Source organism: Steroidobacteraceae bacterium, assembly GCA_041395505.1.
In the GTDB taxonomy this organism is placed as follows: domain Bacteria; phylum Pseudomonadota; class Gammaproteobacteria; order Steroidobacterales; family Steroidobacteraceae; genus JAWLAG01.
Window position 1 is genome coordinate 807,109 of sequence record JAWLAG010000001.1, and the last position, 56,068, is coordinate 863,176.

Below are 56,068 nucleotides of genomic sequence, written 5' to 3' on the forward strand. Positions count from 1 at the left end.
GCGAAGGGCGCGCGAGTGTCGCTGTCGGTCGGCAATCCCTGCAGCTCGCCGACGCGGCCCTGGCAGCCGGCGAGACGCTGCGACTTTTTGTTCCCGCCAACGACGTGATACTCGCCCGCGAAGTGCCTCGTGCCATCTCCGTGCGCAACGTCCTTGCCGCCCGCATCCGGCGCCTGAGCGAGCGGGACCGCGCGGTGATGCTCGTGGAACTCGATTGCGAGGGCGCGACGCTCCTGGCCGCAATCACCCGTGCCGCCTGCGAGGACATGCGTCTCGCCGAGGGCGAACCGGTCTACGCGCTGATCAAATCGGTGGCGATCGATGCCCCGGCCGGGCGCCGGCTCGCTACACCGTAAAGCGCGATTTCAGCTTCTTGCGTACGGCCTTGCCCTGGATGCGCACGTAGCGCGGCAAGCCGTTGCGATAAGGCGGATAGTCCTCGCCCGCGATCAGGGGCTCGAGATAGCGTCGACAGGCCGCCGTGATGCCGTAGCCGTCATTGGTGATGTAGCTGCGTGGCAGTTTCTTTTCCTTGTTGGCCACTTCCTCCAGTGGCACATGGCCGATGCTCCAGCGATAGGGACGCGAGGAGCGGCGCACGATCGTTGGCATGATGGCGTTCTTGCCGCGCAAGGCGAGCTGCACGGCCGCGCGGCCGACGGCATAGGCTTGTTCGACATCCACACGCGAGGCGATATGGCGTGCCGCGCGCTGGAGATAGTCGGCGATTGCGAAGTGATACTTGTAGCCGAGGTTGTCGCGCACCATGGTTGCGATGACCGAACCGACACCGCCGAGCTGCTTGTGTCCAAACGCATCGGTCGTGCCGGAGTCGGCGAGAAAGCGGCCGTCGCCATAGGCGGCGCCTTCGGAAACGGCGATCACGCAATAGCCATGGCGCATCACGGTCTGGCGCACCTTGGCAAGGAACTTCTCCTGCTCGAACGCGACCTCGGGGAAGAGGATGATGTGCGGCGCGTCGCCCGGCTTGTTGCCGGCAAGTCCGGCCGCCGCCGCGATCCAGCCCGCGTGCCTGCCCATCACCTCGAGTATGAATACCTTGGTCGACGTGCGCGCCATCGAGGCGACGTCGAGCGAGGCTTCGAGCGTCGAGACGGCGACGTATTTGGCCACCGAGCCGAATCCGGGGCAGCAATCGGTATGGGGCAGGTCGTTGTCGACAGTCTTCGGTACGCCAATGCAGGTAATCGGATAGCCGAGAGACTCGCCGAGTTGCGACACCTTGTGCGCCGTGTCCATGGAGTCGTTGCCGCCGTTGTAGAAGAAATAGCCGATGTCGTGTGCGCGAAACACATCGATCAGCCGTTCGTATTCGGCGCGATTCTTGTCCAGGCCCTTCAGTTTGAATCGCGCCGAGCCAAAGGCGCCTGCGGGCGTGTGCATCAGTCCGCGTATGGTTGCCCGTGACTCATCGCGCAGGTCGATCAAATCCTCTTCGAGGGCGCCGACAATGCCATGGCGCCCCGCGAAGATCGTGCCTATGCGCGGGCGGGCCTTGAGAGCGGTTTCGATCACTCCGCAGGCGGAGGCGTTGATGACGGCGGACACGCCGCCCGACTGTGCATAGAAAGCGTTGCGCGGTTTTGCTCTGGCCACGATGTTGGATCCTTCAATTGCTGTCGCCGGGCCGGCGCGGGGAAAACGGCAAAGATGCGAATAATATCGGATAAACCCCGCCTGGTTTGACGTATGGGCCAGCCATCGGTACTGTGCCCGCCCGTGCGCCTGCGGGCGCGTCATTCGGTCCGGTAATCTCCAGCTGTCATGCATATCGTTCTGTTGGGGCCGCCTGGTTCAGGCAAGGGAACCCAGTCGCAATTGCTCATCGAACGCTTCGGCGTGCCACAGATTTCCACCGGCGATCTGTTGCGTTCGGCCGTGGCGCGGCGTACGCCGGTCGGACTGAAGGCCGAGGCCATCATGGCCGAAGGCAAGCTGGTCGATGATGCGACCATCCTCGCGCTGGTACGGGACCGTCTTGCCGAGCCCGACGCAGCCAGGGGATTCATTCTCGACGGTTTTCCGCGCAACATTGTGCAGGCAGAGGCGCTCAACGGCCTGCTGGCCGAGATTGGCAAACCCATCGACGCGGTGTTGCTGTTCGAGGTTGACAGCGAGCAGCTGATCCGGCGCTTGTCCGGACGGCGCAGCTGCGCAACCTGCGGCCGCGTGTTCAACATTCATTTTGCGCCCCCCGGTACGCCGCCGCACTGCGAGCGCTGCAACGACAGGCCCGAGCTCATCACCCGGCCGGATGACAATGAGCAGACCGTGCGGCGACGCCTGTCGGTCTACGACACCCAAACCCGCCCGCTGGTCGATTACTACGCGGCACGCGGGCTGCTGCGTCGCATCGATGCCGATGCAGCGGTGGAGACAGTGACCTCGCGGGTACTGTCGGCGATCGGCACCGACTAGCCGGCAGCGGCGAGCGCGTTGCCGAGAAGCCCTGCCCGCCAGCCGCGCAGGGCAGCGATGTCGCGATCGCCCTGCGCCAGTCGTTCCAGATCGCGGCGCGTCGCCAGCAGTTCCGGTGCCAGCTCTTGTTGCGCGGCGATGTCGCGGACGACCTGCGCGTAGCGCTTCACGAGCTGAGTGAATGCGGCATCGGGCCGGGCCGAGCGCGGCGTGGGCGGCAGCTTCGCCGGCAATGCGGATGCTGCGATGATCTCCAGCAGCGCAGGCGCCAGCTTCCCGGCGTGCCGCTCGCCGAGGCCCTGCAATGCCATGACGTCGGCCGCTGTCCGGGGCGGATCGGTAATGATGGCGCGCAACACGGCATCGTCCAGAATCCAGTTGCGCGGACGATTGCGTTCATCGGCTTCCCGTTCGCGCCATGCGGCGAGGCGTATTGCAAGCCGCCGGCGATCCGGATCGAGCGACCCGAGACCCTTGATCCGCCGCCAGGCCTCGTCCGGGTCCTGCACGATGTCGAGGCCGGCATGCGCAGTTTCGAGTTCTTCGTCGAGCCAGGGCAGGCGACCGAGGCGTTGCAATCGCTCGAGCAGCGCATCCGCAAGTGGTAGCAAGTGCAATACGTCCTCGGCAGCGTAATGCAGTTGCTCCTCGCGCAGCGGCCTGGAAGCCCAGTCGGTGCGGGTATGAGCCTTGGCGAGGCGCAGCCCGAGATACTGCTCGACCAGGGTCGCATATCCCGCCTGGGGCGGTGCGCCACCGAGCGCGGCTGCGAGCTGAGTGTCGAACACGGCGCGCACCGGCTTCGCAAGTGGCCACAGCGCCTCGAGGTCCTGTCGGGCAGCGTGCAGGACCTTTCTCACCGCTGTCGCCTGCAACAATTGCGCCAGTGGTTCGAGCGAGGCGAGCGCCAGCGGATCGACGAGCGCAGGCGCTGCCAGGGCGGGTGCGTGCAGTTGCACCAGACACAACTGCGGCCGGTAGGTACGTTCGCGCATGAATTCCGTATCGAGCGCGATCCGCTCGCAACCGGACAGGCGCTCGCAAAGTTCCCCGAGCGCATCGGCTTGTGTGATGATCGCAGTCATGCTGGATATATTGAGACTCTACCTCGGAATTGCCTTCTTGCGACGCGGACCGGAGGACCTGCCCGCATCGAATGCCCTGCAGTGGCTTACTATCCTCGCCTACTGCGGCGCTATGGCGCTTGCCAGCGCGATCGCAGGCGTACCCCAGGAGCAATGGCTGGGGCCGCTGGCCATCGACGTCGTCCTGACGCTGATCTGGTTGCGTATCCTGCTCCAAATCGTACAGCGGCCCGAACGCATGCTGCAGACTACCAGTGCGGTCTTCGGCTTGCAGGTGTTGTTGACGCCGCTTGCCGTGCCACTCGCCAGGCTCGCGGCAACGCAAACGCAGGGGGAGTTGCCACCACCGCATGTGCTCTTGCTGCTGTTCGCGGTATCGATATGGTCGCTGGTCGCGACTGCGCGCATCCTGCGCTCAGCGCTCGACTGGCGCATGGGCGCGTGCATCGCGCTCGTCATCGTCCAGGCCCTCGTGGTGCACCTGTTGGTGGCGCTGCTGTTCATCGAAGCACCGAAAGCGTAGACGCCGTGCACCTGCACATACTGGGTATCTGCGGAACGTTCATGGGTGGTGTCGCCGCCCTTGCCAAGGCGGCGGGACATCGCGTGACGGGATCGGATCGCAACGTCTATCCGCCGATGAGCACGCAGTTGCGCGCGCTCGGCATCGAATTGATGGAAGGTTTCGGCGCCGACCAGCTTTCGTTGCGACCCGACGTGATCGTGGTTGGCAATGTCATGAGTCGCGGCATGCCGGTCATCGAGGCGATGCTCGATGCCGGACAGCGCTATACCTCCGGGCCACAATGGCTCGCGGAACACGTCCTGGCCGGGCGCTGGGTGCTTGCGGTTGCGGGCACGCATGGCAAGACGACGACTTCGAGCATGCTGGCGCACATCCTGGAGTATGCGGGCCTCGCGCCGGGATTCCTGATCGGCGGGGTGCCGGGCAATTTCGACTCCAGCGCCCGCCTCGGCGGGGGTACATTCTTCGTCATCGAGGCCGACGAATACGACACGGCCTTTTTCGACAAGCGCGCGAAGTTCGTCCATTACTCGCCGCGCACTGCGTTGCTCAATAATCTCGAATTCGACCACGCCGACATCTACCCCGATGTCGCGGCGATCCAGCGCCAGTTCCATCACCTGCTTCGTATCGTGCCACCATCGGGGCGTGTCATCTGGAATGGCGCCGACCGGAATCTCGCTGCAGTTCTCGGCATGGGGCTGTGGTCACAGGCGGAGACCTTCATGGTCGGCGAAGACGGCGATGGACTCTCGGCGCGTCTGTGTGGCGAGGATTACTCTGTTTTCGAAGTCGTGGCAGGCGGGGCGGTGCAGGCGCGCGTCGAGTGGCAGTTGATGGGACGGCACAATGTAGCGAATGCACTCGGTGCGATGGTGGCGGCGCGCCATGCAGGTGTGCCACTGCCGGTTGCGGCCAGGGCGCTGGCGGAATTCTCTGGCGTCAAGCGTCGCATGCAGCTGCGCGGCAGCGTTCGTGGCGTCGAGGTCTATGACGATTTCGCGCACCATCCGACCGCGATCGCGACTTCGATCGATGGTCTGCGCCGTCGCAACCGGGGCGAGCGCGTGCTTGCCGTGCTCGAGCCGCGTTCCAATACCATGCGCATGGGCGTGCACGGCACGGCACTCGCAACGGCATTGTCGGGCGCAGACGAAGTCTGGCTCTATGCGCCTGCGGATATTGGCTGGGATGTGCGCGCGGCGATGGGCACACTGGCGAGTCCGCTCAAGGTGCTGGACAATATCGATGTTCTGGCCGTGCAACTGGCAACGGCGGCACGGGCTGGCGACCGGGTGTTGATCATGAGCAATGGCGGATTCGGCGGCTTGCACGAGAAGCTGCTGGCACGACTTGGGACGGCGGAGCGGCCGTCATGACGGGCGTCGACTCGAGGCGGCGCGTCTCGGTTGCCCTCACCGGCGCCTCCGGTATCCAGTATGGATTGCGCCTGATCCAGGTGCTGGTGGAATCGGACTGTGAACTGCATGTCATGTTCAGCAAGGCCGCACAGGTCGTCGCCGGTTCCGAAACCGACCTGCAACTGCCCGGCCGTGCCGCCGACATGGCCCGCCACCTTCGCGCGCTGTATCGCGCTCAGGATAGACAGTTGCGGGTCTACGGGGAGGAGGAGTGGACCGCTCCGGTTGCCAGCGGGTCGGGTGCGCCGCGCGACATGGTCGTCGTCCCCTGCAGCATGTCGACGCTGTCGGGTATCGCGAGCGGCGCGAGTGCCAATCTGCTGGAGCGCGCCGCTGACGTGGTGTTGAAGGAGTCCGGTCGCCTCATACTGGTACCGCGGGAAACCCCGTTTTCGGCCATCCACCTCGAGAACATGCTTAAACTGGCGCGTTTGGGCGTCACCGTCCTGCCTGCCAACCCGGGCTTCTACAACCGGCCCCAAAGCGTGCAGGACCTGATCGACTTCGTCGTCGCGCGCGTGCTCGACCAGTTGGGTATCGAGCAGCGATTATCGCGCCGCTGGGGCCGTGAGGAGTGAATGCGGATGACGCGCGAGGTCGTAACGCTCGCGCTTTTTCCGCTACGCACCGTATTGTTCCCTGGTGGCCTGCTGCCGCTGCGAATTTTCGAGACACGCTACGTCGACATGGTTCGCAACTGCATGCGCGAGCAGGTGCCTTTCGGTGTCGTGCTCCTGCTCGAGGGCGCTGAAGCCGGCGGCCTCAGCTGCTTCGCAACACTCGGCACCTCGGCGCGTATCGCCGATTTCGACCCGTTGCCGGATGGCCTCCTCGGGATCAGCTGCCGGGGCGAGCGCAAATTCCGTGTTCTGCGCCATTGGCGGGCCGCCGATTTGCTCAATATGGGCGAGGTCGAATGGCTCGGCGATGAACCGAGCGAGTCGCTGCCGCAGCGTCACGCACTATTGCGTGGATTGCTCGAGCAGGCCATGGCCAAGGTAGGGCAGCACTACGACAACTGGGAGCAGCAACTCGACGATGCCAGCTGGATCGGCTATCGACTGTCGGAGCTCATGTCACTGCCCGTCGAGGAACGTCAGCGCAGCCTCGAGTTGGCTGATCCGATCGAGCGCATCGATTGGCTCGCGCCGATGCTCGACACCGCTGCCGACCCATCCTGAGGTCGGGCACCCGCCATCGCCGCTCAGCTCGCGCGTCGATAAATGAGTGTCAGAAGCCAGGCGATGACAGCGGTACTGCCCAGCACCAGGTAGCCGACAACGCCATCGTGCTGCGAGAGGAGCCACGCGCCGTTTGCTCCGGGATTGACATCGCTCGCGCTGCGCCAGGCGGTGTTGATGAATACCCAGCCGGCGTGCAGACCGATGCAGGCGGCGATATTTCCGGTCAGGTGGCGTATCCATGCCAAAAGGAGCCCAAGTGCCGTCAGTGCCAGGAAAGCATCGACGATGGCGAGCGGCGATGCAAAGGCCGCGAGCGAGCCGCTGATCACGTCAATACCGCTGCCGGCGTCGACTGCATCCGCGGGAATGCGCACGCGGCCGATGAAATGCGCGGCCGCATAGAGGAGCGCCGTCGCAACGATGGCAAAACGCGTGCCGCTATCACGTTGCATGGCCGTGAACAGCGCGCCACGCAACAGCGTCTCCTCGAGCAAGGCAACGGCGAAGCCGGTCAGGGCCGCGCTGAGCGCGAGGTCGAGTAGCGATGCCGCATGCCAGTCGAGATCGCGAAATGTGCGCAGATCGAGCCACCACATCAACGCCACCACCGGCAGCATGGTCGCCACACCCAGCACGAATGCGCGGCCGACGGCGCCCATGAACGCGCGAGCGCTGCCGGAGTAGCCGAAGTCGGCGCGTCGGCGTAATCCGAGAGGCCGCGCGGCGAGAATCATTCCGAGCAGCAGCACCAGCATGCCGATTCGGCTCGCAATGCGGTGAAACGCGAAATCGAAATGCGGATGCAGCAGTTGCCAGGCCGGGTAGGACAGCAGCGCCATGGCGGCGAAGCCGAGCGCGATCAGGCCGATGAAAATGAGCAGGGTACGCATGCCTGCCGCGAGACTATTGGTGCATCAGTTGTGGCGCAAGTCCATCCCGCTGCATGAGCCGCACGAGGCCATCATCGCCTACCAGGTGCAGTGCGCCGACGACGACGAGATAGTCATCATCGCGCGTCAGCAGCTCGCGGATGGCAGGTATCCAGCGTTGATTGCGTTCGCGCACGAGCGGCGCATAGAGTTCGGGAAATTCCTTGTACTCCTGCAGCAGCAGTTTCTCGAGCCTACCCAGATCGCCGCTCTGCCAGGCCGCGATGAGCGCGGAGGCTTCGCCGGCAATTTCGTCGGATTCCGCCAGCGTCAATTGCAGGAAACGCGCCTGGACCCTGGCAGGGAGCGCATCAAGCAACGACAGTTGCTGCTCGGCCGTCTCGAGACCGCTGATATCCTTGCCATCGCGCGAGGCGAGTACTGCGAGCTGGCGCTCCACCCCGGCATTCGGATCAAATCCTGCATGCAGCAATGACAATTGCGCGATGGTCAGTGCCACGACCCAGGGTTCCAGTCCGTCGAGCGCTTCGACCGGTATGCCGAGTTGCGCGCTGGTCCTGCCAAGTTGCACATAGGCCGCGGCGCCGATCACGTCGCGCAAACTGCGCGCCGGCGGCAAATGACCTTGTTCGCTCATGAACCGCGCCACCGCCTGCTGATCGATGTCGTCCATGTCAATTTCCATGACCAGGTGCTCGGCATCGTCATAAGCCTGCAGCATGTCCGCGGGAAGCGCCGCCGCGTCCGCGGTCAGGAGGTGGATGCTGCCTGCGACGTAGACCGTGTTCTTCGTACCCTGCAGCCGATAGACGGCGCCGTCGGCGAGCGTCGGGCCCGCGGCGCTCAGGCCACAGAGCAGGACGGCCAGGCGCCGCCCGAGTCGCGCAATCCCTGAAGCCATACGACCTCCGTTTCGATGCTGCCGTCCGCGCACAGTCTAAGCCGGCGGTAGCCGGGCGGGCGTACATCGACGGCGAAATTCTCTGCATGCGGCAGGAACTGCGTGCAGGTCGAGGGCGTTGCGAGCAGGCGAATCCGGCCGAGTCTGCCGTCGTACGCCTGGTGCACATGACCCCAGAGCATGGCACGGAGGTTGGGATTGCGTTCGGCGAGCGCGAGCAAGGCGTCCGCGTTCGCGAGGCCGACTTCGTCCAGCCAGCGACTTTGCATCGGTACCGGCTGGTGATGCAGGCACAACAGCACATGCTTGTCGGTGGATGTGCATTGCCGGGCCAGAACATCGAGCCGCGCTGCGTCCACCGCGCCGCCCGCACTCGCCATCTTCGTGCTGTCGAGGAGCGCGATGCGCCACTCGCCGAGATCGATGTGCCCGTCCGTCTGGAACGGGGCAGCGCGCAGTTGCGACCGCATGGCCGCCACGTCATCGTGATTGCCTGGTATGCAAAGGACAGGTTTGCCGAAGTCTGCGAACAGGTCGCGGAAGTGGCGGTAGCCGTCGGCATCATCCTGCACGATATCGCCGGTCACCAGGATCAGTTCGGCCGCGTCGATATCCGCGGCGGCATGCGCGAGCACCGCGCGCAGGGCAGGCAGGGTGGCCACGCCGCGCAGGCTCCCGTCCGGGTCGCCGTGAAGATGCGTGTCCGTGAACTGGATGACGGGGATGTTGTTCATGGGCCGGGATTCATGCACTCACCGGCATCCTAGCAAAGCCGCCTGCCGCGATTAGTGACCGGGATCAAGTGACCCCGGCCAGCCAACCGCGGCTGGTGCTATGTCGCGTCCGGGCGCTCAGGAATGTGACCTGGGACCGGCGTGCAGCGATATGTCCGATCAGTAGCGGTAGTGATCGGCCTTGTACGGTCCCTGTTTTGCGACACCTATGTAGCGAGCTTGCTGGTCGGTCAGTTCGGTCAACATTGCGCCGAGCTTGGTCAATTGCAGCCTCGCAACCTTTTCGTCGAGGTGCTTCGGCAGGACGTGCACGCCGACCGGGTAGCGATCGGGATTGGTCCACAGTTCGATCTGCGCGATCGTCTGGTTGGCGAACGACGAGGACATGACATAGCTCGGATGACCGGTCGCGCAACCGAGGTTCACCAGGCGCCCCTGGGCCAGAAGTGTGATCCGGTGGCCGTCGGGGAAGATGATCTGGTCGACCTGTGGCTTGACGTTCTCCCACTTGAAGGAGCGCAACCCGGCGACATCGATTTCGTTGTCGAAGTGCCCGATATTGCAGACGATGGCCTGGTCTTTCATGCGCTGCATGTGGGCGGCAGTGATGACATGGAAGTTGCCGGTCGCGGTTACGAAGATGTCGGCCTTGTCGCAGGCGTAGTCCATGGTGACGACCCGGAAGCCCTCCATCGCCGCCTGCAAGGCGCAGATCGGATCGATTTCGGTCACCCAGACCTGCGCCGACAGCGCGCGCAATGCCTGGGCCGAGCCCTTGCCGACATCACCATAGCCGCAGACCACGGCGATCTTGCCGGCGACCATCACGTCGGTGGCACGCTTGATGCCATCGACCAGCGATTCGCGACAGCCGTAGAGGTTGTCGAATTTCGATTTGGTCACCGAATCGTTGACATTGATCGCCGGGAACGCGAGATGACCTTCCTTCGCCATCTGGTAGAGGCGCTTGACGCCCGTAGTGGTCTCCTCGGTGACACCGCGCACCTTCGCAAGGCGCGAGGAGTACCACTTCGGATCGCGCTTGAGCGTGGCCTTGATCGAGGCGAACAACGCTTCTTCTTCCTCGTTGGATGCATGTGCGAGCAGTGAGCTGTCCGCTTCGGCTTTCGCGCCGAGATGCAACAGCAGGGTCGCATCGCCACCATCGTCGAGGATCATGTTGCTGAAATTGCCATCCGGCCAGGTGAAGATCCGGTGGGTGTAGTCCCAGTATTCCGTGAGGGTCTCGCCCTTGTAGGCGAAGACCGGCACACCAGTCGCGGCGATCGCCGCCGCGGCGTGGTCCTGCGTCGAATAGATATTGCACGACGCCCAGCGCACTTCCGCGCCGAGTGCGGTCAGCGTCTCGATCAGCACCGCGGTCTGGATGGTCATGTGCAGCGACCCGCTGATGCGGGCACCGCGCAAGGGCTGGGTAGGCGCGAATTCTTCGCGAATGGCCATCAACCCGGGCATTTCGGTTTCGGCAATACGGATTTCCTTGCGGCCCCAGTCGGCCAGTGCAAGGTCCGCAACCTTGTGGTCCGCCTTCGCGGCGGCCTGAACAACAGCGCTCATGGTGTATGCACTCCGTTTATCTTGATTGAAAGATCAACGGGCGCCGTTGCCGGTTTGATGTTCAGCGAGCCTGGCCCGAACCGGGCTGCAGCGCCCCTCGCCGAACGAAATGCTATTTTGCGCTAGCGAGCGGGAATTTTCACCCCTGCATCTTCAGCCAGGGCGCGTGCCTTGTTGGTGCGTTCCCAGCTGAACTCAGGCAATTCCCGACCGAAATGCCCGTAGCTCGCGGTAATCTGGTAAATCGGGCGTAGCAGTTTCAGCATTTGCCGCAATCCATAGGGTGTCAGGTCGAAGTGCCGGCGGACCAGACCGGTGAGTGCTGCGCGTTCGATCTTGCCGGTGCCGAAGGTTTCGACCGTGATCGACGTCGGCTCGGCAACACCGATGGCATAGGACACCTGCACTTCGCAACGCTCGGCGAGACCTGCGGCGACGATGTTCTTCGCGACATAGCGGCAGGCATAGGCGGCGGACCGGTCGACCTTCGACGGATCCTTGCCCGAGAACGCGCCACCACCGTGTCGCGCCATGCCGCCATAGGTGTCGACGATGATCTTGCGGCCGGTCAGGCCGCAATCGCCAACCGGACCGCCGATGACGAATCGGCCGGTGGGGTTGATATGGAACCTGGTGCCCTTGTGCACCCAGCGCTTCGGCAGCACCGGTTTGATGATCTCCTCCATGACGGCTTCCTGCAGCGTACGCCGCGAGACGTCCGGGTCGTGCTGGGTGGAGAGCACCACGGCTTCCACGGCCACCGGCCGGTGTTCCTCGTAACGAAGGGTCACCTGGCTCTTTGCGTCCGGGCGCAGCCAGGACAGGTTGCCGCGCTTGCGCATGCGTGCCTGGCGCTCGACCAGGCGGTGCGCGTAGGTGATCGGCGCCGGCATCAGCACATCGGTTTCGTTGCTGGCATAGCCGAACATCAGTCCCTGATCGCCGGCTCCCTGGCGTTTTTCGTCCTTGCGGTCCACGCCCATCGCGATGTCGGGCGATTGCTTGCCGATGATGTTGATCACGCCGCAACTCGCGCCGTCGAAACCGATATCGGAATGGTCGTAGCCGATATCGAGTACGACCTTGCGCACCAGTGACTCGAGATCCACCCAGGCCGTCGTGGTGACCTCGCCGCCGAGTATGACGACGCCCGTCTTGACGAGGGTCTCGCAGGCGACGCGCGCCCGGCGGTCGCGCTGCAGTATGGCATCGAGGATGGCATCGGAAATCTGATCCGCGACCTTGTCAGGATGTCCTTCCGATACGGATTCGGATGTAAACAGAAAGCTTGATGCCATGAAAACGCCTCGCGAAAGTACCGGCGGGGCGATTATAGCGAGCGCGAATGCGCCGATGGGCCGAAGATTGCCCGCACAACCGTTGCTCCGGCTGTTGCGGTGTCGGACAATGCGCGCCCGCAAAATTCGCCCGGAAGTCCAAGTACATGCAACCCAGCCGTCGCCAGCTCGCCAATGCCATACGCGCCCTCGCCATGGACGCCGTTCAACAGGCCCGTTCCGGACACCCTGGTGCGCCCATGGGCATGGCCGATATCGCCGAAGTGCTCTGGCGCGACGTCCTCAAGGTCAATCCAGCGAACCCGGCGTGGTTCGATCGCGATCGCTTCGTGCTCTCGAACGGCCACGCGAGCATGCTCCTTTATGCAGTGCTGCATCTCGCCGGCTTTCAGTTGTCCATCGATGACATCCGCGCATTCCGTCAGCTCGATTCACGCACGCCTGGCCATCCGGAACGCGACCTGGCGACAGGGGTCGAGACCACGACCGGTCCGCTCGGCCAGGGCCTCGCGAATGCCGTGGGCATGGCAATTGCGGAGCAGCAGCTTGCCGCCACCTTCAACCGGCCGGGACACAAGGTCGTCGACCACCACACCTACGTGTTCGCCGGGGACGGCTGCCTCATGGAGGGCATTTCGCACGAAGCCTGTTCGCTCGCCGGCACGCTAGGTCTTGGCAAACTCATCGTCATCTACGACGACAACGGCATCAGCATCGATGGCAAGGTGAGCGGCTGGTTCACCGACGATACGCCACGGCGTTTTGCCGCCTATGGCTGGCAGGTCGTGCGCGATGTCGATGGCCACGATAGCGAAGCGGTTGCCGCGGCGCTGCGTCGCGCGCGCGCCAACAAACGCCAGCCGACGCTCATCTGCTGCAAGACGGTCATCGGCAAGGGCGCACCCAACAAGCAGGGCAGCAAGTCGACGCATGGCGAACCGCTCGGCGAGTCCGAAGTCGCGGCAGCGCGCGTCGCGCTCGACTGGCCTTATCCGCCATTCGAAATTCCCCCCGACATACGTGCCGCCTGGGACCGGCGTGATGCCGGCGCACGCGCAGAAAAATCCTGGAAGCGGCGCTTCAGTCGCTACCGCAAGGCGTTTCCGGAACTGGCGGCGCAATTCGAGCGGCGCATGCGCGGTGAGCTCGACGAGCGATTCGCGAGCGCGGCGAGCGACCTGCGGGAGGCTGCACGGCAGCTCGACAAGGCGCAGGCCACCCGCGTGTCCTCGCAGACCGCGCTCGAGGCGTTGGCGCCAGCGGTTCCCGAACTCATCGGCGGTTCGGCCGACCTGACCGGGTCGAACAACACCCACATCTCGTTTTCGCGTGCATTGACCAGCGCCGACCCGGCCGGCAACTACATCTACTATGGTGTGCGCGAATTCGCGATGACCGCCATCATGAACGGCCTTGCGCTGCACGGCGGCACGAGGCCCTATGCGGGGACGTTTCTGGTGTTTTCCGACTATGCGCGCAATGCCATCCGGCTTGCGGCGCTGATGCACCAGCCCGTCATTCTGGTCTATACGCACGATTCGATCGGTCTCGGTGAGGACGGACCGACGCACCAGCCGGTCGAGCACCTCGCGTCGCTGCGGGCGATGCCGGGTCTGTCGTTGTGGCGCCCCTGCGATGCCCTTGAAACCGCGATCGCATGGCAGCAAGCGCTCGAGCGGCGCGATGCACCGACGGCATTGGTCCTGACGCGCCAGGCGCTGGCACAGCAGCCACGCGACGATGCGGCGCTCGCGAGCTGTGCGCGTGGCGGGTATGTCCTGATCGATTGTACCGGCCATGCGGAGGCAATCGTCATCGCGACCGGGTCCGAAGTAATGATCGCCGCACAGGCCGTGCAGGAACTGAACGCGGCGGGCCGGCGGGTAAGGCTGGTGTCGATGCCGAGCACCGATGTATTCGATCGCCAGAGTACCGCCTACCGCGACAGCGTGCTGCCGCCGGATGTCACGCGGCGGCTTGCCGTCGAAGCCGCCAGCGCGCAAAGCTGGTGGCGTTATGTCGGTTCCGGCGGCCGTGTACTCGGACTCGACAGCTTCGGTGCATCGGCGCCGGCCGCCCAATTGATGCAGAAATTCGGGTTTACGGCGGCCCGGGTGCGCGAGATGGTCGAACAACTGCTGCAAAACTGAGAAAATGCCGCCAGGAGGACGCAACATGGCAGTCAAGGTAGGAATCAACGGTTACGGACGGATTGGCCGCAACATCCTGCGCGCGCTCTATGAGTCGCGCCGCACAGGCGACATTCAAATCGTTGGCATCAACGATCTGGGCGATGCCAAGACCAACGCACATCTGACCCGCTACGACACGGCGCATGGGCGCTTTCCCGGCGAGGTGACGGTCGACGGTGATGCAATGGTCGTCAATGGCGATCGTATCCGGGTGGTCGCCGAACGTGATCCCGCGAAGCTGCCGTGGCGAGAACTCGGCGCCGAATTCGTGCTCGAGTGCACGGGGCTCTTCACCAGCAAGGCCAAGGCCGGCGCGCACCTCGCTGCGGGCGCGCGCAAGGTAGTCATATCGGCACCGGGCGATGCGGACGTCGATGCAACCGTCGTCTACGGCGTCAACCACGATACGCTGAAGGCCGCGCATACGGTCATATCGAACGCCTCCTGCACGACCAACTGCCTGGCGCCGCTCGCCAAGGTGCTCGATGACTCGATCGGCATCGACTCGGGCCTGATGACCACCATTCACGCCTATACCAACGATCAGGTGTTGACCGACGTCTATCACAAGGACCTTCGCCGCGCGCGCTCGGCAACCCAGTCGATGATTCCGACCAAGACCGGCGCCGCGGCAGCGGTCGGGCTGGTATTGCCGAAGTTGAACGGGCGGCTCGACGGATTTTCGGTGCGCGTGCCCACCATCAATGTATCGCTGGTCGATCTGACATTCCGGCCCAAGCGCGCAACCAATATCGAGGAAATCAACAAACTGATGAAAGCGGCCGCGGCCGGAGCTCTCAAGGGCATACTCGCCTACTCCGATGGCCCCCTGGTTTCGGTCGACTTCAACCACGATCCGCATTCTGCGACCTACGACGCAACCATGACCCGCATGATCGGCCAGGACCTGACCAAGGTCTGCGCCTGGTACGACAACGAATGGGGTTTCTCCAACCGCATGCTCGATACCACGCTCGCCTGGTCGCGCGCCAAGTGACAGCAGTCATTCGCATGGCCGATCTCGAGTTGCGGGATCGGCGGGTGATGATTCGCGAAGACCTGAACGTCCCGCTGCACGACGGCGCCGTGGCAAGCGATGCGCGCCTGCGCGCGGCACTACCGACCATCGAGTTGGCACTGCAGAAGGGCGCGAGTGTCATACTGCTGTCCCACCTTGGCCGGCCGAAGGAGGGCGAGGCCGACGCGAGCCTCTCACTCGCTCCCGTCGCGCGGCGACTCGGCGAGCTGCTCGGGCGCAAGGTGCCGCTCGTCGAGAACTGGCTGGATGGCGTCGCCTGCGGGCCGGGCGAAGTCGTGCTGTGCGAGAACGTGCGCTTCAATCGCGGCGAGAAGAAGAACGATCCTGCGCTCGCGCGCCGCATGGCCTCGTTGTGCGATGTGTTCGTGATGGATGCCTTCGGCACGGCGCATCGCGCTGAAGCGAGCACTCATGGTATCGCCGAATTTGCGCGCGTGGCCTGTGCCGGGCCCTTGCTGGTGGCCGAACTCGAGGCCCTCGACCGGGCGCTTGGAAATCCAGCGCGTCCGGTTGCTGCAATCGTTGCCGGCTCCAAGGTATCGACCAAGCTCACTGTGCTCGAGGCGCTGCTCGCCAAGGTCGACGAACTGATAGTTGGCGGCGGCATCGCCAACACGTTTCTTGCCGCCGTTGGTCATCCGGTCGGCAAGTCGCTATACGAGCCCGACATGCTCGACGTCGCGCGCGGACTCCTCGACAGCGCGCGCAAGCGCGGCTCGAGGATTCCGCTGCCCACCGACGTGGTCGTCGGCCAGGAATTCGCGAGTACGGCCCATGCCGATATCCGCGCGGTCGGTCAGGTCGGCAACGATGAAATGATCCTCGACATCGGACCGGACACCGCCCAGCACTATGCCGAGCTGCTGCAGGACGTCGGCACGATCATCTGGAACGGTCCGGTCGGTGTATTCGAATTCGACCAGTTCGGCGAGGGAACCAGGGTGGTCGCGGAGGCGATCGCCCGCAGCAAGGCATTTTCGATCGCCGGCGGCGGCGACACGCTGGCGGCCATCGAAAAATATGGCGTCACCCACGGCTTGTCCTACATCTCGACGGGCGGCGGTGCCTTCCTCGAATTCGTCGAAGGCAAGACTTTGCCGGCGGTGGCGATGCTCGAGCAGCGCGCTGCGGCTGCCAGCACCTGATGCGTCGCCGCACGAAAATAGTCGCGACCCTTGGTCCAGCGACCGACAGCCTCGCGACGCTATGCGAGATGATCGAGGCGGGCATGAACGTCGCCCGGGTCAATTTCTCGCACGGCAAGCCCGAAGATCATCGTCAGCGTATCAAGCTGCTCAATGAGGCGGCACTACGCACCGGGCAATATGTCGGCATCCTGGGCGACCTGTCGGGCCCGAAGATCCGCATCGAGAGCTTCCGCGACGGATCGGTGCAACTGCATGAAGGCCAGCCGTTCGTTCTCGATATCGGTCTCGACCCCGCGAATGGCGATGCCGAACGGGTCGGCGTCGCCTACAAGGACCTCGCAACGGATGTCTGTGCCGGTGACGCCCTGTTGCTGTCCGACGGACAGATCGTGCTCGATGTCGTGCGCGTCGCGGCCGGCCAGATCCACACGACGGTACGCAACGGCGGCGAACTTGGCAGCCGCAAGGGACTCAATCGCCACGGCGGCGGCATTTCGGCGCCCGCGCTAACCGAAAAGGACATGGCCGATATCCGCTTCGCCGCGGAGCTCGGCGTCGACTACCTGGCGGTGTCCTTTGCGCGCAGCGCCGCCGATATCAAGCAGGCGCGGGATCTGCTTCTCGCGGCGCGCGGCCACGCCAGCATCGTGGCCAAGATCGAGCGGCACGAGGCCGTGGAGAACCTGCCCTCGATCATCGCCGCGACCGATGCCGTCATGGTCGCGCGCGGCGATCTCGGCGTCGAAATGGGCTATGCGGAAATCACGGGACTGCAGAAGACGATCATCGAACAGACCCGCAACCGCAATCGCGTGGTGATAACGGCGACGCAGATGATGGAGTCGATGATCTCGAGCCCGGTGCCGACCCGCGCCGAGGTGAGCGATGTGGCCAATGCGGTCATGGACGGCACCGATGCCGTCATGCTCTCGGCCGAGACGGCAACCGGAAAGTATCCGGTCAAGGCAGTCGCGGCGATGGCCGAGGTGATCGCAGGTGCCGAGAAGTACCAACTGACACATTCGAGCTATCGTTCGCGGCGTGAAGGGCAGTTCACTCGCAGCGACGAGGCGATCGCGGCGGCGGTCATGTACACGGCGAATCACCTCAAGGTCGCGGCGATTGTTGCATTGACGGAATCGGGTTCGACGCCGTTGTGGATGTCGCGCATCCGCTCGGACATCCCGATCTATGCCTTTACCCGTCACGAGGCCACGCGTCGGCGTGTTACCCTCTATCGCGGCGTTTATCCCGTGCCTTTCGATATTCCCGACGCCGATGCCCAGCAGCTCTATGCGTCGATCTTCGCCATGCTGCTGCAGCTCGAGCTGGTGCGGGAAAACGATCTGCTGATCCTCACCAAAGGCGAACTCACCGGAGTCACCGGAGGCACCAATTCAATGAAGATCCTTCGCGTAACGGCCTGAAGATCATGACCATGCAGAAATTCAACGGTAGCGAGCGATACGTTGCAACGCCCGATTTGACCATGGCAGTCAATGCGGCGGCCACGCTTGGCAGGCCGCTGCTGGTCAAGGGCGAGCCGGGCACAGGCAAGACCCAGCTGGCCGAGGAAGTGGCTCGCGAACTCGGTTTCCCGCTGTTCGAGTGGCACGTCAAGTCGACCAGCAAGGCCCAGCACGGGCTTTACGAATACGACGCAGTATCGCGCCTGCGCGATTCGCAGCTCGGCGATCCGCGCGTCGCCCAGATCGGCAATTACATCGTCAAGGGCAAGCTGTGGGAGGCCTTCGAGTCGGCGACGCAACCGGTGCTGCTGATCGATGAGATCGACAAGGCGGACATAGAATTTCCGAACGATCTGCTCCGGGAGCTCGATCGCATGGAATTCTATGTCTATGAGACTCGCGAACTCATCAAGGCGCATCATCGCCCGATCATCATCATCACCAGCAACAACGAGAAAGAACTGCCCGACGCGTTCCTGCGCCGCTGTTTTTTTCACTACATCCGTTTCCCGGATCCACAGACCATGACGCGCATCGTCGACGTGCACTTTCCGAAATTGAAGAAAGAGCTGCTTGCCGAAGCCTTGCAGGCCTTCTTCAGGGTGCGCGAAACGCCTGGTCTCAAGAAGAAGCCATCGACATCCGAACTGCTCGACTGGATCAAGCTGCTGCTTGCCGAGGACATCGCGCCGGAGGCGCTGCGCAGTGACGACGCCAAGTCCTTCGTGCCGCCCCTGTATGGCGCGTTGCTGAAGAACGAGCAGGACGTGCATCTGTTCGAGCAGATCGTGTTCCTGCATCGTCGTGCTCGTTGAGTTCTTCTTCGGTCTGCGTGCTGCCGCCCTGCCGGTCAGCATCACCGAATTCCTGACCTTGCTGGGCGCGCTCGAAGCGCGGCTCGCATTCATGTCGCCGGAGGATTTCTACCACCTGGCGCGCCTGTGCCTGGTCAAGGACGAGCGGCACTTCGACCGCTTCGACCGTGTCTTCGCCGAGTATTTCGCGGGCGCCGAACGACGCTTCGAAGTGCTGGTTCGTGACCTGCCTGCCGACTGGCTGAAGGCGCTTGCCGAACGCAATCTCACTGACGCCGAAAAGAGCCAGGTCGAATCCCTCGGCGGTTGGGAGAAGCTTCTTGAGACCCTGCGGGAAAGACTCGCCGAACAAAAGGAGCGGCATGCGGGCGGCAGCAAGTGGATCGGCACTTCGGGCACGTCGCCTTTCGGTGCCTATGGCTACAATCCCGAGGGCGTGCGCATTGGTCAGCAGGCCTCGCGCCATCGACGTGCGGTCAAGGTCTGGGACCGACGGGAGTATCGCAACTTCGACGATTCGATCGAACTTGGCACGCGCAATTTCAAGATGGCGTTGCGACGCCTGCGTCGTTTCGCGCGCGAAGGATCGGAGCTCGAGCTCGATTTGCCCGGGACGATAGGCGCCACGGCCAGGAATGCCGGGCTGCTCGACCTGCAACTCGTGCCGGAGCGGCGCAATGCCGCGCGACTGCTGCTCCTGCTGGACGTCGGTGGTTCGATGGACGATCACATACGTGTGACGGAAGAACTGTTCTCGGCGGCGCGCAGCGAATTCAAATACCTTGAATATTTCTATTTCCACAACTGCGTCTACGACTATCTCTGGCGCGACAATCGGCGCCGCCACAGCGAACACATTCCCACCCTCGATGTGATACGCCGCTATGGGCGCGAATATCGCGTCATCGTCGTCGGCGACGCGACCATGAGTCCGTACGAGATTTCACAGCCCGGTGGCAGCGTGGAGTACTGGAACAAGGAATCGGGCGCCGTGTGGATGGAACGCCTGACTGCGCATTTTTCCCGCCTCGCCTGGCTCAATCCCGAGCCGCAGGAGCGTTGGCAGCACACACCCTCGCTACGAATGATGTCGCAGCTGGTGGGCGAGCGGATGTTTCCGTTGACGCTTGCCGGCCTCGATCAGGCGATTCGCGCGCTGCGTCAGCGCGCGCCGCTGCCGGCCTGAGCGCGTCGCGTCGCTACATTGCCTGGTGTTGCTTCTGCAGCGCCGCGAGATCAGCGAGTAGCTCGCGCGCGTGGCTCTTGGGGTCGACTTTCGCGTAATGCCTGGCGATGCGCCCCTCGGGATCGATAATGAACGTTTCGCGGCGCGCGAGCTCCATGACCCCCAGGGCGCGATATAGCACGCCGTAGCTTGCCGCGACCTTCTTGGCGGAGTCGGCCAGCAACGGGAACGGCAGACTGTGCTCGGTGGAGAAGGACTTGTGGGAATCGACGTCATCGACGCTGATGCCGAGCACCGTGGCGCCGGCCTTGCGAAACGCGAAGATGTTGTCGCGAAACTCGCAGGCCTCGGTGGTGCAACCGGGGGTCGCATCCTTGGGATAGAAATAAAGCACGACCCAGCTGCCTCGCTTCGAAGCCAGGCTGATGCTCTCGCCGTGCTGGTCGGGCAGGGTGAATTCAGGCGCCATGGATCCGACCGGCGGCGCGCCAGCCGAGACGGCGCCGGCACAGCACAACAGGAGCACGGCTGCACAGCCGGACCAGGTCTTATTCATGTTGAACTCCAGCACTGGGGTACCATTGCCACGATGACGATCTTAGCAGTCACTGCTGGTGCGGTCGCCTCCCGAGTCGGTGCGATCGCGCCAGTCGCCGGAAACATGTTGCTTGGCCACGACTGATGCAACGAGCGGGCCGCAGGGACCGCGGGTAGGGCTGCTGCTGACGGGCGGTGGCGCCCGTGCCGCCTATCAGGTCGGGGTATTGAAGGCGCTGCGTCGCATCCTGCCCGAGCAGCCGAATCCGTTTCCGATCATCGTGGGCACTTCAGCGGGCGCGGTCGCCGCCTGTGTGCTTGCGAGTGAGGCGCGCCGCTGGCGTCGCGGCGTCGCCGGGCTCGAGCGCGTGTGGGGCAATTTCAGGGTGCAGCAGGTCATTCGGGCGGATGCGGTGACCATGTTGCGCAGCGGGCTGCATTGGCTGCTGTCATTGATCTCGGGAGGCTACCTGCTGGCGCCGCCGCGTTCGCTGTTCGACAACAGTCCGTTGCGCGAGCTCCTGCAGTGGAGTGTCGACTGGGACGCGATCCGCAGCAATGTCGGCGACGGTCGATTGCATGCACTCGCCCTTTGCTCGACGAGTTACCGCGACGGCCGCTCGGTGGCATATTTCACCGGTGCGCCGCAGATCGAGGATTGGTCGCGTGCGCAGCGCATCGGGCGCCGTACGGAACTTGACCTCGACTACCTGATGGCAAGCACGGCGATTCCGTTTCTTTTTCCGGGCGTGGCCATCAACCAGGAATTCTTCGGCGACGGTGCCATGCGCCAGTCCTCGCCATTGAGTCCCGCAATCCATCTGGGCGCGGACCGCTTGTTGATCCTCGGCGTTCGGGCGGTCGCGGCGGCCGGCACCGGCATGATGCTCGAGTCGCAGGCGGCACCGACACCCGGCCAGTTGTTCGGTTTCATGCTCGATACGTTGTTTACTGATCAGGTGCACGCCGATATCGAGCAGCTCGAGCGCGTCAATCGCCTGCTGCGCGCAAGCGACAAGACCCAAAGCGCCGTGCGACCGGTCGAGAGTCTCGCTATCGCGCCGAGTGTCGATCCGCGCGAAATTGCCGCCCGACATATCGGCAGCCTGCCGCGCAGCCTCCGTTCGCTCCTGTCGGTCATCGGCGCTCGTGGCCGGGCAGGCAATCTGCTCGCGAGCTATTTGTTGTTCGAGTCGACCTATACACGAGAACTGATCGACCTGGGTTATCGCGACGCCATGCGCTCGCGCGATGAACTGTACTGCTTCATCACCGGGCGACCGCCCGAATGTGCCGGCACCGGTCGGCGAATGGCGTCCGGCCTGCGCCGGGCGTAGGATTGCCCGCAGGTCTTCGAACTGGGCGCGCCGTGCTTCGGTTCGATTGGTTTCAAAGGGAGTATTGCCATGCAAGGCTATTGTCGGTTGCCGCTCGTCGCGGCGTTGTTCCTGGCTGGCACACCTTTGTGGGCCGAAAGCGATGCCGTCGAAACGGAACCCGCCGGATCTGCCGAGGCAGCGGAATCTGCCGGGTCGCCAAGCCCAGCCTGGGCGGCGGTGCAGCGCGCCATGCAGCCTGGACCGACGCGAATCACCCTGCGCGACCAGGCGCAACTCGAAATGCCGGGCGGCTATGCCTGGGTGCCGCGCGAAGAGGCGAGCCAACTGATGCGCGAGTCCGGCAATACCCCGGATGAGCGTCTCTACGGCATGGTCCTGCCCCTCGGCGAGGACGAGAACTGGTGGGTCACGGTCGAATTCGAGGACGCAGGCTATATCAAGGACGACGATGCGCGCGACTGGGATGCGGACGAACTCCTGCAGAGCCTCAAGGACGGCACCGAGTCGGCCAATGAGTACCGCGAGAGTGTGGGCGCGAGCGCGATCCAGGTGACGCGCTGGATCCAGTCGCCGCAGTATGACGCGACCAGTCACAAACTGGTGTGGTCGGCGGAGGCCGTGCTCAAGAAAGGCGAGGACCCCGATCCGACCATCAATTTCAATACCTATGTCCTTGGTCGCGATGGCTATCTATCGATGAATCTCATCACGAGTGCGAGTCAGGTCGATTCCGACAAGCGGGCTGCGCGGCGGCTCCTCGATGGATTGGAATTCATTCCCGGCAAGCGCTATGCCGATTTCGATCCGAAGACCGACAAGGTTGCGGCCTATGGCCTCGCGGCGCTGGTGGCAGGCGCGGCGGCCAAGAAGCTCGGTCTGCTCGCGGTCATTGCGGCATTCTTCGCGAAATTCTTCAAGCTGATCCTGGTCGGCCTGGCCGTAGCAGGCGGCTGGATCACCCGTATTTTCAAGGGCCGCAAGGCAGATGCAGCGGATTCCGGGCAGTCATGACGGCAACGAGGTGAGCGCGGCGAGCGCCACGCTCAGGTAAGGAACAGTGTGCCGAGCCCTAGCAGGGTCGCAAAGCCGATGCAGTCGGTGAAGGTGGTGAGTATCACGCCCGCGGACAATGCCGGGTCGATGCGCAGGCGGCGCAGGGCGAGCGGTACCAGGACACCGACGGCCGCCGCCGCCAGGAGGTTCGCCAGCATCGATGCGCCGATGATCAGCGCAATGGTCCACCGGCCGAACCAGGCCGCGGTAATGAATCCGACCACGATCGCCCAGATTACGCCGTTCAATCCACCGACAGCGATTTCCTTGAACAGGAGCCAGCGCGCGTTCGCCCACTGCACCTGACCGAGCGCAAGGCCACGGATGATCAGCGTGACGGTTTGTGTGCCGGCGATGCCGCCCATGCTGGCCACGATGGGCATCAGTGCGGCAAGTGCCGCGACTTTCTCGATGGTTCCTTCGAAGCGTCGCACGACGAGTGCCGCTATCAATGCCGTGATCAGGTTGATGCCGAGCCACAGCAGGCGTCGCCGGGCGGACGGCAGGATGCCGGCAAAGACGTCTTCTTCGTCCGATAGTCCCGCCATCGACAGGACCGAGTGCTCCGCTTCCTCGCGGATCACGTCCACGACATCATCGACCGTCACGCGCCCGAGCAGCTTGCCATCGGCCGATACCACTGCGGCGGATACCAGGTCGCGGTCCTGGAAGAGTTGCGCTACATCGTGCGCCGAGGTTGCCGGATCGATTCGCGGCGCATCGCTGTCGATGGTATCGGCAACCAGTCGGTCCTCGTCTTCGATCAGGATGCTGGTAAGCGCCAGGGTGCCGAGGTAGCGGTCATTGCGATCGACGACGAACAGGCTGTCGGTGCGCTCCGGCAGATCCTTGCGCATGCGCAGATAACGCTGCACGACTTCGATCGTGACATCCGGCCGCACACTGATCGTATCGGTGTTCATCAGGCCGCCGGCCGTGTCCTCGTCGAAGGCAAGTACTGCGCGCAGGCGCTCGCGATCGCGGCGATCCATGGCGGTGAGCAATTGCCGGTTGACGGCCTCCGGGAGGTCTGCGACCAGGTCGGCCAGATCGTCGACCTCGAGCCCTTCGGTGGCGGCGATGAGTTCTTCGGCTTCCATGCTCGCGATCAGCTTGGCGCGGATCGGTTCGCTCAGCTCGACGAGGACATCACCTTCGATTTCGGCATCGACGAACTCCCAGACGACATCGCGCTGCGTCGGCGGGAGCGACTCGATGAGCGAGGCGATTTCCGCCGGATGCATCGAGTTCAGCATGCGATGGGCGGCTCGCAGCGTGCCCTGGTCGAGCGCCGCGAGCAGCGCCGCCAGGCGGCCTTCTTTCGCCGATTTTGCAGCTTCGTTCATGGGGAGGACCGTTGCCAAGTGGCGCTGCCCACCATGATCTACCCGCCGATCGGCAAACAGCACTCGAATGGGCGCCGAGTGTAGCCGCAGCGCGCTTGCGGGGAAAGTTGGCGGGAGCTCAGGCGCTCCCGGATTCGTTCGCCGTGACCAGCTGCGCGGCGCCGAGCGCCGAATGTCGGCCGATGACACGGCCGTGGGTCGTACGGAACCTGGCGACCAGCTGCTCGACCATATAGACCGAGCGGTGCTGGCCGCCAGTGCAGCCGATTGCCACTGTCAGATAGTTGTAACCATTGGTCGTGAACTCCGGAATGCGCGCGGCGACGAAGCTGGTGATGTCATCGAGCAGTCGACCGACACTGCGATGACTTTCCAGGAACTTGATGACCTCGGTATCGCGACCAGTGAGCAGCCGCAGGTTGGGTTCCCAGTAGGGATTGGGCAGCGTGCGGGCGTCAAAGACGAAATTGGCATCGCCCGGTATGCCATTCTTGTAGCCGAACGATTCGAAGGCGAGTGAAATGCCGCGCGGCGCGCGCCGCTCGATGCGCCCGTTCACGACATCGCGCAGTTCGTGCACGCTCATGCGCGAGGTATCGATGACCAGGTCAGCGGCATATGACATGGGTTCGAGCAGGCGCCGCTCTAGCGCGATCGCCTCCTGCAGGCCGAGGTCGTCGCGGCTCATCGGGTGACGGCGGCGCGTTTCGGTGAACCGGCGCAGGAGCTCTTGATCGCTCGCTACCAGGTAGAGCACCTCGCAGCCGATGCCGCTTCGTTTGAGTTCCGCGACCAGCGTGGGTAGTCCGCCGATTTCCTCGCCGGTATTGCGTGCATCGATCCCGACCGCCGTGCGCTCGTAGGCCGGATTGCCGCTGCGGACGGTGTGGGAGATGAAGGACTTCAGCAGCGCAGCCGGGATATTGTCGATACAGTAGAAACCCAGATCCTCGAGCACGTGCAGCGCCACCGACTTGCCCGAGCCGGACAGTCCGCTAACGATGATCAGGCGCATTCCGGCCATGCGACGGGATCAGAGCCTGGCGCTGCGCACCTCGGCAGCGTGATGATCGTTGAGTTTCTCCTTGTGTTTCTTGACGCGCCTGTCGAGTTTGTCGGTCAGTGCATCAATCGCCGCGTACATGTCGCCCGCCGTGGCGTCGGCAAAAATGGGACCGCCGCCAACATGCAGCGTGGCCTCGGCCTTGTGCCGGTCCTTCTCCACCGTCAGGACGCAATGGATGTCGATCACCCGATCGAAATGACGAACGATACGCTCGAGTTTCTTCTCGACGTAGCTGCGCATCGGGGCTGTGACGTCCACATGGTGTCCGGTGACGGAAATCTGCATGTTGCTCTCCTTGTGGCATGATGAATTGGAACCGTTCAATTCGGCGCGCTGCGCCGGCGCTCATTGGACGGAGCGATACCAAGCGCCTCGCGGTACTTCGCGACGGTGCGGCGCGCAACCGCAATGCCCTCCTCTGCGAGCATGGCGGCAATGCGGCTGTCGCTCAGCGGATTGCGCGCGTCCTCCTCGCGGATGAGGTTGCGAATCTTGGCGCGGATCGCAATCGATGATGTTGCCGAACCGTCCCCGCCTTCCAGTTGACTCGAAAAGAAGTACTTGAGTTCAAAAACGCCGCGGGGCGTGTGCATGTACTTCGACGTGGTGACGCGCGAAATGGTCGATTCGTGCATTTCGATCGCTTCGGCGATGTCTTTGAGGATCATCGGCCGCATATGCTCCTCGCCGTGTTCGAGGAACTCGCTCTGGCGCTCGACGATGGTGCGCGCCACCTTCAGCAGCGTGTCCTGGCGCATCTCCAGGCTCTTCAGCAGCCAGCGCGCTTCCTGCAGCTGCGAGCGCATGACCGCATGGCCGGAATTGCGACCCAGCAGATTGACGTAGCCCTGGTTCAGGCGCACTCGCGGCAAGGTTGCCGGGTTTGCCTCCACCGACCAGCCATTCTCCGTGCGCCGCACGATTACATCGGGGATGACGTACTCGGCCGACGCGCCGCTGACCACCGCACCGGGGCGCGGATGGCAGGAGCGCACCAGCGCGAGCGCATCCGCGATCTGCTGCTCATCCACCACGAGCAGGCGGGCGAGGGCAGCCGTATTGCGCTCGGCAACGAGGTCGAGGTGCGACGCTGCGATGCGCAGGGCGATCTCGAGCGCCGGCGTCTGTGGATCGAGCTGCGCGAGCTGCAGGGCGATGCATTCGCCGACGGAGCGGGCGCCGACGCCCGGTGGATCGAGTGACTGCACGACCGCGAGGGTATCGGCGAGTTCCTGTTCACTTGCCTCGATTTCGGGACGCAGCGTCGCTGCGATCTCCGCAAGATCGTCGATCAGGTAGCCATCATCGTTGATGGCATCGACGATAGCGGTGGCAATGGCGAGCGTGCGCGCATCGAGGCGCGCAAGTTCCAGCTGGCCAAGCAAATGCTCGGACAGCGAGGTGGCTGCCTGCTCGGCGAAATCCTGTTGCCGCTCGTCATCCTCGGCATTCCAGGCCGAATCGGCCGATCCGGCGGCGCTCGTGCTCCAGCTGTCCTCGACGACCTCGACCTTGGGCGCCTGGTCCTGCCGCTCCTGGGCAGGTCGCTCGGTCAGAGGCGATACGCCGATGAAACTTCCGGTCGTTTCGCTGTCCTCCAGCGCCTCGAGCATGACGTTGCTTTCCAGCAACTCGCGCACATGTGCGGCGAGTTCGAGCGCGGGCATTTGCAGGAGGCGGATCGCCTGCTGCAGCTGTGGCGTCATGGTCAAGGTCTGACCGAGCTTCAGCTGCAGGGAGGGTTTTAGCATCGTGTTCAGAGGCGAAACTTCTCTCCCAAGTACACCTCACGGACTTGGGGGTTGGCAAGAATTTCCTCGGAAGTTCCGCAAGCGATCACAGTTCCCTGGCTTACGATGTAGGCACGCTGGCAAACGCCCAGGGTTTCACGCACATTGTGGTCGGTTATGAGCACGCCAATGCCCTTGGCGGTCAGTTCGCCGATTATTTTCTGAATGTCGAGTACCGACAGCGGGTCGACGCCGGCAAACGGTTCATCGAGCAATATGAAGCGCGGTTCGGCCGCCAGCGCGCGCGCGATTTCAACCCGGCGCCGCTCGCCGCCCGACAGGGACAGGCCGAGACTGTCGCGCACATGGCCAATCCGCAGTTCATCGAGGATCTGCTCGAGACGGCTGCTGCGGGCCGCACCGTCGAGGTCGGCGCGCGTCTCGAGTATGGCGAGAATATTGTCGGCGACGCTCAGCTTGCGGAAAACCGACGCTTCCTGCGGGAGATAACCAATGCCGAGCCGGGCGCGGCGATGGATCGGCAGATGCGTGATCTCGGTGTCGTCGAGGTGGATCTGTCCAGCGTCGCAGGGCACGAGACCGACGATCATGTAGAACGCAGTCGTCTTGCCTGCGCCATTCGGTCCGAGCAGCCCGACGGTCTCGCCCGAGCCTACCTCGAGGCTCAGGTCGCTCAAGACACGTCGCGATTTGTAGGATTTGGCGAGATGGCGCGCGCGCAGCAGGCTCACGGTTTGCTTTCCGGCCGGATGGTGATGCGCACCCTGTCGTCGGCATCCTGGGCATTGGCGTTCACCCTCTGGGCGCGCAGGTCATAGATGAGTTCACGGCCCGAGATTTCGTTGCGCCCGTCGGTGAGCCATGCATCGCCCGCGAGCCGGATCGCGCCGTTTGCGAGATCGTATTCGATGCGGTTGGCGCGCCCGCGCGCGAGTTGGCTGCGATCGCGCAGTTGCTGCTCGAATTGAGCCGGCGTGCCGCTGATGCTGGCCGAGGCAACGCGCCGACCGACGATGCGTACTTTCGCATCGCGCGATTCGAGGCGGCCGCCTTCCGCGCGGATGTGCACGCCGCCGCTCAATTGCCATTCGGAATTCTCATACATGTCGCCCGATGCGCGCGCTTCACTCGCCTCGATGTGCACGTCGTTCTGGCTGATCACCACATCGTGGAATATGAGTACGTTGGCGCCGTAGTCGAGCGATGTCGAGCGTGCCGAAATGTCAAAGGGCGCATTGCCATCGAGCTGCGCTGGCGACTGTGCAGCCGCCACGCTACCCGCGGCGATCAGCAGCAGGATGGAGCTAAGGTTGGAACTGGCCATGGATCTGCGATTCTAGCTGCACCTTGCGGGCCTTCAAATCGGCGTCGAGGCCGACACCGGTAAGGCGTTGCTCGGCGAACAGGATTTCCACGGTGGCCGCGCTGGTAATCCTTTCGGCCTCGACATCGAACTGCAGGCTGTCCGTGCGCAGGCGCAGCGGCCGCGGTTTGTCTGGCCCCGATCCGTCGACCTGAACCGCACCGGTGAGCGTAAAGCGCTTGCCACCGGCGTCGACGGTAGCAGACTGCGCGCGAAGGTCGTAGTCATCGCCCGCACCTGTCTGGTAGCGCATTGTTACGGTATCGAGGTTCACGGCGCTTTGCGGCGCTGACTGCGTGATCGTCGCGGCATGCAGCACGTAAAGCGTCTTGCCATCGCTGCCGGTTTCGAGAATTTCCGCGTCGCGAGCGAAATATCCCGAGTCTCCGTTGCCCTTGTCGGTGATGTTGGCGCTGCTGTCGCGCGACATCGGATCGCAGGCGGCGATGGAGCCGGCCAGGACGATGGCACATGCCGGTGCGAGGTAACGCATCATCTTCCAGCCAACAGCCAGTCGCACACTTCGCGCACGGCGCCGTCGCCACCCGCCAATCGCGTCACGCGCCGCGCCGCGCGTCGCGCATCAGCGTGCGCATCGGCCACCGCGATCGGCAGGCCGACATGGCGCAGCAGCGCTACGTCGGGGCTGTCGTCTCCGATCGCCGCGCAGGCTGCCGCCGGCAGTCCGAGCCGGCGCAGCAAGGACTCGAGACAGCCAAGCTTGTCGCCGATTCCCTGGAAGACGTGTCGCAGCCCCAGCTCGCGACACCGGCGCGCTACCGCCGGCGAGCGCCGCCCGGAAATAACCGCTACCTCCACACCCGCTGCGAGCAGCGTCTTGATGCCGTGCCCGTCGCGCACGTGGAAGACCTTGAGCACTTCGCCGCGGCTGCCGTAATGCAAGCGGCCGTCGGTGAGTACGCCATCGACGTCGAGCACCAGCAACCGGATCGCAGACCTCGACCGGCTTCGTCGCCGCGCTGTCACATCACACCGGCGCGCAGCAGGTCGTGAACATTCAGGGCGCCTACCACGCGTCGATCATCGTCGACGACAGGCAGTGCGGTGATCTTGTGAGTTTCCATCAGATGTACCGCGGCGGCAGCGAGTTCGCGTGGCGCAATGACCTGGCAGTCGCGCGTCATCAGATCGTTCATCCGTGCGCCGTCAAGCGGCAGCGACTTGTCGATCGCGCGGCGCAGGTCACCGTCGGTGAAGACTCCGAGCAGCCTGCCCTCTGCATCGGTCACCGTGGTCATGCCGAGTCCCTTGCCGGACATCTCGAGCAGGCCGGCGGCGAGGCTGACCTCCGGGAGTACCCTGGGCACGGCGGCATCGCGGCGCATGACATCGGCAACGTGCAGGAGCAGGCGCCTGCCCAATGCTCCCGCCGGGTGCGAGCGTGCGAAATCATCGCTGGTGAATCCGCGGGCCTCGAGCAAGGCGACCGCGAGCGCATCGCCCATGGCGAGCGTTGCGGTCGTGCTCGCCGTCGGCGCGAGGTTGAGGGGGCAGGCCTCCTTGTCCACGCTGACATCGAGCACCACATTGGCGGCCTGGGCGAGCGCCGAAGCGGGATTGCCGGTGAGGGCAACGACCGGGACGTTCAGTCGGCGCAAATGCGGCACGATCATCAACAGCTCCGCCGTCTCACCGGAGTTGGAAAGTGCGAGCAGCAGATCATCGCGCGTGATCATGCCGAGATCGCCATGGCTCGCTTCTGCGGCGTGCAGGAAGAACGCCGCCGTACCCGTGCTCGCGAGCGTCGCGGCTATCTTGCCACCGATATGTCCGGATTTGCCCATGCCGCTCACGACGACACGGCCGCGGCAGGCGAGTATCAGTTGGCAGGCGGCGGCGAAGGATGCATCGATGCGCGTGCGCAATGCCTGCAAGCCCGCCAACTCGGTCTCGAGGGCGCGCTGGCCCCAGGCGACGAGCTGGTCGGGATCGGATGTGAGGTGGCCGGGCGCAGTCATTGTGGCGTCTCTCATGATACCGCCTGACCCGATCACCGGGCGCTGTTTCGCTGCTGGCAGTACTTATTTATGATGGCGCAGTCTGGCCGCGCTGCGCCAGGCGCCGCGACAGGACCAAAATGCATCCCGATGCCGTTGCCAATCTGATCCGCCAGGCCATGCCGGGCGCCGAGGTCGAGGTACGTTCCGAGGACCAGACCCATTTCGCCGCACTGGTCGTTGCCGGAGAGTTCAAGGGCAAGCGCCCGCTCGCGCGCCATCAACTCGTCTACGCGGCGCTCGGCGAACTGGTCGGTCGCGAGATACATGCGCTCAGCATCGATGCGTTCACGCCAGCCGAATGGGCCGAGCGGCGCGAACAGATGTTGCGCGGCTGATCGCGATCCGCGATGGACAAGCTGCAGATCATTGGGGGGACGGCTCTTGCCGGCGAGGTGCGCATTTCCGGCGCCAAGAACGCGGCGCTGCCGATTCTCGCCGCGACCCTGCTAGCGGATGGTCCCGTAAGCATCGGCAACGTGCCGCATCTGCAGGATGTCACGACCTCGATCGAGTTGCTGGGGCGCATGGGTGTTGCAGTGACGGTCGATGAGCGCATGCGTATCGAGGTCGATGCGTGCGACATCCGCCAGTTCGTCGCACCCTACGAATTGGTCAAGACCATGCGGGCGTCGATCCTGGTGCTTGGCCCCTTGCTCGCGCGTTTCGGTCGCGCCGACGTTTCCTTGCCGGGTGGCTGCGCGATCGGCGCGCGCCCGGTCAATATCCATGTCTCGGGATTACAGGCGATGGGCGCGGAGATCGCCATCGAAGGCGGTTACATCCGCGCCCGGGCCGATCGCCTGCGCGGCGCGCGCCTGGTGCTCGACACGGTCACCGTGACCGGCACCGAAAACCTGTTGATGGCTGCCGCTCTCGCCGAGGGCACGAGCGTTATCGAAAACGCGGCGCGCGAACCCGAAGTGGTCGACCTCGCGAATTTTCTGAATGCAATGGGGGCGCGCATCCGCGGCGCCGGCACCGACACGATCGTCGTCGAAGGCGTGCAGACATTGCGTGGCACCCGCTACGATGTCATGCCTGATCGCATCGAGACCGGTACCTATCTCGTTGCCGCGGCAATTACGGGCGGCAAGGTGCGCACCCGCAATACCCGCGCCGAATTCCTCGATGCCGTGCTTGGCAAGCTGCGCGATGCCGGGGCCGAGATCACGACCGGCGAGAACTGGATCGAACTCGACATGCACGGCCGCCGGCCGAAGGCGGTTGACGTGCGCACCGCTCCCTATCCGGCCTTTCCGACCGACATGCAGGCGCAGTTCGCGGCGCTTGATACCGTTGCGGAAGGCGTCGGCACCATCATCGAGACCATCTTCGAGAATCGGTTCATGCACATGCTGGAGATGCGGCGCATGGGCGCGGAAATCCGGCTCGAGGGCAATACCGCCATCATCCAGGGTGTACCGCGCCTCACGGCTGCGCCGGTAATGGCCACGGACCTGCGCGCATCGGCGAGCCTGGTTCTCGCCGCATTGGTCGCCGAGGGCGAGACCACGATCGAGCGCATCTACCATATCGATCGCGGTTATGAGGCCATCGAAGAGAAATTGCAGCAGCTCGGCGCCCGGATACGGCGCGTACCGAACTGACGCTCGCGTCGATCGCGGCCGATCCTGCGCCGCCTACGGCGTCGCGGGCTGCTCGGCCACCGTGACCGCGACCTGCAGACGGCGCTCACCACGTTGCAGGGCGAGCAGCAGCTGCTCGCCGGGGCGGGTGTTCGCGATACGTACCAGCGCATCCTGGGCATTGGCAACCGCGGTGCCGCCGATCCCGAGCAGCAGGTCCCAGCGAGTGATGCCGGCGCGGTGCGCGGGGCTGCCGACATAGAGGTTCGAGACGATGACGCCGCCGCGAGGCAGGCGCAGCTGCGCGGCCAGCTCGGCCGGCACGTCGCGCAGCTCGACGCCGATCCAGCCGCGTATCACCCGGCCATGGAGCGTGATTTCGTTGACCACGCCGCGCACCAGGTTGACGGGGATCGCAAAACCGATGCCTTCGACGCCGGCATTCTTGGCGATGACTGCGGTGTTGATGCCGATCAGTTGACCGCGGGTATCGATGAGCGCGCCGCCGGAATTGCCGAAGTTGATCGGCGCATCGGTCTGGATGAAATTCTCGAAGGTGGCCACGCCGAGCTGGCCGCGGCCTGTTGCGCTCACGATGCCGTGGGTCACCGTCTGCGCAAGGCCCAGTGGATTGCCGATGGCGAGCACCACGTCGCCGACACGGAGCTGGTCGGACCGGCCGAGATGCATCACGGGCAGTCGCGGCAATTTCACCCTGAGCACCGCAAGGTCGGTGTCCGGATCCCTGCCGACGATGCCAGCATCGGCGATGCGACCATCCGCCAACTGCACACGGATGGCGGCGGCATCGGCGATGACATGGTGGTTGGTCACTATCAATCCCGATTCATCGACGATGACTCCCGAACCGAGGCTGCGCTCGATGCGTTGCCGATAGCGCGGCCAGAAATCGCCGAGCAGTTCATCGAGGGTCGTGGGGTCGACGCGCTCGGTGACGACCCTGGCGGTATAGATGTTGACCACGGCCGGTGCCGCGACCGCAACCGCATCGGCGTAGCTGGAGACCGCAGGCGAGGGCGCCGGCATGTCGCGTACCGTCGCTGCGGCGGGTGGAACCGTCGTCGGGTCGGGCGATCCCGCAGGCCGCAGGAGCTGCGGCCATAACGCAACCGCCAGAAAGGCAAGAGCGATTCCGGCAACTACCGACGCGCCGATCAGGGGCAGGAACCTTCGCAAAGCCGACGTCTCCCGGGACCGGGTTGACTACGATGACTGTGTATAATGCACCGTTTCCCGCGATTGCGACATCGCGCACCGTCGCTTGTTCGCCGCATGCGCCGTGAGTCGACGCGGGGTAGGTCTCGATCAGCACAGAGGTGTTATGCATAGCCATGCCGAATCCGGTGCGGATGCGGAAGTCGATGTCAGCCGGCGCCGATTTCTGACTGCAGCAACCGTTGCAACTGGCGCTGTCGGCGTAGTATTCGCCGCTACGCCTTTCATCAAGTCGTGGAAGCCGTCGGAACGTGCCCGCGCTGCAGGCCAGCCGGTCGAAATCGACGTCTCGCGGCTCGAACCGGGCCAGATGGTGCAGGCGGTCTGGCGCATGAAGCCGATCTACATCGTGCGGCGCACCGAAGCGATGCTGGCGGGACTCGATCAGAACAACCCGGAACTCAAGGATCCGCAAAGCTCGAGTTCGGAGCAGCCGAAGTACGCCGCCAACGAAGCGCGTTCGTCGAATCCCGAATACCTCGTGCTCATCGCTACCTGCACCCACCTCGGTTGCCTGCCGAAGCAGCGATTCACGCCGGCCGATACCACGCTTGGCGCTGACTGGCCGGGCGGCTTCTTCTGCCCCTGCCACGGGTCACGCTTCGATATGGCCGGCCGCGTATTCAAGGGATCGCCCGCTTCGCGCAATCTGGCGGTGCCGCCCTATGCGTTCGAGCAGGGTGGCAAGCTGATCATCGGCATCGATCAGGGTCCGGCTGAAGGAGTGGCGTGATGGCGAATCTCGGCGGGGAGGTGGGTGCGAATGCGACCGGATTTCGCGCCTGGCTGAACAAACGGCTGCCGGTCGACGCTTTCATCAACGAACAGCTCATCGGCTATTACGCACCGAAGAATTTCAACATCTGGTATTTCTTCGGTTCGCTTGCGCTCCTTGTATTCGTGATGCAGATCCTTACCGGGATCTTCCTCACCATGCACTACAAGCCGAGCGCGACCGAGGCTTTTGCCTCGGTCGAGTACATCATGCGCGAGGTAGAGTGGGGCTGGCTCATACGCTACATGCACTCGACCGGCGCTTCGGCATTTTTCATCGTTGTCTACCTGCACATGTTCCGCGCGCTCATGTATGGCTCGTACAAGGCGCCGCGTGAACTGCTGTGGCTGATCGGCATGCTGGTTTATCTGGCGCTGATGGCCGAGGCGTTCTTCGGCTACGTTCTGCCCTGGGGCAACATGAGCTATTGGGGTGCGCAGGTCATCGTCAACCTGTTCGGTACCATCCCGGGCATCGGACCGGGCCTCGTGGAATGGATACGTGGCGATTACGGCATTGCCGATGCAACGCTGAATCGCTTCTTCGCATTTCACGTCGTGGCCATTCCCTTCGCGCTGGCGCTACTCGTGTTGCTGCATCTGGTGGCGTTGCGTCAGGTGGGCTCGAACAATCCCGACGGCATCGAGATCAAGGAGCACAAGGGTGCGGATGGCAAGCCTGTCGATGGCATCCCGTTTCATCCTTACTACACCGTCAAGGACATCGTCGGTGTCGGGCTGTTCCTGACGATATTCGCCGTCATCGTGTTCTTCGCGCCGACCTTCGGCGGCCTGTTCCTCGAACACCCCAACTTCGAGCCGGCCGATCCGATGTCAACGCCCGAACATATCGCGCCGGTTTGGTATTTCACGCCGTACTACGCGATCCTGCGGGCCGTGCCCGATCAGCGCATGGGCGCGTTGCTGATGTTCCTCGCCGTGGTGGCGTTCCTGTTCCTGCCCTGGCTCGATCGCGCCAAGGTCAAGTCGATCCGCTATCGCGGGGGGCTGTATCGGTTCTTCCTCGGATTGTTCGTGTTGAGTTTTCTGGTGCTGATGTATCTGGGGCTGCAGCCGGCCGAGGGGCTGTACGTGCTCCTGGCGCGCGTATTCACGGTTGGCTATTTCGCGTTCTTCGTGTTGATGCCGTTCTACACGCGCCTCGACGCGGTCAAAAAGGTTCCTGAGAGAGTTACCTATCATGGCTAGGTCATTGTCACGTAGCTTGGGCGCCGCGCTCGCTCTGCTCGCGGTTTCAGTAACACTGTCAGCCGAGGAGCAGCCGGCCGAGGCAGCTGCGCTCGGCGCCGATTGGCGCCATTGGACGGCAGACACCCAGATCGAAAATCTGCCGTCACTGCAACGCGGTGCGCGAAATTTCATGGCGTACTGCTATGGCTGCCATTCGCTCAAATTTCTGCGCTACCAGCGCATGGCCGACGACCTGAAGATCCCGGGCGAGCAGCTCCAGCAGTACCTGTTGCCGCCAGGGGCGAAGAGCACCGACTACGTCATCACGCCGATGCCGGCGCAGCGGGCCGCCGACTGGTTCGGCAAGGCGCCGCCCGATCTGTCGTTGATTGCGCGCGCGCGTGGTACCGACTACCTGTTCAGGTTCCTGACGACCTTCTACGCCGATACCAAATCGGTCGGCACGGGAGTGAACAACCTCGCCTTGCCCGGAACGGCGATGCCGCACGTGTTGTCGCCCCTGCAGGGCGTGCAGCAGGCGGTCTTTCAGAACGTCGAGAAGCCGGGCGAGGACGGCAAGCCCATGATGGTGGCCGAATTCGCCCATTTCGAGCCGGGCGCGAATGGCTCGCTCGACAATGCGCAATACCGCGAATTCGTGCGTGATACGGTCAATTTCCTCGACTACGCAGGTGAACCGTCGCGCCTTGGGCGCGGCAATGTCGGTGTGTGGACCGTGCTGTTCCTGTTGTTGTTCACGGTCGTCGCGTGGCTGCTCAAACACGAATACTGGAAGGACGTGCGTTAGCGCACTGATCGAGTGTCAGGCCGACGCTCAATCATGACGTTGTTCTCGGGGCCGAATGACCCCTGGAGTCACCGCACACGATTGGTGTTGACCGAAAAGAACCTCGGCATCGAGGTGATTAGCGTCGATCCGGGACGCTATCCGGAAGATCTCCTCGATCTCAATCCGTACCACAGCGTGCCAACGCTGGTCGATCGTGACCTCGTTCTCTACGATTCGCGCGTAATCGTCGAATACCTCGATGAGCGCTATCCACATCCGCCGCTGATGCCGGTCGATCCGGTGTCGCGCGCGCAGTTCCGGCTGGCGCTGTATCGCATCGAGCGCGACTGGTACGGGCTTGCGCAGCAGATCGAGCGCGAGAGCGATCGCCGCCAGGGCCAGAAACTGCGCGGCATGTTGCGCGACACGGTCATTGCCAGCACGGATCTTTTCAAGGTCAAGCCCTATTTTCTGAGCGATGAATTCTCGCTCGTCGATGCAACCATCGCACCGATCCTGTGGCGCCTTGCAGCCTACGAAATCGACCTGCCTGCCGAAAGCCAGCCGATCCTGCGCTACGCGAATCAACTGTTTGCGCGTCCGGCATTCCGCCACAGCCTATCGGAGGCGGAGCGCGAACTGCGAATACTCTGACCCGCTATGGCCAGTACGACGGAAGTTCCGAAGCGTCCCTACCTGTTGCGCGCGATGCATGACTGGATCAGCGACAGCAAGCTGACGCCGCACGTGATCATCGATGCCGAACAGGCAGGGGTGGAGGTGCCGCGTGCCTACGTCAAGGACGGCAAGATCATTCTCAACCTCAGCACGAGTGCCGCTGATCGCCTCGAGATCCGCAATGACGGCATCAGTTTCAATGCGCGCTTCGCTGGCGTGCCGCATCGCGTCGTCGTGCCGATAGCCGCAGTGCTCGGCATCTATGCCCGCGAGAGCGGCGAGGGCATGGTATTCACCGGCGATGATCTGGCGCCGCAGCCACCACCGTCGGCGCCCTCACCGGATGAATCGCGACGCCCGCAGCTGAAGGTGGTCAAGTAAGGCGGATCTGGATTTTGCTCAAACGCCGTCTGCCGTGAATGCATGGCGGATCCATTCGATTTGATGGCCGCACTCGCCGGGCTCGAGAGATACCACATCAAAACGCAATCGCCGGCGGCGGAACTGCGGGTACTGCTGCAGAAGCTGCATTGCGGCGACGACGAGGTGGCGGCGCTTCCTCGCGTCGACGCTGCCAGCGCCACCGCCGAAGCGCCGACTCGAGCGCAGGCGCACTTCGACGATGACGAGGTCCTCGCCGTCTTCGGCCACGATGTCGATTTCGGTTCGGCGACGACGGTAGTTGCACATCAGTATGTGCAAGCCCGCCTGCTCGAGATGTAACGCCGCGAGTTGCTCGCCGCGTTGTCCGGCGAGCTGGCGCTCGGTCGCCGCCAGGGCGATCAGTTCCGATCGAGGCGCCGCGCCTCGCCGCGGCGGATTTCCGCCCACTGCAGGTCGCGCCGCGCGCGGCCATCGGCGTCGAAACTGATGTGGCCGGTCAGCCCGTCGATCTGGAGGCTCCCCGGGTCGGCGCCGGCCGCGATCGCTGCATAGATCTGGTAGGCGTCGTAGCCGAACGCGAACAACTTGCCGCGCGCCTGGCCCTGGGCCGCAGCCGAAGTTGCCGCTGCCGTGCGAATGCGCGCGATATCGTCGTCGTCATCGAGCACCCAGGGCATGTCGGGGAAGATCAGTCCCTCCATGTCCTGGTTGGCGGTGGGGTGTGGCTCGAACGCGCTGGAGGTCGAATAGGTCGGGATGTCGCTCGCGTAATGGAAGCGCAGTTGGGGCCGCAGCTGCCGCCCGAGTGTTGCAGTCGGCGCGGGCGCGAAGATGAAATCGATATCGCCCCGCCGCCGCGGCTGGAACTCCAGGCTGATGCCGAGCAGGTTCTGCAGTCTCCGATGTCGCGCGCGGCTCTCGTCGAGGCGCAACGCGTGGGTGATCGGCGCGGAGAAATCGCTCTGCGACGCATCGTAGCGCTCGACATCCACCAGCTCACCGCCACGACGGGTGAGCTCGGAGCTGAAGGCCTCGAGCACGCGGTCGCCCCATTCGCCATCTGGCACGAGCGCAATGCCGCGCTTGCCCGCTGCGCCGGCCGTGACGCGCTCGGCGATGGAGCGTGCTTCGTTCTCTGGCGACAGCGCAAATTGCAACATGCCGTGCGGCGCGGGTTGGTCCATGGGCAGGTAGTTGAGCGCCAGGATATAGCCGCGCATGCCGGCGAAATCCGTTGCGGCGATGACCTCCTCGCGCAGCAGCGGTCCGACAATGAAACCGGCGCCGTCGTTGAAGGCGCGACTGATGGCATCGGCTATCGTCGAGCCGCTGGTATCGTAGACCGTGACCGTACCGGGTGCCCGCATGCCGGCCTGTTCGCTTGCTACCATGAATCCGGCGCGAATCTGCGCCGCGGCGCTCGCCGTCCGGCCACCAAGCGGTAGCAACAACGCCACCTGGCCGTTCGGCGGCTGTAGCGTCGCATCGCGCGGCTCGCCGATGATTTCGCTGCGCACGATAGTGCTGGCGGGATGCCCGGGAAACCTGCCCTGCCAGGCGGCGACCTGCGCCCGCGCCGACAATGGACTGCGCGCAACGCGCGCGGCAATGCCGCCGAGCTCGAGCCAGCCCTGGGTGACCTTGTCCGTGGTTGCGATGCGCTCGAGCGCAACACCACGCTCCGCCGCTGCCCGCAGCTCACCGAGCAATCGGCGCCGCACGCCCGCCTGCGGATCGCCCGGATCGCTCAGGGTTTCGGTCTGCCGTGCCGCTTCGATGCCTTCCAGAATGCGGTCGTTCGCGAATGCGACGCGACTGCGCAGTTGTTGCAGCGCCAACTGATCGCCGTGGCTCTCGGCCGGCGGGAGCGATTGCAGGCGCCGCCACGCCGCAGCGTTCTGGTTGCGCAACAGATCGAGTTCGACGCGCAGCAAATCGCGCTCGAACTGGTCAGCGCGCGGTAATTGCGCGGGCAGCATCGCCAGCAGGCGTTCGACATCCGCGGGGCGCCGGGCCTGGGCGAAATAACGCGCCGCCCGCAGCCGGAACCGGGCCGCGTCGGCGGTTAGCGCATCGGTGGCGAGCTCCTCATACTCGCGCGCGGCCGCGACGTAATCGCCGGCGCGTGCCGCGCGCTCGGCGCGGTCGACCGACGGCGGGGACCGTCCGCCGGGACCGAGGCTGGTACAGGAAACCACCGCGAGCAGGCTCGCAATCGCCACTGCGCGCGCTGCGCGGATCATCGAGTCAGTCATTAGCTGGCATACTCCATCTGCGTTTCGTGGCGCATCCGTGGCGCGCCGGGCCGGGCCCTTGGGGGACCGGTGAGGGCATTATATGGTTCCAGGCAAAGGTAGGCTGCTGCTGATTGGCACGCCGATTGGCAATTTCGGCGATCTCTCGCCGCGCGCGCGCGAAGCGCTGGCGGCCGCCGATTTGATTGCGGCCGAGGATACGCGCGAGGCGCGTCGCCTGCTGGGGCCGCTTGGCATAGAGCGCCCTCTGTTGTCCCTCCATGAGCACAACGAGCTTGCACGCCAGGGCGCCGTACTCGAGCGACTGGGCGCCGGTGCGACCGTGGCCGTCGTGAGCGATGCGGGCATGCCGCTCATCAGCGATCCGGGCTTCCCGCTGGTGCGCGCCGCGCTGGCCGCAGGATTCGAGGTCGGCGCCGTGCCCGGGCCATCGGCTGTCACGATGGCACTCGCGGTGTCGGGACTGCCGACCGACCGGTTTGTCTTCGAAGGTTTTCTGCCTGCGGGCGCTGGCGAGCGGCAGGCCCGCCTGGCAGGGTTGCGCAACGAGTCGCGCACCCTGGTGTTTTTCGAAACGCCGCACCGCATACGCGCGTCGCTCCAGGATCTGGGTGACTGCCTGGGAATGGAGCGCGCCGCGGCCATCGCGCGCGAATTGACCAAGACCTACGAGACCATCTATCGCGGAACTGTGGCGCAGCTCATCGCCGCGGAGCGTAGCGATGAAAACCTGGCGCGTGGCGAGATCACGCTGGTGGTTGCGGGCAGTCCCACCGACGAGTCGCGCGGCGGCGGCGAAGTCGCCGAGCGCGTCATCCGCGCGCTCGCAGGCCTACTGCCACCCGCCAGGATCGCGACCGTGGCCGCGAAGGTCAGCGGCCTTGCGCGTCATGACTGCTATGCACGGGTATTGCAGCTGTCTTCTGAAAAGCTCGTCGGTGACTGACCGCGCGAGCCCCGCTTCAAGTAAAATGTGAGATGGAGTCGGCCAGGCAATCGCTGCCGCGATGTTCAATCGCGGTGGAGGAAAGTCCGGGCTCCTGCGGACACGGCGCCAGGTAATGCCTGGGGGGCGCGAGCCCACGGAAAGTGCAACAGAAAGCAAACCGCCGGCGTATCCAACGATGCGCAGGTAAGGGTGAAAGGGTGCGGTAAGAGCGCACCGCGTGCCTGGTAACAGGCATGGCATGGCAAACCCCGCCGGGAGCAAGGCCAAATAGGGAAGCGGCGAGTCAAATCGCAACGCCGTCTGCGCGTGCTTCCGGGTAGGTTGCTAGAGGCTGGCGGCGACGTCGGTCCCAGAGGAATGATTGCCCACGACAGAACCCGGCTTACCGGCCGACTCCTGTTTCTTCTTCTAAAGACCTTTGGAGCTAAGCACAGCAACCCACTGAAACGTAAAGACTAGTGTTTTTTCGTCGCCGTCGCGGTCTCCCGACAGTCTCGTAAGTCCTTGTGATTGCGACAAATTTCTCACTTTGGACCATTGACATATTGGCCCCCCGATTTCTATAGTGGTTGAAAGTGGGAAATTGTGGGGAGAAAGGGGGCCTGTGCCCCGGTTCCGGTCATGTTCCGCGGTGCAACACGGGTAACCCTGGATGTCAAAGGGCGCATGGTCATGCCAACGCGCTACCGCGACAGCCTGCGCGAGCGCGCCGAGAGTCGCGTCGTCGTTACCGTCGATCGTGACCAGTGCTTGCTGATCTACCCGCAACCCGACTGGGACGAGATCGAAAAAAAGCTGATGAGTCTGCCGAGCCTGCACCCGCAGGCGCGCCGGCTGCAGCGCCTCATGGTCGGCCATGCGACCGATATCGATCTCGATGGCCATGGCCGCCTCCTGTTGCCACCCGAATTGCGTCAGTTCGCCGCCCTCGACCGGCACGCCATGTTGATTGGCCAGGGCAATCGCTTCGAACTCTGGGATGAGCAGCGCTGGAACGAGCGCCGCGATGCCTGGTTGAAGAGCGAGGAATTGACCACGGACCTGGCGGCGGAGCTCGAGACACTGTCACTTTGATCGAGGGGGCGCCATCGTGGGACTGCATGAGCCGGTGCTGGTCGACGCCGCTGTTGCAGCACTCGTCGCGCGCCCCGATGGGTTGTACATAGATGCGACATTTGGCCGCGGGGGACATACGCAGCGCCTGCTCGCTGCACTATCGGCCGAAGGGCGGGTGCTGGCGCTCGATCGCGACCCGCAGGCCATCGACGCCGGAGCGGCGCTTTGCAGGAGCGATGACCGCCTCGAACTCGTTCATGCGCCGTTCGCCGAGCTTCGCGAGGTATTGTCCGCGCGCGCCCCGGGCCGCTCTGCCAGCGGCATCCTGTTCGATCTCGGCCTGTCTTCGCCGCAGCTGGATACGCCAGTGCGCGGCTTCAGTTTCAGCCACGACGGCCCGCTCGACATGCGCATGGACCCGACTCGCGGCGAACCGCTGTCGGCCTGGCTGGCGCGGGTCCAATCGCGCGAGCTCGCGCGAGTGATCGCCGAACTCGGTGAGGAACGCTTCGCGAAGCGTATTGCCGCTGCGATCGTCGCGGCGCGCGAGCGCGCCCCGATCGCAACCACACGCGAGCTGGCCAGCATCGTCGCCGGCGCCGTACCGCGGCGCGAGGCGGGCAAGCACCCGGCGACTCGAACATTCCAGGCGCTGCGCATCGCCATCAACGATGAACTCGCGCAATTGCGACAGGCGCTGGCCGCGGCCCTGTCCGTGCTCGAGAGCGGTGGCCGGCTGGTCGTGATCAGTTTTCATTCGCTGGAGAATCGCATCGTCAAGAATTTCATCCGCGATCATTCACGAGCGCCGCGCGAGCTCGCTGCCTTGCCGGTACTGCCGCCGCAGGCGCAGCCGGTGCTGCGTCCCGTTGGCCGCAAACTTTTTCCGGACGCGGCGGAAATTGCCCGCAACCCCCGCGCCCGCAGTGCCGTGCTGCGGGCTGCAGAGAAGCTCTGAGGTGCCCTTGATCTCGCGTCGTGCACTGTTGGTCGCCCTGCCTCTGCTATGGCTCGCGGTGCTCGGTTCCGCTGCCGCCGCGATCTACAGCAAGCATCGAGCGCGTGAACTGTTCGTTGAACTGCAACGACTGAATGGCGAGCGCGATGCGCTGGAGATCGAGTGGGGCCAGTTGCAGCTCGAACAGAGCGCCTGGTCCACTCACGCCTTCGTCGAGAATGTCGCGCGCCGAAAACTCCGCATGACGATTCCGGCGCCGGCGCAGATCGAGGTGGTCAGGCCGTGAGCCGATCCGGCAAGCGCGCCGCCAAGCCCGTTGCGCGGGCGTACTCGTTCCGCCTGCGCGCTGTGCTTGCCTTTGCGGTACTCGTGCTTGCGGCGCTTGCCTTGAGCGCAAGGGCAGTGCAGCTGCAGGTGCGCGACAACGATTTCCTGCAACGCGAAGGCGCAGCGCGCTACTCGCGCGTCGCCAGCATCACGGCGCACCGTGGCACGATTACCGATCGCTTTGGCGAGCCGCTCGCGGTCAGCACGCCGGTCGATTCCCTCTGGGCGGATCCGCAGAAACTCGCGCTCGCGAGCGATCAGCTGCCGAGACTCAGCAAGACCTTGCACCGCGACAACACCGAGCTGACCCGTAGAGTAACCAGCAATCTTGGTCGTGAGTTCATATATCTGGCCCGTCATTTGCAGCCGGCCGACGCGGCGCGCGTCATGCGCATGCAGATCCCCGGCATCGACGTCATGCGCGAGTATCGCCGCTACTATCCGTCCGGTGAAGTTACCGGGCATCTGCTCGGGTTCACCAACATCGACGATATCGGGCAGGAAGGCATCGAACTCGCTTTCGATCACTGGCTGGCGGGCGAGGATGGTTCGAAGCGCGTGATCCGCGACAACGACGGACGGATCGTGCAGGATGTCGAGAGCATCGCGCCGGCGCGACCCGGACGCGACCTGGTTCTGTCTATCGATCTGCGCCTGCAATACCTCGCCTACCGCGAGCTGAAGGCTGCGATTCGCGCCGAGAAGGCCCGCGCCGGCTCGGCGGTGGTCGTCGATGTCGCCACCGGCGAAATACTCGCCATGGTCAATCAGCCGACCTACAACCCGAACGATCGCGATCAGATCAAGGCCAAGAGCTACCGCAATCGCGCGACCACCGACATCTTCGAACCGGGCTCGTCGATCAAGCCATTCGTCGCGGCCGCGGCACTGGCATCCGGCAAGTACGACGAGCGCAGCGTGATCGATACGACGCCATTTCGGGTCGGCATCAAGATGATCGAGGACAAGCACGATCTCGGCGCCATCAACATCGCGAGCGTGTTGAGCCACAGCTCCAACGTCGGCATCTCGCGCATTGCCCTGACGCTCGAACCCGAGCAGCTGTATCGGACGCTGGCGGGATTCGGTTTCGGGCAACTGACTTCGAGTGGCTATCCCGGCGAGTCCGCGGGCTTGCTGAGCCACTACTCCCGCTGGCGGCCGATAGGCATTGCCACCATGTCCTATGGCTATGGCCTGTCGGTGACGCCGCTGCAGCTGACGCGCGCCTACGCGACGCTCGGCAGCATGGGGATCTCGCGTCCCGTGTCATTCCTGCGCGTCGATGCGCCGGCGGCGGGGGAGCAGGTACTCGATGCGGCAACCTGCCGTTCGCTGGTGCACATGCTCGAGGCTGTGGTCAGCCCCGAGGGCACGGGCGAGCGCGCAGCGATTCCCGGCTACCGCGTGGCGGGCAAGACTGGTACGGCATGGAAATCGAATGCTGGCGGCTATTCGACGGACCGATACATGTCGGTGTTCGGCGGACTCGCGCCTGCGTCGGCGCCGCGCCTCGCGGCCGTGATCGTGATCGACGAGCCCGGTGCCGGCAAATACTACGGCGGTGACGTCGCGGCGCCGGTATTCGCGCGCATCGTGGGCGGCGCATTGCGGCTGATGGCCGTTGCGCCCGATGCGCCGATTGGCCAGCCGGCAATGCAGGTTGCGAATCAATCGACGACGCTGGCGGCGCGTGCGCCGGATCTGCAATGACTGCGCCATTGCGTGACCTCACGCCGGCGCTCGCCGGCACGAGTTCGATGCAGCCCCTGCTGGTGCGGGACCTGCGGGTGAACAGCCGCGAGATCAACCTTGGCGATGCCTTCGTCGCACTTGCGGGCCGGCATCACCACGGCATCGAGTTTGCGGAGGCTGCGATCGAGGCGGGCGCGCGGGCCATCGTCTACGAGCCGGTCACCGGCATGCGCCTGCCTGCACTTCGGGGCGAGGTGGCGATGGTGGCGGTGCCCGATCTCGCGCGACGCCTCGGTGAGATTGCCGACCGCTTCTATGGCATGCCGTCGAAGACCATGACCATCGCGGCCGTCACCGGTACCAATGGCAAGACGACCTGTGCCTGGCTGCTCGCCCAGGCGCTATCACGCGCAGGCATGCGCTCTGCCTATAGCGGCACCCTGGGCGTCGGGCCGGTCGATTCGCTTCGCGCCACGCGTTTCACCACGGCCGATGCGGCTACCGTGCAACGGCAACTGGCCGAACTGCGCGCCGAGGATACGCAATGCGTTGCCATGGAAGTCTCCTCGCATGCGCTCGACCAGCATCGTGTCGCGGGCGTTCGATTCGCGATAGCGGCGTTCACGAACCTGAGCCACGATCATCTCGACTACCACGGCGAGATGACGAGTTATTTCGAAGCCAAGGAGCGGTTGTTTCGATGGCCGACGCTGCGCGCCGCGGTGGTCAACGTCGACGATGCCCATGGCGCGCGGCTCGCTGCCGGGCGCGCTGCCGATCTCGCGCTCATATGCACAAGCCGGCTAGGCGTCGACGCGCCGCGCGGCGCGCGCGAGTTGCGCGGCACCGCGCTGCAATTGACGCCGAACGGTATCGCGCTCGAAATCGGCGGCAGTTTTGGCGCTGCGCACCTGCGCTCGAGCTTGCTCGGCGAATTCAATGCCGACAACCTGTTGACCGTACTCGGTGTCCTAATCGCCCTCGATGTGCCGCTTGCACGAGCGGTCGAATACCTGGCTGAGGTGACGCCGCCGCCCGGTCGCATGCAACTGCTGCGCAGCGCCGGTCGCGCGCTGGCGGTCGTCGACTACGCGCACACCCCCGACGCGCTCGCCAAGGCGCTCGACGCCGCGCGCGCGCATTGCAGCGGACGCCTGTGGGTGGTGTTCGGCTGCGGCGGCGATCGCGACCGCGCCAAGCGCGGGCCCATGGGCGCGGCCGCCGCGCGGCTGGCCGATGCCGTCATCCTGACGGACGATAATCCCAGGAGCGAGTCGCCGCAGGCGATAGTCGCGGACATCGCCGCGGCAGTCCCGGCCGAGAGGCTCTATCGCATCGAGCACGATCGCGCCACAGCCATACGCCTCGCATTGAACGCCGCCGCCGACAACGATGTGGTCGTGGTCGCCGGCAAGGGCCACGAGGACTACCAGATCTATGGCGCAGAGCGCCGGCCGTTCAGTGATCAGGGCGTTATCGAACGCTGCTTCGCGGAGGCGGCATGAAGCGCAGCCTCGCCAGGCTTGCCGATGCGATGGGCGGCGAGCTGCATGGTGCGGACTGCGCGTTCGCGGCAGTCACTACGGATACCCGTGCGCTTGCTGCCGGAGATGTGTTCGTCGCCCTGCGCGGTCCGCATTTCGACGGCCACGATTTCATCTCGCAGGCGATGGCCGCGCAGTGTGCGGCCGTGGTGATCGCGCGCCCGAGCGAGGCGTCGGTGGCGCAGATCCGGGTTGCCGACACGCTGCAGGCGCTGACGCGCGCGGCGGCCTGTTGGCGCAGCGATTTTCATGGGCAGGTGCTCGGCGTCGCCGGTGCCAATGGCAAGACCACCGTCAAGGAAATGCTTGCGGCAATTCTGGCCAAGGTGGGCACGACGCTGGCGACTCGTGGCAACCTGAACAACCACATTGGCGTGCCGCTTACACTGCTTGGCATGACGCCGCAGCATCGCTACGCGGTGGTGGAAATCGGCAGCAACCATCCGGGTGAAGTGGCTGCTTTGTGCGCCATTGCGCGGCCGCAGATCGGCCTCATCACCAACGCCGGTGAAGAGCATCTCGAGGGTTTCGGCAGCCTCGAGGGCGCGGCGCGGGCCGAAGGCGAGATGGTCGCGACGCTGCCGGCAGATGGCACCGCGGTGCTCAATGCCGACGATGCGTTCTACGCGATGTGGGTCGGAATGACCGCCGCGCGCGTCGTCAGCTTCGGCCTTTGCGCGCAGGCGCAGTTTCGCGCCAGCGATATCCGCTATGCGATCGATGCGGCTGGCTTCGACACCCGATTTCGGCTGCGCACGCCGGCGGGCGATGCCGAGGTGCAGCTGCGACTTGCCGGCGAGCACAACGTGCGAAATGCGCTCGCCGCGGCCGCGGCGGCCAGCGTCGCCGGCGTCGATCCCGAATGCATCGTTGCCGGTCTCGCTGCCATGCGCCCGGTCAGCGGGCGCCTCAATGCCCTGGTGCGACCCGCAGGGGGTTACCTGATCGACGATTCCTACAACGCCAACCCGAGTTCGGTACGCGCCGCCATCGACGTGCTCGCGCAACTGCCCGGCCGCCATTGGCTGGCATTCGGCGAAATGGGCGAACTCGGCGCCTTTGCGGCCGACGCACACGTCGAGATGGGCGAATACGCGCGCGGCCACGGCATCGAGCGACTGTTCGCAGTGGGCGAGCATGCGCGCCGGACGGTGGCGGCATTCGGTGCAGGTGCCGAGTGGTTCGGCGATACGTCATCGCTTTGCGATGCAGTCGCCGCCGAGCTGCGGGGAGATGTCACGGTGCTGGTCAAGGGATCGCGATCCAATCGGCTCGAACGCGTCGTGGCTGCGCTGCGTGAGCCTTCACTACAGGCACGGGCGGGCTGAATCCCATGTTGTACTGGCTTGCCAAACAGCTCACGCCCGATCTGACATTCCTCAACGTTTTCTCGTACCTGACCTTTCGCGCCATCCTGTCGGCGGCATCGGCGTTGCTCATTGCGCTGCTCGTCGGTCCGGGCATGATCCGCCGACTCTCGCGCTATCAGATTGGCCAGGTCGTGCGTGACGATGGACCACAGACGCATCTGCCAAAAGCGGGCACGCCGACCATGGGCGGGCTGCTGATCATCGTGGCCATCGGTGTCGCAACGCTGTTGTGGGCCGACCTGCACAACCGCTTCGTGTGGATCGTGCTCGGCGTGACCTTCGCCTTCGGTCTGATCGGCTTCTATGACGATTATCTGAAGTTGATCGTCAAATCACCGCGCGGCCTCGTCGCGCGCTGGAAATATTTCTGGCAGTCGGTCGCCGGGCTCGGCGCGGCAACGGTTCTCTATTTTACCGCCGCCACCGCGGCCGAGACCACACTCTACCTGCCGCTCGTGAAATCCTTCGCGCTGCCGTTGTCAGCCGGCGCATTCATCGTCCTCAGCTATCTCATGATCGTCGGCATGAGCAATGCGGTCAATCTCACCGACGGGCTCGACGGCCTCGCGGTGATGCCGGCCGCCATGGTGGCTGCAGCGCTCGGCGTCTTCGCGTATGCAAGCGGCAACGCGGTCTTCGCCGAATACCTGTCGATCCCGCCCGTGCCGAATGCCGGCGAATTGCTGATCTTCTGCGCCGCGCTGGTTGGCGCAGGCCTCGGTTTTCTGTGGTTCAACAGCTACCCGGCGCAGGTTTTCATGGGCGACATCGGAGCGCTTGCACTCGGCGCGGCGCTTGGCGTGATCGCAGTCATCGTCCGCCAGGAACTGGTGCTGCTCGTCATGGGCGGTGTGTTCGTGCTCGAGACGGCGTCGGTAATCATCCAGGTGGCCTCGTTCAAGATGACCGGCAAGCGCGTCTTCCGCATGGCGCCGATTCATCATCATTTCGAATTGAAAGGCTGGGCCGAACCCAAGGTGATCGTGCGTTTCTGGATCATCTCGCTGTTGCTCGTGCTCGCCGGCCTCGCGACGCTGAAACTGCGATGAAACCGACGACGCATCAAGAGCGCGCGATCGTGGTTGGCCTCGGCGACTCGGGGTTGTCGGTGCTGCGCTACCTCGATCGCCGGGATTGGCGGCTCCTTGGTATCGATACCCGCACGCAACCGCCGGCGCGAGCGCAGATCGAAGCGCAATTGCCGCGGGTGCAGCTCGATTGCGGTCGGCTCGACCCTGCACGGCTCGAGCCGGGCGACCTGGTCGTGGTGGCGCCGGGCCTGCGGCGCGATGGACCGTTCTTTGCGCGCGCGCGCGAACTGCAACTGGAAATCATCGGCGATATCGAATTGTTCGCCCGCGACGTCGCTGCGCCCGTCATTGCCGTCACGGGAACGAATGGCAAGAGCACGGTCACGTCTCTCACCGGAGCGATGGCTCGGCGCGCGGGACGACGTTGCCGGGCGGGCGGCAATCTGGGCCCGCCTGCACTCGAGCTGCTCGACGACGGTCCCCAGGAGCTGTTCGTCCTCGAATTGTCGAGCTATCAGCTCGAGACGACGGACTCACTGCGCCCCATCGCGGCGACCGTGCTCAACATCAGCCCGGATCATCTCGATCGTTACGCTACTCTTGCCGACTATGCGGCGGCCAAGGCGACGATCTACCGCCATGCCGAAGCCGCCGTGATCAATCTTGATGATCCGCTCTCGCGTGAGCTCGCACCTGATCACTGCCGCACGCTCGGCTTTTCGATAGCCGGGGCGCGCGATGCGCTCTACACCCTCGAGCAGTTGCCCGAAGGCAACTGGCTGTGCCGCGACCAGGAGCGCCTGATCGGTGCCGATGAGCTCCGGATCCGTGGCCTGCACAATGCCGCCAATGCGCTCGCCGCCCTCGCGCTCGGCGAAGCCGCCGGCCTGCCGATCACCGCCATGGTGGAGGAGTTGCGCCACTTTGCGGGCCTCGCGCATCGCGCGGAGTTCGTGGCAACGCTCGACGGCGTCGCCTACATCAACGATTCGAAAGGAACGAATGTCGGCGCCACGATTGCGGCCATTGCGGGTTTGCCGGGCCGCCTGGTGCTGATCGCCGGTGGCGACGGCAAAGGCCAGGACTTCGCACCACTTGCCGCCGCGGCACGTGGCCGGTTGCGCCATGCCTTGCTGATCGGCCGCGATGCGCGCGCGATCGCAAATGTCCTCGCCGGTATCTGCCCGGTGCAGTTCTGTGCATCGCTCGAGGATGCGGTGCACGCGTCGCGCCGTCTCGCCGAGCGCGGCGACACGGTGCTGCTCTCGCCGGCGTGCGCAAGCTTCGACATGTTCCGCAACTACGCCGACCGCGGTCAGCGTTTTCGCGATGCCGTAATGGAGCTGGCCGCATGATCCGCTCCCAGGGGCAGCGACAGGCGCGCAGCCGGGTGCTGCACATTGACTCGGTGACCGTGCTGCTCGTGAGTGCCATCGTGCTGCTCGGCCTCGTGATGGTCACGTCGGCTTCGATCTCGATCGCCGCCAAGCAGGAAGGCGCGCCATTCATTTATCTGGAGCGCCAGTTGTTGTTGACGCTTGCCGGCATTGCCGTGGCGGGCCTGATGTTGATGTTGCCGACCCGCCTCTACGAAGAATACGCCGTTGCCCTGCTGCTGTTCGCCGGCCTCCTGCTGCTTGCCGTGCTGCTGCCCGGCATCGGACACACAGTCAACGGCAGCAGCCGCTGGCTGCGACTGGCAGGCTTCAATTTCCAGCCCTCCGAGCTCGCGCGTGTACTGGTGCTCCTGTTCATTGCGCGCTACGCCGTGCGTCGCGAAGGTGAGCTGCAGTCGAGTTTCTCTGGATTCTTCCGCGCCGTCGGACTGCTGGGCGTCTTTGCCTTGCTCCTGCTCGCCGAGCCCGATTTCGGCGCAGCCGTCGTGCTCTGTGCCACGGGTTGCGCGCTTCTGTTCCTTGCCGGTGCGCGCTGGCGGGACCTTGGCGTGATAGTGCTCATCGTTGTCGCGGCGCTCGTCGCGCTCGCCCTGTCTGCCGATTACCGGGTGCGCCGGCTCACGGCCTTCCTCGATCCCTGGGCCGATCCGTTCAACAGCGGCTTCCAGCTGACGCAATCACTGATCGCCATCGGACGTGGCGAATGGTTTGGTGTCGGCCTCGGCGAGAGCATACAAAAGCTGTTCTACCTGCCCGAGGCGCACACCGACTTCCTGTTCGCCGTGCTTGCCGAAGAACTCGGGCTAGCCGGCGTATTGCTGACCATTGGTCTGTTCCTAGCGCTCGCCTGGCGCGCGTTGCAGATCTCGACTCAGGCCAACGAAGCCGGTCTCAAGTTTCAAAGCTATGTGGCGGCAGGATTCGGCATCTGGCTCGGCTTGCAGGCCTTCGTCAACATTGGCGTCAACATGGGCGCCCTGCCAACCAAGGGCCTGACGCTGCCCTTGATGAGTTACGGGCGTTCGAGCCTGATCGTCGCCTTCCTCTGGGTCGGATTGCTGTTACGCGTGCATCACGAAGTGATGAGCGAAGCGCGCGGATCGGCGAGCGCGCGTCGCGGCGACCTTCGCACCGAGGCGGCTACGGCATGAGCGGCGCCAAGGTACTGATCATGGCGGGCGGAACGGGCGGACATGTGTTCCCTGCGTTGGCCTTGGCGCGCTCCCTGCGTGCCGCCGGCGTCAGCGTTGCCTGGCTCGGCACGGCGCGCGGCATGGAGGCGCGCGTGGTGCCCGCGGAGAAAATTCCGCTCGCGACCATTTCGGTCGTGGGCTTGCGCGGCAAGGGCTTCGCTACCCTGGCGCTCGCGCCGTTGCGCCTGGTGCGCGCGTTGTGGCAGGCGATCGCGGTCATTCGCCGCGTCGATCCGGTGCTCGTCGTCGGTCTCGGTGGCTTCGCCAGTGGTCCCGGCGGTGTCGCGGCGCGGCTGTTGCGCCGTCCGCTCTTCATCCATGAGCAGAATGCCATCGCGGGATTCACCAATCGCGTTCTGGCACACCTGGCCAGCCGCGTATTCGAGGCTTTCGCGGGCAGTTTCGCGACGGCCCGTCGTGCCGAAACCATAGGCAATCCGCTGCGCGAGGAATTCTTCCGGCAGGACCCACCGTCGCGGCGGCGGCAGCGCGATCCCGGGAGCCTGCGCCTGCTGGTGGTCGGCGGCAGCCAGGGTGCGGCACGCCTCAATGCCATCGTGCCACTCGCCGTGGCCCAGTTGCAGCACAAGACGCATCTGTCGGTGCGCCATCAGACCGGTGACCGCTGGATCGAACAAGCGCGCAACAGCTATGCCAAGGCCGGCGTCGAGGCTGAATTGCTGCCGTTCATTGGCGACATGGCCGAAAGCTATGCCTGGGCGGATCTCGTGATCTGCCGCGCAGGCGCATTGACCATCTCGGAGATCGCCGCTGTCGGCGTGGCGGCCATCCTGGTGCCCTTTCCGCAGGCGACGGATGATCACCAAAGCCATAATGCGCGCACGCTGGTGCGCTGTGGCGCAGCCGTGCTGATTTCCGATCGCGAATTGAACCCGGAACGACTGGCGCGCGAGATCGACCGGCTTGCCGCGGATCGCCCGGGCCTCGCACGGATGGCAGAGCAGGCGGGGACGCTTGCCTGCCCGGAGGCGACGCAGCGTCTGCGTGACGCCTGTCTGGGCGCCATCGCTGCGGCTGGAGCGGGCGCATGAACGATCGCATGCGCCGCATCCATTGCATCCACCTGGTCGGCATCGGCGGCAGCGGCATGAGCGGTATCGCCGAGGTTCTGGTCAATCTCGGCTATGAAGTCAGCGGCTCCGACCTCAAGGCGAGCGCCGTGACGGCGCGGCTCGGGCAGCTCGGAGCGCGCATCATGCTGGGGCATGCCGCCGGAAACGTCGAAGGCGCCGACGTCGTGGTTGTCTCGACAGCGGTCACCGCGGATAACCCCGAAGTGCTCGCTGCGCACCAGCAGCGAATACCCGTGGTCCGGCGTGCCGAGATGCTGGGCGAGCTGATGCGATTTCGCTATGCAATCGCCATCGCTGGCACGCACGGCAAGACCACGACAACGAGTCTTACCGCCAGTCTCCTTGCCGAGGGCGGCGAAGATCCGACTTTCGTGATCGGCGGACGCCTGAAGAGCGTCGCGAGCAGCGCGAAGCTCGGCAGTGGCCGCTACCTCGTCGCCGAGGCCGACGAAAGCGACGCCTCCTTCAAGTACCTGCAGCCGATGATCGCCGTCGTCACCAACATCGACAAGGACCACCTCGGCACCCATGAAGGCGACTTCTCGCGGTTGCGGCAGAGTTTCGTCGAATTCCTGCACAACCTGCCGTTCTATGGCCTCGCCGTGTTGTGCGCAGATGATGCCGAGACGATGAGCATCGCCGATGAAATCGGCAGACCGGTGTTGACCTACGGTCTCGGACCGACGGCGGACGTGCGTGCCGTCGCGATCGAACGCCAGGGGCTGCGCACGTCGTTTCGCGTCGAACGACCCGATCGCAAACCCGCTCTCGAGGTCTCGCTCAACCTGCCGGGCTTGCACAACGTACGCAATGCGCTCGCCGCGATTGCGATCGCGAGCGAGATCGGCGTCGACGACGCATCCATCCAGCGTGCCCTCGCGAACTTCCAGGGTATCGACCGGCGACTGCAGCACATCGCGGAACTGCCGCTTGGGCAGGGCAAGGTCACCCTGGTCGATGACTACGGCCACCACCCGACTGAAATCGCCGCGACGCTCGACGCGATCCGCCAGGCCTACGCCGGCAGGCGCATCGTGCTGGCGTTTCAACCGCATCGCTACACGCGCACACGTGACCTGCTCGACGATTTTGCGGCAGTGCTCGGCACAGCCGATGCGTTGCTGGTCACCGAAGTGTATAGCGCGGGCGAAGCGGCAATCGCCGGAGCGGATGGCCGCGCCATTTGCCGCGCTGTGCGCAGCCGCGGCCTGCTCGAGCCCGTGTTCGTGGCCGAGGTGACCGAGCTCGCCAAATCCCTGCACGCACTCGTGCGTGCAGGGGATGTGATTCTTACGATGGGCGCGGGCAGCATCGGCCAGGTCGCCCAGGAATTGCCCGGGGCGTTTGCGGCGATCATGGAGACGCGCCGATGAGTGCAGCTCTCAGCCGCGAGTTCGAATCGAGGATCCGCCGCGATGAGCCGATGGCCCGCCACACCTCCTGGCATGTCGGCGGGCCCGCGGACCTGTACTTCGAGCCGCGCGATCGCGCGGACCTCGCGGCTTTCCTGCGCCAGCTTTCGCCGCAGCTGCCGATCCATTTCCTTGGTCTCGGCAGCAACCTGCTGGTGCGCGATGGCGGACTGCGCGGCGTGGTGATCGCGACCCAGACGGCACTGCGCCTGCTCGAGCGACGCAGTCAGGAGGAGGTCTACTGCGAGGCGGGCGTGCCCTGCGCGCAACTCGCGCGCCAGTGTCAGCGTTGGCAGCTCGGGCCCGCAGAGTTCTTCGCCGGCATACCCGGCACCATGGGCGGGGCGCTCGCCATGAACGCCGGTGCATTCGGTGGCGAGACCTGGCGCCATGTTCAGGGCGTCGAGACCATCGATCGCGACGGCGTCATACATGAACGCGCTGTTGATGAATTCACGATCGGCTATCGCAGCGTGCGCCCGCGACATGCGGACGAATGGTTCATCGCTGCGCGCCTGGGGTTCAGTCCGCGCCGCGGCGCCGGCGATGCCGAGATCCGGGCACTGTTGTCGCGCCGCAGGGAGACCCAGCCGATCGGAGCGTGGAGTTGTGGATCGGTGTTTACCAACCCGCCCGGTGATCACGCCGCGCGCTTGATCGACAGCGCCGGTCTGAAGGGTCTGCGTATAGGCGGCGCCAGCGTGTCCGCGAAGCACGCGAATTTCATCATCAATGACGGGCAGGCCACCGCGACGGACATCGAGGCGCTCATTCACGAAGTGCAGGCGCGGGTGCTGCATGTGCACGGCGTGCAGCTGGTTCCGGAAGTGCACATCGCGGGAGAGCGCAGGTGAGAGGCTTGGCATGCGACTGAAATACCATCACGGACGGCACACGCATGTGACCGAGGCCGACGCTTTCGGCAAGGTAGCCGTGCTCTTCGGCGGCAACTCCAGCGAACGCGAAATTTCGCTGCGAAGCGGCCAGGCCGTGCTCGCCGCGCTCCGGCGCCGCGGTGTCGATGCCGAGGCTTTCGATCCGCAGGATTTGCCGCTGTCGCAATTGATCGAGCGCGGCATCGAGCGGGTATGGATTGCGCTGCACGGGCCCGGTGGCGAGGACGGCAGTCTGCAGGGCGCACTCGAGTTCATGGGCTTGCCCTACACGGGCAGCGGCGTGACAGGATCGGCGGTCGGCATGGACAAGCTGCTCTGCAAGCGTCTGGCCGAGGCTGTCGGCGTCGCGACCAGCCCCTACATGCAGATCGACGGACCGGATGATTTCGACGCGGTGGTCGAAACCCTGGGTCTGCCGCTGATCGTCAAGCCCGCCACCCAGGGTTCGAGCGTCGGCATGACGCGCGTCACCCAGGCCGAGCAATTGGCCGAAGCGTTTGCGTCCGCCGCGGCCTTCGAGCCGCGGGTGTTCGCCGAGCGCTGGATCAATGGTCCCGAATACACGGTGGCCATCCTGCAGGGCGAGGCCCTGCCGGCCATCCGTATCGAGGCGGCGGGCGGGTTCTACGATTATCAGGCGAAATACTTCCGCACCGACACGCGCTACCTGATCCCCTGCGGACTGTCCGCGCCCGCCGAGCAGCATTTGCAACAACTGGCGCTTGCATCGTTCGATGCCTGCAGCGCGGGCGGCTGGGGGCGCGTGGATTTCATGGCCGACGACGCCGGGCGGCCAATGTTGCTCGAGATCAATACGGTACCAGGCATGACCGATCACAGCCTGGTGCCAAAGGCTGCGCTCGCCAACGGCATCGATTTCGATGAGCTCGTCTGGCGGGTGCTCGAGACCAGCTTTGCCAGGGAGCCGCGCTGACATGCTGCAACTTCGAAACCGCAATCGAAACCGCCGCCGCCGCGAGTCGCCGCCGGACTGGCTGCAGCGCTTGCCCGGTTGGCGCAGCCTCGGTATCGCCGCGCTCGCCGTCGCTGGCGGCGGCGCCTTGCTTGCGCTGCTCGTCGGTGCGTTCAACCAGCGCGTCGAGAGAATCGAGGTGCACGGCGCGCTGCAGCGCGTATCGGCCATGGATGTCGAGCAGGCGGTCAAGCGCGAGCTGCGCGGCAACGGGCTGGTGCGGATCGATCTCGCCGTGCTGCAGGCCGCGGTCGAGCACATTGCCTGGGTCGATACCGCGACCATCGCACGCAGCTGGCCGCGCGCGATCGTCATCACGATCGCCGAGCAGCGTGCCGCGGCGCGTTGGGGCGAGAGCGGTCTGTTGAACGAGCGCGGGGAGCTGTTCATGAGTGATGCGCGGCACGTGCCACCGGAACTGCCGCGCCTGTCCGGTCCACAGGGCAGCGAGCAGGAGGTCGCGCGCCGCTACCTGAACGCCGCTGGCCGCCTGACCGAGGCGGGGGTGCATCTGGCTGCGGTGAGGCTCGATGACCGCGGCGCCTATGAGTTCGATCTCGACAACGGCGTAACGGTGCGCCTCGGGCGCAAGAACGTCGACGAACGTTTCGAGCGGTTTCTCGCGGCGGCGTTGCCGATGGTGCTGCGCCGCGCGCGCGATATCACCTATGTCGACATGCGCTACAGCAATGGTTATGCGGTCGGCTGGAGTTCCGGGCAGCGCCGGGCCAGCACGATGGCGAGCGGGGATGCGGAAAAAGATGCCTAGAAAATCGGATCGTCGGCTAATCGTTGGCCTTGATATCGGCACCTCCAAGGTCATTGCGCTGGTGGGCGAACTGGCGGCGGACGGCTATGTCGACGTGATCGGTCTCGGGTCGCAGCCGTCGCGCGGGC

Annotated in this window: 57 protein-coding genes, 1 other RNA gene and 1 riboswitch (2 of these 59 running past the window's edge); of the genes, 38 read left to right on the top strand and 20 right to left on the bottom strand. The window is 64.7% G+C overall.

The window, feature by feature from the left end:
- Positions 1–356: the 3' portion of a molybdenum ABC transporter ATP-binding protein gene (modC, locus tag R3E77_03685; protein ID MEZ5498517.1), read on the top strand. It extends 739 nt beyond the left edge of the window; 356 of the gene's 1,095 nt are visible here — the last part of the coding sequence; its start codon lies beyond the left edge, outside the window; its stop codon occupies positions 354–356.
- Here the strand turns inward: modC and R3E77_03690 are convergent.
- Positions 346–1,617: a 6-phosphofructokinase gene (locus R3E77_03690; GenBank protein MEZ5498518.1), complete on the bottom strand. Its 1,272-nt coding sequence runs from the start codon at positions 1,615–1,617 to the stop codon at positions 346–348. The two genes, modC and R3E77_03690, sit on opposite strands and share 11 nt — an antisense overlap.
- A gap of 168 nt (positions 1,618–1,785) precedes the next feature.
- On the opposite strand from R3E77_03690, the gene R3E77_03695 reads away from it, so the two are divergent.
- Positions 1,786–2,439 (top strand): adenylate kinase, encoded by a 654-nt coding sequence (locus R3E77_03695; protein ID MEZ5498519.1) that lies wholly within the window; start codon positions 1,786–1,788, stop codon positions 2,437–2,439.
- Here the strand turns inward: R3E77_03695 and rnd are convergent.
- Positions 2,436–3,524 (bottom strand): ribonuclease D, encoded by a 1,089-nt coding sequence (gene rnd / locus R3E77_03700; GenBank protein ID MEZ5498520.1) that lies wholly within the window; start codon positions 3,522–3,524, stop codon positions 2,436–2,438. The two genes, R3E77_03695 and rnd, sit on opposite strands and share 4 nt — an antisense overlap.
- Here rnd and R3E77_03705 point away from each other — a divergent pair.
- From R3E77_03705 to R3E77_03720, 4 genes are read left to right on the top strand one after another with little or no spacing between them, the layout of a single operon-like run.
- On the top strand, positions 3,523–4,047 hold the full coding sequence (locus tag R3E77_03705) for a hypothetical protein (protein ID MEZ5498521.1): 525 nt from the start codon (positions 3,523–3,525) through the stop codon (positions 4,045–4,047). The two genes, rnd and R3E77_03705, sit on opposite strands and share 2 nt — an antisense overlap.
- Positions 4,048–4,052: 5 nt before the next feature.
- Positions 4,053–5,429 carry a UDP-N-acetylmuramate:L-alanyl-gamma-D-glutamyl-meso-diaminopimelate ligase gene (gene mpl, locus R3E77_03710; GenBank protein ID MEZ5498522.1) on the top strand — a complete coding sequence of 459 codons (1,377 nt, stop codon included), beginning with the start codon at positions 4,053–4,055 and terminating at the stop codon, positions 5,427–5,429.
- A complete protein-coding gene (locus tag R3E77_03715; protein MEZ5498523.1) occupies positions 5,426–6,049 on the top strand; it encodes a flavin prenyltransferase UbiX in 624 nt (207 codons plus the stop codon). Before mpl ends, R3E77_03715 begins: the two co-directional genes overlap by 4 nt.
- Before the next feature lie 6 nt (positions 6,050–6,055).
- The gene (locus R3E77_03720; GenBank protein ID MEZ5498524.1) at positions 6,056–6,652 is read left to right on the top strand and encodes an LON peptidase substrate-binding domain-containing protein; all 597 of its coding nucleotides are present in this window, start codon (positions 6,056–6,058) and stop codon (positions 6,650–6,652) included.
- 23 nt (positions 6,653–6,675) lie between these two features.
- On the opposite strand, the gene R3E77_03725 is transcribed toward R3E77_03720, so the two are convergent.
- The 5 genes from R3E77_03725 to metK form a co-directional block, all read right to left on the bottom strand.
- Complete coding sequence (locus tag R3E77_03725) at positions 6,676–7,545, bottom strand: CPBP family intramembrane glutamic endopeptidase (protein MEZ5498525.1); 870 nt, start codon at positions 7,543–7,545, stop codon at positions 6,676–6,678.
- A gap of 13 nt (positions 7,546–7,558) precedes the next feature.
- On the bottom strand, positions 7,559–8,446 hold the full coding sequence (locus R3E77_03730; GenBank protein MEZ5498526.1) for a TraB/GumN family protein: 888 nt from the start codon (positions 8,444–8,446) through the stop codon (positions 7,559–7,561).
- Positions 8,389–9,180 carry a metallophosphoesterase gene (locus R3E77_03735; GenBank protein MEZ5498527.1) on the bottom strand — a complete coding sequence of 264 codons (792 nt, stop codon included), beginning with the start codon at positions 9,178–9,180 and terminating at the stop codon, positions 8,389–8,391. The genes R3E77_03730 and R3E77_03735 overlap by 58 nt, the downstream gene beginning before the upstream one ends.
- A 159-nt stretch (positions 9,181–9,339) precedes the next feature.
- The gene (gene ahcY, locus R3E77_03740; GenBank protein ID MEZ5498528.1) at positions 9,340–10,758 is read right to left on the bottom strand and encodes an adenosylhomocysteinase; all 1,419 of its coding nucleotides are present in this window, start codon (positions 10,756–10,758) and stop codon (positions 9,340–9,342) included.
- Between the two features lie 31 nt (positions 10,759–10,789).
- Positions 10,790–10,863: riboswitch (S-adenosyl-L-homocysteine riboswitch) on the bottom strand.
- 17 nt (positions 10,864–10,880) lie between these two features.
- Complete coding sequence (gene metK / locus R3E77_03745) at positions 10,881–12,056, bottom strand: methionine adenosyltransferase (GenBank protein ID MEZ5498529.1); 1,176 nt, start codon at positions 12,054–12,056, stop codon at positions 10,881–10,883.
- A 146-nt stretch (positions 12,057–12,202) separates the two neighbouring features.
- On the opposite strand from metK, the gene tkt reads away from it, so the two are divergent.
- Genes tkt through R3E77_03775 form a run of 6 tightly spaced genes read left to right on the top strand, consistent with a single transcriptional unit; the run spans position 12,203 to position 19,905 of the window.
- Positions 12,203–14,206: a transketolase gene (gene tkt / locus R3E77_03750; GenBank protein ID MEZ5498530.1), complete on the top strand. Its 2,004-nt coding sequence runs from the start codon at positions 12,203–12,205 to the stop codon at positions 14,204–14,206.
- 25 nt (positions 14,207–14,231) lie between these two features.
- A complete protein-coding gene (gene gap / locus R3E77_03755; GenBank protein ID MEZ5498531.1) occupies positions 14,232–15,245 on the top strand; it encodes a type I glyceraldehyde-3-phosphate dehydrogenase in 1,014 nt (337 codons plus the stop codon).
- Between the two features lie 14 nt (positions 15,246–15,259).
- Entirely contained in the window at positions 15,260–16,432 is a 1,173-nt protein-coding gene (locus tag R3E77_03760; GenBank protein MEZ5498532.1) for a phosphoglycerate kinase, read from the top strand.
- The gene (gene pyk, locus R3E77_03765) at positions 16,432–17,862 is read left to right on the top strand and encodes a pyruvate kinase (protein MEZ5498533.1); all 1,431 of its coding nucleotides are present in this window, start codon (positions 16,432–16,434) and stop codon (positions 17,860–17,862) included. The genes R3E77_03760 and pyk overlap by 1 nt, the downstream gene beginning before the upstream one ends.
- An 11-nt stretch (positions 17,863–17,873) precedes the next feature.
- Positions 17,874–18,719, top strand: coding sequence for a MoxR family ATPase (locus R3E77_03770; protein MEZ5498534.1), 846 nt, complete (start codon positions 17,874–17,876; stop codon positions 18,717–18,719).
- On the top strand, positions 18,709–19,905 hold the full coding sequence (locus R3E77_03775; protein ID MEZ5498535.1) for a VWA domain-containing protein: 1,197 nt from the start codon (positions 18,709–18,711) through the stop codon (positions 19,903–19,905). The genes R3E77_03770 and R3E77_03775 overlap by 11 nt, the downstream gene beginning before the upstream one ends.
- A 13-nt stretch (positions 19,906–19,918) precedes the next feature.
- Here R3E77_03775 and R3E77_03780 read toward each other — a convergent pair whose 3' ends face one another.
- Positions 19,919–20,461, bottom strand: coding sequence for a peroxiredoxin (locus tag R3E77_03780; protein ID MEZ5498536.1), 543 nt, complete (start codon positions 20,459–20,461; stop codon positions 19,919–19,921).
- A 112-nt stretch (positions 20,462–20,573) separates the two neighbouring features.
- On the opposite strand from R3E77_03780, the gene R3E77_03785 reads away from it, so the two are divergent.
- Both R3E77_03785 and R3E77_03790 read left to right on the top strand, forming a co-directional pair.
- The gene (locus R3E77_03785; protein MEZ5498537.1) at positions 20,574–21,779 is read left to right on the top strand and encodes a patatin-like phospholipase family protein; all 1,206 of its coding nucleotides are present in this window, start codon (positions 20,574–20,576) and stop codon (positions 21,777–21,779) included.
- A gap of 69 nt (positions 21,780–21,848) precedes the next feature.
- Positions 21,849–22,793 (top strand): DUF2167 domain-containing protein, encoded by a 945-nt coding sequence (locus R3E77_03790; GenBank protein ID MEZ5498538.1) that lies wholly within the window; start codon positions 21,849–21,851, stop codon positions 22,791–22,793.
- Between the two features lie 32 nt (positions 22,794–22,825).
- Here the strand turns inward: R3E77_03790 and mgtE are convergent, their stop codons facing one another.
- From mgtE to R3E77_03835, 9 genes are all read right to left on the bottom strand, one after another.
- Positions 22,826–24,181 (bottom strand): magnesium transporter, encoded by a 1,356-nt coding sequence (mgtE, locus tag R3E77_03795; GenBank protein MEZ5498539.1) that lies wholly within the window; start codon positions 24,179–24,181, stop codon positions 22,826–22,828.
- A 118-nt stretch (positions 24,182–24,299) separates the two neighbouring features.
- Positions 24,300–25,205, bottom strand: a complete 906-nt coding sequence (rapZ, locus tag R3E77_03800; protein MEZ5498540.1) for an RNase adapter RapZ — start codon at positions 25,203–25,205, stop codon at positions 24,300–24,302.
- Positions 25,206–25,214: 9 nt separating this feature from the next.
- Complete coding sequence (gene raiA / locus R3E77_03805; GenBank protein MEZ5498541.1) at positions 25,215–25,532, bottom strand: ribosome-associated translation inhibitor RaiA; 318 nt, start codon at positions 25,530–25,532, stop codon at positions 25,215–25,217.
- Positions 25,533–25,567: 35 nt separating this feature from the next.
- The gene (locus tag R3E77_03810) at positions 25,568–26,998 is read right to left on the bottom strand and encodes an RNA polymerase factor sigma-54 (GenBank protein ID MEZ5498542.1); all 1,431 of its coding nucleotides are present in this window, start codon (positions 26,996–26,998) and stop codon (positions 25,568–25,570) included.
- Between the two features lie 5 nt (positions 26,999–27,003).
- The gene (gene lptB, locus R3E77_03815; protein ID MEZ5498543.1) at positions 27,004–27,729 is read right to left on the bottom strand and encodes an LPS export ABC transporter ATP-binding protein; all 726 of its coding nucleotides are present in this window, start codon (positions 27,727–27,729) and stop codon (positions 27,004–27,006) included.
- Positions 27,726–28,322: an LptA/OstA family protein gene (locus R3E77_03820; GenBank protein MEZ5498544.1), complete on the bottom strand. Its 597-nt coding sequence runs from the start codon at positions 28,320–28,322 to the stop codon at positions 27,726–27,728. Before R3E77_03820 ends, lptB begins: the two co-directional genes overlap by 4 nt.
- The gene (gene lptC / locus R3E77_03825; GenBank protein MEZ5498545.1) at positions 28,303–28,857 is read right to left on the bottom strand and encodes an LPS export ABC transporter periplasmic protein LptC; all 555 of its coding nucleotides are present in this window, start codon (positions 28,855–28,857) and stop codon (positions 28,303–28,305) included. Before lptC ends, R3E77_03820 begins: the two co-directional genes overlap by 20 nt.
- Entirely contained in the window at positions 28,854–29,300 is a 447-nt protein-coding gene (locus tag R3E77_03830; protein MEZ5498546.1) for an HAD hydrolase family protein, read from the bottom strand. The genes lptC and R3E77_03830 overlap by 4 nt, the downstream gene beginning before the upstream one ends.
- A gap of 44 nt (positions 29,301–29,344) precedes the next feature.
- A complete protein-coding gene (locus R3E77_03835; GenBank protein MEZ5498547.1) occupies positions 29,345–30,355 on the bottom strand; it encodes a KpsF/GutQ family sugar-phosphate isomerase in 1,011 nt (336 codons plus the stop codon).
- A gap of 104 nt (positions 30,356–30,459) precedes the next feature.
- On the opposite strand from R3E77_03835, the gene R3E77_03840 reads away from it, so the two are divergent.
- Positions 30,460–30,717, top strand: coding sequence for a BolA/IbaG family iron-sulfur metabolism protein (locus tag R3E77_03840; GenBank protein MEZ5498548.1), 258 nt, complete (start codon positions 30,460–30,462; stop codon positions 30,715–30,717).
- 12 nt (positions 30,718–30,729) lie between these two features.
- Entirely contained in the window at positions 30,730–31,989 is a 1,260-nt protein-coding gene (gene murA, locus R3E77_03845) for a UDP-N-acetylglucosamine 1-carboxyvinyltransferase (GenBank protein MEZ5498549.1), read from the top strand.
- Between the two features lie 33 nt (positions 31,990–32,022).
- On the opposite strand, the gene R3E77_03850 is transcribed toward murA, so the two are convergent.
- Positions 32,023–33,165 (bottom strand): trypsin-like peptidase domain-containing protein, encoded by a 1,143-nt coding sequence (locus R3E77_03850; GenBank protein MEZ5498550.1) that lies wholly within the window; start codon positions 33,163–33,165, stop codon positions 32,023–32,025.
- A 145-nt stretch (positions 33,166–33,310) separates the two neighbouring features.
- Here R3E77_03850 and petA point away from each other — a divergent pair, with 145 nt between their 5' ends.
- Genes petA through R3E77_03875 form a run of 5 tightly spaced genes read left to right on the top strand, consistent with a single transcriptional unit; the run spans position 33,311 to position 37,018 of the window.
- Positions 33,311–33,937 (top strand): ubiquinol-cytochrome c reductase iron-sulfur subunit, encoded by a 627-nt coding sequence (petA, locus tag R3E77_03855; protein MEZ5498551.1) that lies wholly within the window; start codon positions 33,311–33,313, stop codon positions 33,935–33,937.
- A complete protein-coding gene (locus R3E77_03860; protein ID MEZ5498552.1) occupies positions 33,937–35,187 on the top strand; it encodes a cytochrome b N-terminal domain-containing protein in 1,251 nt (416 codons plus the stop codon). Before petA ends, R3E77_03860 begins: the two co-directional genes overlap by 1 nt.
- A 4-nt stretch (positions 35,188–35,191) precedes the next feature.
- Positions 35,192–35,977 (top strand): cytochrome c1, encoded by a 786-nt coding sequence (locus R3E77_03865; protein ID MEZ5498553.1) that lies wholly within the window; start codon positions 35,192–35,194, stop codon positions 35,975–35,977.
- Positions 35,978–36,010: 33 nt separating this feature from the next.
- On the top strand, positions 36,011–36,613 hold the full coding sequence (locus R3E77_03870) for a glutathione S-transferase N-terminal domain-containing protein (protein ID MEZ5498554.1): 603 nt from the start codon (positions 36,011–36,013) through the stop codon (positions 36,611–36,613).
- Positions 36,614–36,619: 6 nt separating this feature from the next.
- Positions 36,620–37,018, top strand: a complete 399-nt coding sequence (locus R3E77_03875) for a ClpXP protease specificity-enhancing factor (GenBank protein MEZ5498555.1) — start codon at positions 36,620–36,622, stop codon at positions 37,016–37,018.
- An 18-nt stretch (positions 37,019–37,036) separates the two neighbouring features.
- Here the strand turns inward: R3E77_03875 and R3E77_03880 are convergent, their stop codons facing one another.
- The gene (locus tag R3E77_03880) at positions 37,037–37,468 is read right to left on the bottom strand and encodes a YraN family protein (GenBank protein MEZ5498556.1); all 432 of its coding nucleotides are present in this window, start codon (positions 37,466–37,468) and stop codon (positions 37,037–37,039) included.
- Positions 37,420–39,276 carry a penicillin-binding protein activator gene (locus R3E77_03885; GenBank protein ID MEZ5498557.1) on the bottom strand — a complete coding sequence of 619 codons (1,857 nt, stop codon included), beginning with the start codon at positions 39,274–39,276 and terminating at the stop codon, positions 37,420–37,422. The genes R3E77_03880 and R3E77_03885 overlap by 49 nt, the downstream gene beginning before the upstream one ends.
- An 82-nt stretch (positions 39,277–39,358) precedes the next feature.
- Here R3E77_03885 and rsmI point away from each other — a divergent pair, with 82 nt between their 5' ends.
- The 17 genes from rsmI to ftsA form a co-directional block, all read left to right on the top strand.
- Positions 39,359–40,222, top strand: coding sequence for a 16S rRNA (cytidine(1402)-2'-O)-methyltransferase (gene rsmI, locus R3E77_03890; protein ID MEZ5498558.1), 864 nt, complete (start codon positions 39,359–39,361; stop codon positions 40,220–40,222).
- Positions 40,223–40,256: 34 nt separating this feature from the next.
- An RNA gene (rnpB, locus tag R3E77_03895) (RNase P RNA component class A) lies at positions 40,257–40,626 on the top strand.
- Positions 40,627–40,846: 220 nt separating this feature from the next.
- On the top strand, positions 40,847–41,299 hold the full coding sequence (gene mraZ, locus R3E77_03900; GenBank protein ID MEZ5498559.1) for a division/cell wall cluster transcriptional repressor MraZ: 453 nt from the start codon (positions 40,847–40,849) through the stop codon (positions 41,297–41,299).
- Between the two features lie 13 nt (positions 41,300–41,312).
- Positions 41,313–42,239, top strand: a complete 927-nt coding sequence (gene rsmH, locus R3E77_03905; protein ID MEZ5498560.1) for a 16S rRNA (cytosine(1402)-N(4))-methyltransferase RsmH — start codon at positions 41,313–41,315, stop codon at positions 42,237–42,239.
- A gap of 7 nt (positions 42,240–42,246) precedes the next feature.
- Positions 42,247–42,525: a cell division protein FtsL gene (gene ftsL / locus R3E77_03910; protein ID MEZ5498561.1), complete on the top strand. Its 279-nt coding sequence runs from the start codon at positions 42,247–42,249 to the stop codon at positions 42,523–42,525.
- Positions 42,522–44,279 carry a penicillin-binding transpeptidase domain-containing protein gene (locus R3E77_03915; protein MEZ5498562.1) on the top strand — a complete coding sequence of 586 codons (1,758 nt, stop codon included), beginning with the start codon at positions 42,522–42,524 and terminating at the stop codon, positions 44,277–44,279. The genes ftsL and R3E77_03915 overlap by 4 nt, the downstream gene beginning before the upstream one ends.
- Complete coding sequence (locus R3E77_03920) at positions 44,276–45,766, top strand: UDP-N-acetylmuramoyl-L-alanyl-D-glutamate--2,6-diaminopimelate ligase (protein ID MEZ5498563.1); 1,491 nt, start codon at positions 44,276–44,278, stop codon at positions 45,764–45,766. The genes R3E77_03915 and R3E77_03920 overlap by 4 nt, the downstream gene beginning before the upstream one ends.
- Positions 45,763–47,133, top strand: coding sequence for a UDP-N-acetylmuramoyl-tripeptide--D-alanyl-D-alanine ligase (murF, locus tag R3E77_03925; GenBank protein MEZ5498564.1), 1,371 nt, complete (start codon positions 45,763–45,765; stop codon positions 47,131–47,133). Before R3E77_03920 ends, murF begins: the two co-directional genes overlap by 4 nt.
- Before the next feature lie 5 nt (positions 47,134–47,138).
- Entirely contained in the window at positions 47,139–48,224 is a 1,086-nt protein-coding gene (gene mraY / locus R3E77_03930; protein MEZ5498565.1) for a phospho-N-acetylmuramoyl-pentapeptide-transferase, read from the top strand.
- A complete protein-coding gene (gene murD, locus R3E77_03935; protein MEZ5498566.1) occupies positions 48,221–49,561 on the top strand; it encodes a UDP-N-acetylmuramoyl-L-alanine--D-glutamate ligase in 1,341 nt (446 codons plus the stop codon). Before mraY ends, murD begins: the two co-directional genes overlap by 4 nt.
- Positions 49,558–50,754: a putative lipid II flippase FtsW gene (gene ftsW, locus R3E77_03940; GenBank protein ID MEZ5498567.1), complete on the top strand. Its 1,197-nt coding sequence runs from the start codon at positions 49,558–49,560 to the stop codon at positions 50,752–50,754. Before murD ends, ftsW begins: the two co-directional genes overlap by 4 nt.
- Complete coding sequence (gene murG, locus R3E77_03945) at positions 50,751–51,848, top strand: undecaprenyldiphospho-muramoylpentapeptide beta-N-acetylglucosaminyltransferase (protein MEZ5498568.1); 1,098 nt, start codon at positions 50,751–50,753, stop codon at positions 51,846–51,848. Before ftsW ends, murG begins: the two co-directional genes overlap by 4 nt.
- Positions 51,845–53,263: a UDP-N-acetylmuramate--L-alanine ligase gene (murC, locus tag R3E77_03950; GenBank protein ID MEZ5498569.1), complete on the top strand. Its 1,419-nt coding sequence runs from the start codon at positions 51,845–51,847 to the stop codon at positions 53,261–53,263. Before murG ends, murC begins: the two co-directional genes overlap by 4 nt.
- A complete protein-coding gene (gene murB / locus R3E77_03955; GenBank protein ID MEZ5498570.1) occupies positions 53,260–54,156 on the top strand; it encodes a UDP-N-acetylmuramate dehydrogenase in 897 nt (298 codons plus the stop codon). Before murC ends, murB begins: the two co-directional genes overlap by 4 nt.
- Before the next feature lie 10 nt (positions 54,157–54,166).
- Positions 54,167–55,132 (top strand): D-alanine--D-alanine ligase, encoded by a 966-nt coding sequence (locus R3E77_03960; GenBank protein MEZ5498571.1) that lies wholly within the window; start codon positions 54,167–54,169, stop codon positions 55,130–55,132.
- A gap of 1 nt (position 55,133) precedes the next feature.
- A complete protein-coding gene (locus R3E77_03965; protein MEZ5498572.1) occupies positions 55,134–55,940 on the top strand; it encodes a cell division protein FtsQ/DivIB in 807 nt (268 codons plus the stop codon).
- Positions 55,933–56,068, top strand: the 5' end (the start) of a protein-coding gene (gene ftsA / locus R3E77_03970) for a cell division protein FtsA (GenBank protein ID MEZ5498573.1). Its footprint extends 1,100 nt past the window's final position; only the first 136 of its 1,236 coding nucleotides appear in the window; its start codon is at positions 55,933–55,935; its stop codon lies beyond the right edge, outside the window. Before R3E77_03965 ends, ftsA begins: the two co-directional genes overlap by 8 nt.

Bases quoted from the DNA above. Each gene is read 5' to 3' on its own strand.
- R3E77_03695 (MEZ5498519.1), top strand. From the start codon at position 1,786: ATGCATATCGTTCTGTTGGGGCCGCCTGGTTCAGGCAAGGGAACCCAG.
- R3E77_03705 (MEZ5498521.1), top strand. From the start codon at position 3,523: ATGCTGGATATATTGAGACTCTACCTCGGAATTGCCTTCTTGCGACGC.
- rnd (MEZ5498520.1), bottom strand. From the start codon at position 3,524: ATGACTGCGATCATCACACAAGCCGATGCGCTCGGGGAACTTTGCGAG.
- R3E77_03715 (MEZ5498523.1), top strand. From the start codon at position 5,426: ATGACGGGCGTCGACTCGAGGCGGCGCGTCTCGGTTGCCCTCACCGGC.
- R3E77_03720 (MEZ5498524.1), top strand. From the start codon at position 6,056: ATGACGCGCGAGGTCGTAACGCTCGCGCTTTTTCCGCTACGCACCGTA.
- R3E77_03725 (MEZ5498525.1), bottom strand. From the start codon at position 7,545: ATGCGTACCCTGCTCATTTTCATCGGCCTGATCGCGCTCGGCTTCGCC.
- R3E77_03730 (MEZ5498526.1), bottom strand. From the start codon at position 8,446: ATGGCTTCAGGGATTGCGCGACTCGGGCGGCGCCTGGCCGTCCTGCTC.
- R3E77_03735 (MEZ5498527.1), bottom strand. From the start codon at position 9,180: ATGAACAACATCCCCGTCATCCAGTTCACGGACACGCATCTTCACGGC.
- ahcY (MEZ5498528.1), bottom strand. From the start codon at position 10,758: ATGAGCGCTGTTGTTCAGGCCGCCGCGAAGGCGGACCACAAGGTTGCG.
- metK (MEZ5498529.1), bottom strand. From the start codon at position 12,056: ATGGCATCAAGCTTTCTGTTTACATCCGAATCCGTATCGGAAGGACAT.
- tkt (MEZ5498530.1), top strand. From the start codon at position 12,203: ATGCAACCCAGCCGTCGCCAGCTCGCCAATGCCATACGCGCCCTCGCC.
- gap (MEZ5498531.1), top strand. From the start codon at position 14,232: ATGGCAGTCAAGGTAGGAATCAACGGTTACGGACGGATTGGCCGCAAC.
- R3E77_03760 (MEZ5498532.1), top strand. From the start codon at position 15,260: ATGGCCGATCTCGAGTTGCGGGATCGGCGGGTGATGATTCGCGAAGAC.
- pyk (MEZ5498533.1), top strand. From the start codon at position 16,432: ATGCGTCGCCGCACGAAAATAGTCGCGACCCTTGGTCCAGCGACCGAC.
- R3E77_03770 (MEZ5498534.1), top strand. From the start codon at position 17,874: ATGCAGAAATTCAACGGTAGCGAGCGATACGTTGCAACGCCCGATTTG.
- R3E77_03780 (MEZ5498536.1), bottom strand. From the start codon at position 20,461: ATGAATAAGACCTGGTCCGGCTGTGCAGCCGTGCTCCTGTTGTGCTGT.
- R3E77_03790 (MEZ5498538.1), top strand. From the start codon at position 21,849: ATGCAAGGCTATTGTCGGTTGCCGCTCGTCGCGGCGTTGTTCCTGGCT.
- mgtE (MEZ5498539.1), bottom strand. From the start codon at position 24,181: ATGAACGAAGCTGCAAAATCGGCGAAAGAAGGCCGCCTGGCGGCGCTG.
- rapZ (MEZ5498540.1), bottom strand. From the start codon at position 25,205: ATGGCCGGAATGCGCCTGATCATCGTTAGCGGACTGTCCGGCTCGGGC.
- raiA (MEZ5498541.1), bottom strand. From the start codon at position 25,532: ATGCAGATTTCCGTCACCGGACACCATGTGGACGTCACAGCCCCGATG.
- R3E77_03810 (MEZ5498542.1), bottom strand. From the start codon at position 26,998: ATGCTAAAACCCTCCCTGCAGCTGAAGCTCGGTCAGACCTTGACCATG.
- R3E77_03820 (MEZ5498544.1), bottom strand. From the start codon at position 28,322: ATGGCCAGTTCCAACCTTAGCTCCATCCTGCTGCTGATCGCCGCGGGT.
- lptC (MEZ5498545.1), bottom strand. From the start codon at position 28,857: ATGATGCGTTACCTCGCACCGGCATGTGCCATCGTCCTGGCCGGCTCC.
- R3E77_03835 (MEZ5498547.1), bottom strand. From the start codon at position 30,355: ATGAGAGACGCCACAATGACTGCGCCCGGCCACCTCACATCCGATCCC.
- R3E77_03840 (MEZ5498548.1), top strand. From the start codon at position 30,460: ATGCATCCCGATGCCGTTGCCAATCTGATCCGCCAGGCCATGCCGGGC.
- murA (MEZ5498549.1), top strand. From the start codon at position 30,730: ATGGACAAGCTGCAGATCATTGGGGGGACGGCTCTTGCCGGCGAGGTG.
- petA (MEZ5498551.1), top strand. From the start codon at position 33,311: ATGCATAGCCATGCCGAATCCGGTGCGGATGCGGAAGTCGATGTCAGC.
- R3E77_03860 (MEZ5498552.1), top strand. From the start codon at position 33,937: ATGGCGAATCTCGGCGGGGAGGTGGGTGCGAATGCGACCGGATTTCGC.
- R3E77_03870 (MEZ5498554.1), top strand. From the start codon at position 36,011: ATGACGTTGTTCTCGGGGCCGAATGACCCCTGGAGTCACCGCACACGA.
- R3E77_03875 (MEZ5498555.1), top strand. From the start codon at position 36,620: ATGGCCAGTACGACGGAAGTTCCGAAGCGTCCCTACCTGTTGCGCGCG.
- R3E77_03885 (MEZ5498557.1), bottom strand. From the start codon at position 39,276: ATGACTGACTCGATGATCCGCGCAGCGCGCGCAGTGGCGATTGCGAGC.
- rsmI (MEZ5498558.1), top strand. From the start codon at position 39,359: ATGGTTCCAGGCAAAGGTAGGCTGCTGCTGATTGGCACGCCGATTGGC.
- mraZ (MEZ5498559.1), top strand. From the start codon at position 40,847: ATGTTCCGCGGTGCAACACGGGTAACCCTGGATGTCAAAGGGCGCATG.
- R3E77_03920 (MEZ5498563.1), top strand. From the start codon at position 44,276: ATGACTGCGCCATTGCGTGACCTCACGCCGGCGCTCGCCGGCACGAGT.
- murF (MEZ5498564.1), top strand. From the start codon at position 45,763: ATGAAGCGCAGCCTCGCCAGGCTTGCCGATGCGATGGGCGGCGAGCTG.
- mraY (MEZ5498565.1), top strand. From the start codon at position 47,139: ATGTTGTACTGGCTTGCCAAACAGCTCACGCCCGATCTGACATTCCTC.
- murD (MEZ5498566.1), top strand. From the start codon at position 48,221: ATGAAACCGACGACGCATCAAGAGCGCGCGATCGTGGTTGGCCTCGGC.
- ftsW (MEZ5498567.1), top strand. From the start codon at position 49,558: ATGATCCGCTCCCAGGGGCAGCGACAGGCGCGCAGCCGGGTGCTGCAC.
- murG (MEZ5498568.1), top strand. From the start codon at position 50,751: ATGAGCGGCGCCAAGGTACTGATCATGGCGGGCGGAACGGGCGGACAT.
- murC (MEZ5498569.1), top strand. From the start codon at position 51,845: ATGAACGATCGCATGCGCCGCATCCATTGCATCCACCTGGTCGGCATC.
- murB (MEZ5498570.1), top strand. From the start codon at position 53,260: ATGAGTGCAGCTCTCAGCCGCGAGTTCGAATCGAGGATCCGCCGCGAT.
- R3E77_03960 (MEZ5498571.1), top strand. From the start codon at position 54,167: ATGCGACTGAAATACCATCACGGACGGCACACGCATGTGACCGAGGCC.
- R3E77_03965 (MEZ5498572.1), top strand. From the start codon at position 55,134: ATGCTGCAACTTCGAAACCGCAATCGAAACCGCCGCCGCCGCGAGTCG.